The organism is Candidatus Photodesmus blepharonis (assembly GCF_000731795.2).
GTDB lineage: Bacteria > Pseudomonadota > Gammaproteobacteria > Enterobacterales > Vibrionaceae > Vibrio > Vibrio blepharonis.
In genome coordinates, this window is the sequence record NZ_JGVK01000029.1 from 1 (window position 1) to 47,873 (window position 47,873).

Here is a 47,873-nt window from a genome sequence, read left to right on the forward strand (position 1 = left end):
CGTTGGGCTATCGCCAAGCGGTAAGGCACCGGCTTTTGATGCCGGCATTCCCTGGTTCGAATCCAGGTAGCCCAGCCACAGTCTGATATCTTAATTTACTTTAAGCTCGCCAGTTAATACTAATTCATTTAGTGTTTAAAACAAGATGTTACGGATCACTTATTGTAGTAGTATCATCGCAGCGTTAGGGAGTTGTTTAGCTTGAGCAAGTATTGCTGTGCCTACCTGTTGTAAAATTTGAGATCTTGTTAATTGTGTCGTTTCTTTAGCAAAATCCGTATCTCTAATACGGCTATTTGAAGACTCAATATTTTCTTGTATACTAGCGAGGTTGTTAATACTATAATTCAATTGATTTTGCTTCACACCAAGATCCGCGCGCTGCTTATCCACATACTTAAGCGCGGCATCGATAATGCTGACCGCATTTTGTGAACCGCCGACTGAACTAATGTCAATATCTTGTACTGTACTCAAAGTACCTAATCCACCCTCTAATCCAAGTTCGTCAGCTAAATTACCAGAAATACTCAACTCACCCCTTAGATTTGACTCTGAGGCAAAAATTTGCAGTCTACCTTCTTCATCAACTGATGACTGCAGCCTATCCGATTGACCATTAATATATGTTGCTACTTCTTCAATATCATCACCCTTTTTAGCGATAATCTCAATAGTGATGACCTGTCCCGATTTTGTAGTAAATTCAAATTTAATATCTCTTCGGCTAGATGATACAACCCACTCTTTACTCTTACCTCTTTCAGCAATAAAGGACTGACCTCCCATACGAAAATCATCAGCACGGAGACTCGTTAAACCCATAATAATCGCTTCACCAGAGTTAGCACCAATTTGAAACGATGCTTCACCAAATGATCCATTTAACAATTTCTGACCACCAAACGAAGTTGTTTCTGCAACTCGATTTAACTCATCTTGCAGCGTTATAACTTCTGCGCTAAGTGCTCGACGTTCTAATACTGAATTAACACCATTAGATGATTGAAGTGCTAAATCACGCATACGTTGCAAAATATTAGTTGATTCATTCATCGCTCCTTCCGCCGTTTGAGCAATGGCAATACCGTCATTAGCATTCCGCATTGCCACGTCAAGAGCGCGTGATTGTGCTCTCAATCTATTAGAAATTTGCAATCCAACTGCATCATCTTTTGCACTGTTGATTCTGCTTCCTGACGATAAACGCTCCATAGAAGTATGCAATTCACTACTCGCCTTTGCTAAATAACGCTGAGTAACTAGTGATGCAACATTAGTATTCACTGTAATGGTCATACTTTTCTTCTTTCTCCTAGCGTATTTTAAATTCTCTTGCAAAACAGCCAACTGTTACAGTAACTCCGCAAGTATTGTAGCGACTACAATTAACGTCTAAGTTAACTATGCAAGCTAAACTCTGACTATATATAATTGAAAAGAGTTAGATCTTTTGCTTTGCTAAATGCGATTTGCGATGCCTGCAGAGCTCTCGAATTTTCACTAAACTCAATCGCTGCCTTGACATAATCAAGATCTTCAAGGTTGCTTTTCGTTTTTTCTAAAATTAATCTTAGATCTTCATGATGCTGTTCTTGTATATCAAGTGTATTAAGTCTCACACCAACATCTGTATGAGCTTGATTTAAATGAAGAAAAGCAGTATGTAATTCTCGAACAATTTGATGCAACTTTGCTGTAATATTAGAGTCTGAAATAGAACCTTGAGACAATTGAATCGCATTTTGTAAACTTTCAAAAACTGAGTAATTTTTTCTAGGTTCTAGAAGAATAGAATCTCCCTCCGTAATGCGTTTTTTAATTTGGATAGACACACTCTCATATTGAATACCTTTAGAAGGATCAAATTCATCCACTTTTACAATATTGCCATCCTTCTCTAATTGATAGCCATACTTACCTTTTGAAATCTCAATAAACGTTACTGTATAGCTAGATCGATCATTTACATCTAAATTGCTTGCGTTCTCTAACAATAACTCCGAAGAATTTTGCAATCGATACTGCGGTTCAAAATCGCCATATGGATTACGAATTTTCATAAAAAGTTTATCGCCAGGATCACTAACAGCTATCTCTAATAGATTGGAAATTTTCATCTTTTTCTGATAGCTATTACCTATATAAATCACTGTCCCATTTTGATCAGAAAAAAATGCTTGATTTTCAGATCTAGTCCCAGAGTAAACATAGTTACCTAATTCATCTTGGGTGTTAACTAAAGCAAAAAAATTTCGCGCTATTTCTTCAATTTTTCGTGATTTAGCTTTTCTATCTTCAGATGACAGTGAACCATTAATCATTTCCATCACAGTACGTTTCGCTTCATCAATGAAAGTTTCAGCACTAGATATAATAACTTCATGGTCCTGAAGACGCTTCCGTACTAAAGCAATCGCATCTATGTATTGCCTAATCTGTTCTGACTCTTGTCCAATATTTTGAATATAATTCGTAGATAACGGATCGTCACTACTCCGTATTAACTTCTTACCAGAAGCTAATTGCACTTGATTATTATGAATTTTATTTTCTTGACGACGCAAATCATTTTGAACAGATTGATAGCTGTGAAAACTAGATATTCGATTCAACATTTTTTAATTCCCTTCCCTACTATCTCAAAGCCAAAATCGCGTTGAAGGTATCATTTGCCGTCTGTAAAATTCGTGAGGATGCCATATAAGCTTGTTGGAATTTCATCATATTAGCTGCTTCTTCATCAAGATTTACCCCAGCAATTGAAGCAATACGTTCCTCTGAAACTTTCTTTTCCAAACGCGAGATATCAGCCAAACGTGAGGCTATCGATGTCTTTAAACTGATATCAGTATTAAGATCATAGTAAATATCCAGAATCGTTGATTCTTCGCTATTAAGCACTTTATCTCTCTGTAAATTCTGCATCTTAAGCAAATTTCCATTATCGCCTTCTGAAGGGACAAGATTGACCCTAAACTTGGCATTCGACAAAGCTCCGGCAGTCAATTCAAAGGTCGTACCTCGCACTGCAATAGGACTAGACGGTGGATATTTCTGTGGTTTTAATAATATTTTTCCGTTAGTGTCAGTAACTACAAATTGATTTCCCTCTTTTGATATCACAATTTCAAACTCACGTAAATCACCTACTGTCATGACTCTAAATTCAGCTTTACCTCTAGCAGTATTCAACCCTTCGTAGCTTTGCGCTGCAATTTCCATTGGATCATTCGTTGCCATTTGAATATGAGCGGCACCATGACGAGTTGGTCGAATTAATACTTTCTCTCCTATCTCTAAATTGTTATTCACTTCAATACGAATTCCATCAAAAACTAAAAAATTATCCACTAGAGGCACTGAAAATTGCTTTCCATTTGGCGATGTTACCATGTAATTGGCATCGACATATTCGATCAGATACTCCCCTTGCTTGATCTGGTTTATATCTTCAATAAAAACAGAAAAATCAGCACTTGAATTTCCAGCTTGAACTACGCGAGACTTAACTGCTAAATCTGAATTCACATCAGTAAAAATTAAACTTCCTATATTTCCGCGTAAATCTAAACCTTGCGACTGAAGTTTATTGAGTTCATAAGCAAATGACAAACTCATACGACCAATTTCATCCATAACCTGAGGGATATATTTATTACGCATATCAAGTAAAGCTCCGATCTCACCATCAATATCTTTGCTTAGAACAGCTTTCGTTCCTTCGCCTTCAAGCATACCTAAACGAAATTGATTCACATCAGGGTAACCATCGATAATTTTCAATTCGCTAACTTCCAACCCTGAAACCAACGTATTTCCATTACCAATGTGAACATTATAACCTTTATTATCTTTATATGGTGTGATAATAACTTTTATATATCTACACAAGTCAGATATAAGCTTTGCATGTTGATCCAATACATCATTATTTTGCTCAGATGTGCGCATCATTAAGCGTTTTAGATCGCGCAGTTCATAAGCAAGTTGATTAATACGTTCAACCCCAACATTGAGTTTTTTATCAATGATATCGGATTGTAATCGAATAGTTTCATATAAATTATTTAAGCTATTAGCAATCACGGCTGCTTTTTCCAATACAATCTTACGAACACCGATATCATTTGGACTATCGGCTAATGCTTTGATAGAACTGAACCATTCGTTGAAACTATCTGGAATATTTTCGGCTACGATAGAAGAAAGCATACTGAAACTTTCTTCCATATTTTGATTAAAAGCGAAATTAGTTACTGATGAATTAAATTCATTAAGAGAAAATTGATCCCATGAACGACGAATTTTTTCCACATGCACACCCATGCTATATACTTCTCCATCATGCTGACGAGGAGGATTACTTGCCTGTATAACTGACTGGCGACTATAACCTTCTGTATTAACATTAGAAATGTTGTGACCTGTAATATTGAGTTGTTTCTGAGCTGTTAGAACACTTTGTCTACCTATATCAAAAAGATCCGAGACCATATTCCCCCCAATTCGTGGTTACTTAATGTCTTTGAATTATCAGGCAATGTTTGCACCAAAATAAGTGTTTGAACAAATAAACAACTTCTATAAAACCGTTTTTGACAGCTGTTCTATATGTTCTTTAATATGCAGAACTTTATCAGCATATAGAGGATCTGTCGCGTAACCGGCTTTATGAACAGTACGAATAAAACCTTCATCATTATTGCTGTATTGTAGTGCTTTTCTATAACGAGGGTTTTGATCAAGAAAATTCACATAATCATTAAAGCTATCTCGATAAGTCCGATAAGATCGAAATACTGCTTTCTCTTTAACTGGCATACCACAATGGTACTCCAAGACTTGTTTAACCAACTTATCTCCCTGCCAAGTTTTATCTGCCTTGATATTAAATAAATTTTTACTGCTACCATTGACATTTTGAGCAATTTTCTGACCCCAACCCGTTTCTAAAGCTGCTTGAGCCAACAGCAACGATGAACTAACCCCAAGAACCTTTGCAAACTGATCAGCATACGGCTGCATTAAAGTAACAAAACCTTCTTGTGAATTAAAATATGTTGATTCAGATTTTGTTGATAAATTCAAATTTTTTTCATATACCGCTGCATCATTTTTTTTTGAGGTAAAACTTAAACTTAACTGCGCAACAATCATATCAGACAATCCAAACAAATTTGAGTTACTTAAATTGCTTGATATTTGTTCATCTAACATTTGACGATAAAATTTCTCATTGTTGTTTGCAATAAAATCAGATTCGAAAGCCAAATTTGCAGAACGCATTGAATTAAACAAAATTGAAATAAAAATGGATTCAAATTGATTCGCTACTGCGGTTAGAACCTCTTTTTCATTGCCAATAAGTTTAGCTTGCTGACGTAATCGATCTAAACTAGCAACATCGTAAATGAAGTCGACATTACTCCGATTAGTAACCATACCATTCCTTAGATAATAATTAATTTACCTTCAATTGCTCCTGCTTGTTTCAAAGCTTGCAAAATAGCCATCAAATCTGAAGGCGCTGCACCTACTTCATTTACTGTTCTCACTAGATCATCTAATGTCGAACCTGGCTCAAACTTAAACATTCTACCCTCCTTTCCATCAGTATCTAAACTATATTCTTCTATCGCTACTGTCATAGCACCGTGGGTAACAGCGGAAGGTTTGAGACGAACATGTTTACCAATTACAATGGTACCTGTACGTGAATTAATGATAATTTTTGCTGAACTATCAGCTGGATTGAACTCTAGATTTTCAATTGTTGATAGAAAAACTACTCGTTCACTAACATCTCTCGGCGCACGCACTTTTACTGTAGTTGCATCAATTGCAAATGCTATTTGAGAACCGAGAAAATCATTTACTGCATCAACCATACGCTGAGCAGTTGTGAAATCAGAGTCCAATAAATGAAACGTGATAAAGTCGCCACGACTGAATGGAGTTGGGATTTCTCTTTCAACAATAGCTCCGTTTAAAATCATACCGGCAGTTGGGTTATTTCCAATAACTTTTGAACCATCATCAGCATTTAGACTAAAATTACTGACAAGTAGATTTCCTTGAGCAACAGCATAAATTTCTCCATCTAAACCCTTAAGAAAGGTTTGCACTAAAGTGCCACCTCGAAGACTTTTTGCAGAACCAATAGACGAAACTACAACGTCGATGGATTGTCCTTGTTTAGAAAAAGCAGGCATATTAGCTGTTACAATCACAGCTGCAACATTTTTATTCTTAGGTTTAACTCCAGGGGGCAACACAATACCAAATTTCTGAAGCATAACATTGAAACTTTGATCTGTGAAAGGCGTTGATTCTCCTGTACCCACTAAGCCGGTAACCAAGCCATAACCAACTAATTGATTGCTACGAATCCCTGCTACTTCAGATACATCTTTAATTCGTGCTGCTTCTGCTCTTACAAAGACACCTAAGAGACTAACAAGCAACAGAAAAAAAAATTTCACCACTCCACCTTTAAATCCACTAAAAATAACAATATTAAAAAATTACAGAGACGCGCCAAAGAATTGTGCAAAAAATTTAGGTTTTTGTATATCTTGATTAGATCCAGTAGTAGAGTACTGAATTCGAGCGTTAAAAACTCGCTTTGAAACAACAGTATTATCAAAATCGATATCGACCGGACGAATAATACCGCTGAATCGAATATATTCATCACCCGTATTCAACGTCAACCATTTTTCACCGCGAACTACTAAATTACCGTTAGTCAATACCTCAACTACTTCAACAGTAACTGAACCGGCAATACTATTGCTCTGATTGGATTCCGCACTCCCAGAAAATTTATTATCATTGCTTAATTTATACGAAAAATTGTGATCATCAATGTCAAGTACCTTACCACCAAGCTCCAGCGGAGCCATCGATAAATCGTTATTTTTTGAAAGACCAGAATTAGCACTCTTTGCTGCTTTGGTATTTTCATGTAACTGGACAGTGATAATATCGCCAACAGCATGCGATCTTGAATTAGTATATAAACTATTGGAGTTACTTAGACTAAACAATGAGCCTGTTTCTGCTATATAGTGTTTAGGTGTATGTTTAGGATAAATAGGACTCCAAATAGGATCACCTTTCTTCACTGGTTCAGAATGAGAATGAACAGTTCTAGAACTATTATCTTCGTTTTCCTTAACAGTATCTATCGTTTTTTTATTCTGCATAGAATCTGGAACTTTAATTAACGGATCAAACGCACTACAACCTAAAAGCGGCATAAGAACCAAAATTACGGATAATAAGAACATGTGCTTATCCCACAATAATGCTATAATTGTTGATTAATGAAACCCATCATTTCGTCGACTGCAGAAATAACTTTAGAATTCATTTCATATACACGCTGAGCCTCAATCATGTTTACCAACTCTTCGGTCACATTGACGTTTGATGTTTCTAACATCGACTGACGTATGCTACCAAAACCCTCTAAGCCAGGTACACCCTCTTGAGGTACACCACTTGCCCCAGTTGGCAAATAAAGATTTTGACCAATTGGCTCTAAACCACTTGGGTTTATAAAATCTACAGTAGTAATTTGACCAACGACTTGATTCTCTTGCTGACCTCGAACACGCACTGATACTTCACCATCAGTACTGATAGTAATATTAATTGCGTTATCCGGAATTGTAATTTCCGGTTCTAAGCTGTAACCAGCACCGGAAGTCACGACTTCACCCACATCGTTCACGGTAAATTGACCATTCCGAGTATAACCTACGCTGCCATCAGGCATTAAAATTTGAAAAAAACCATCACCTTCTATCATCATATCCAAACTGTTAGTTGTGGTCTGCGTATTCCCTTGACTATGTATCTTTTGCGTCGCGACAACTTTAGAACCTGCACCAAGCATTAAACCACTAGGTAGCTCAGTATTTTGAGATGACTGACCACCAGGTTGGTTAATATTTTGATAAAACAGATCTTCAAACACAACATGGCTTTTTTTATACCCAACTGTTGACGCATTAGCCAAGTTATTAGAAATATTAGAAATATTCACTTGCTGTGCATCCAAACCACTCTTGCTGACCCATAATGCAGGGTACATAATTATCTCCTTAGATTCTCACTAATTTGTACTGCTAATTAAAGAAGCAGACGCCTTGTCCATATCTTCTATAGTACTCATCATCTTTATCTGTACTTCAAACTGTCTTTGTAAATCGATCAAGTTCGTCATTTCAGTGACAGAGTTAACATTGCTTCCTTCAACAGCACCTGTAAGTAGCCTTATATTGGTATCAGTTTCATACACCGCATCTTGCCCTTTCAGATGAAAAAGACCGTTTGAACCTTTGAATAAAGGCTGATTACTACTGGTTAATTTAATACGATTAACAATTTCGATTGCATCAGCTGGAGCACCTTGCGGAACTACAGAAACAGTTCCATCGCTACCAATCTCTACTTTACTGAGTGGGATCGGTAATGTTATAGGTGTATTAGTATCACCTAAAACTAAATGACCAAACGAATTAGTCAACAAACCATTTTTATTGATACTGAAGCTACCATTACGCGTCAGTCCTTCATTACCTGTTTGATCTAATACTGAAATCCAACCATCACCCTGAATGATCATATCTAAATCACGACCAGTGGTAATCACATTACCTTGAGAAAAATTTTGTCCTGGACGCTCTACCATACTAAATACACGACTAGGAAAACCTACACCATATACTTGCATTGATCTAGCTTGCGCTAAATCAGAACGAAAACCTGTGGTGTTAACATTTGCTAAGTTGTTAGCCCTTAGTTGTATAGCTTGCATACTTTGCTTTGCACCGCTCATCGCTAAAAATAACGCGTGATCCATAATCCATCCCAATCATTGTACTTTTAAAAACATCTCAGTAGACCGCAAAAAGAGTGCCGATAACACAATTAACGAATTTGCAGAATATTTTTTTGCAATTGATTATGAACTTCTAAGGAACGTGAATTTGCCTGAAAATTACGTTGGGCAGAAATCAGATCGACCAACTCTTGAGTCATATCTATATTTGATTGTTCCAAACTACCATTGTTAATAGTGCCAAACGCACCTTTATTAGATTCACCCCAAATCTTACTACCAGAAAATTGTGTTGAATCCCACTGAGTACCACCTCTTTTATCAAGACCTTGCTCGTTTGGAACTCGAGCCATAGCAACTCGACCTAAATTTACATTTTCACCATTGGAATAAGCGCCTAGCAGTGTACCATTTTCATCAAAATCAATTTTGGTTAAAAAACCAGTTGTTGCCCCATCTTCATAAAATTTGCTCAGTTCAAACGGTGCAGAATACTGTGTTGCCGTATTTAAACTAAATGATAACGTCTGAGTAGTATCTGCACCATTTAAATCAACTGGATTCAATCCAGAACCCAACGCTTCCGATACAACGTTCTGATTATTATTCAAACTTGAAAGTGTCCCGTCATTATTAAATCTCATCGTATGACCGACATGTCCAACTGGAGATATCGCATCACCACCTACGATATTAATCGCTTTCTCACCAGCTTGATCAGTTACTGTATAATATGTTTGCCATGTATTTGCCTGATTTTTATCTTTTAAATAGTATGTCGTTAATTTATAAGATTGACCCATAGAATCATAGATACTTGAGGATGTAGAACGGTTATAAGTGTCAGGATCGTTATAATCAAATAGAGAAGGATCTTTCATATCCCCATTTGCAGGCAAATTAACACCAACATCAATATTAGCCGTTTGTTTTGGTTTACCGAATTCTGCAGGGATAGATAATGGACTAGGTTCATAGGATAACACGTCACCAGTGTCTTTATTAACTTGATAACCGAGCACAAATTGATCATTTGCTGTTACAATATAATTATCTTTGTTAATATGAAAAGAACCGTTACGCGTTAGTTCATTTTGCTGAGGTATCAAACGGTCTTTCGCTACCACAAAAAATCCTGTACCAGATATACGCAAATCCATGGGATTATTAGTATAAATACTTGAACCTTCATGAAATTGTTGAGCAACTTTGCTCGCCTGAACACCTTGACCAGGAGTAGTTTTAGCATTAGTAAATAAGGAAGTTGAATGCACATCACCAAACTCTGCGCGAGACTCCTTAAAACCAAATGTGTTTGCATTTGCAATATTATTGCTCGTAGTGTTCAGATCCAACTGAGCCGCAGATAAACCGCTTAAAGATACATACGACATTACTATAATCTCCTAATTTAGTTATGATTTACTCACTTCCAGCACATCGGAAAGTCGAATTGGAGATTCGAAACCAGCCAAATTGAGCAATACACTGCCTTTACCGAGCAACACACTGTTAACATTTGCATACGTCAATACGTTAAATTCCTTGCTCTCTCCATTAAACAAACCTGAAGCTCTTACCCTATACTTACCTGCAGGCAACGGAGTGCCATTTTCATCTTTGCCATCCCATTCAATACGACTAGCACCCGCAGGTTTAGATCCTATTTCCAGTGTACGTACCAATTTCCCTGCTTTATCTTCAATTCGAACAAACAAGTTATCTAAAGCTTGAGGAAGCTGAACCATTGCTACCATCCCTTCACCATCTTGCTTTGTACCTACCATGCTTTCCACTAATACATTACGACCTACTAATGAAGAAGCCTGTAAGGCTTGATTAGATGTCATTGATACGTTCAATTTTTCAAATTGAGAGTTCATTCTACCAATGCCATCAACGGTTGCAAACGAGGCCATTTGCGCAATCATCTGATCATTGCTAACTGGCTTAAATGGATCTTGCTGAGCGAGTTGCTTGGTAAGCAATGAAAAGAAATCTTCCTGTTTAAGTTCCTGCTTAGTTGTTGCTTCATTAAGATTTTTCTTCTCTTGCAAACTCTTAAGTTGCTCAATGTAGGAGAAACCAATTTGACTAATGCTATCAAATTCAGCCATATGCCACCCCAAAATACTTATTTACCCATCTGCAACGTACGCAGAAGCATTTGTTTACTTGAATCTGCTACTTGCACATTTGTTTGATATGAACGAGAAGCAGAAATCATATTTGCCATTTCTTCTACCATATTGACGTTAGGTCTATAAATATAACCTTCGGAGTTTGCAAGTGGATGATTAGGGTTATACTCCACATTAAGAGGCTTATTACTCTCAACAACACCTAACACTTTAACCAGCATGCTGTGCGAATTGTGACGTGCTCGACTCAATTCAACACCAAACACAGGATGACGCGCCCTGTAAGTGTCTATAGCTGAGCTGGAAACACTATCTGCGTTCGCTAAATTGCTTGAAGTGGTATTCAAACGAATAGATTCAGCTCGCATAGCTGAAGCAACTACATCAAATACATTGAATAAACTCATCTGAACTATTCTCCTTTAATTGCCTTTAGTAAGTTTTTAAATTTACTGCCTAAAAAATCTAGCGAAGCTTGATGTCTGATTTGATTTTGCATGAACAGATTGCGTTCTAAATCCACATCTACTGTATTGCCATCACCTGTGTCAGGTTGATTAGGAATACGATAAAGGTGCTGCTCCAGTACAGTGCTTGAGGAAAAAAGATGCCGACTATCTGTCCGACTAAGACTTACATTTTTTCCAGACTCTACCATTGATAAAGCTTTTTGAAAATCCATGCCTTGTGCTTTAAATCCAGGTGTATTTGCCTGTGCGATATTATTTGAGATTAGCTCAGTATTACGTTCACGTATACCTATCGTATACTGATGAATCCCCAAAGCTTTATTGAAAGAAATAGCCACTCTCGCCTCAAAATGAAAAAACGGGTGCAGTTTTGCACTATTTTTAAAAGTATCGAAGAAAACTGCAATTATCAGACCATGTTGTTAAACAACAGTTATGATCAACTAGAAAACCATTTAAGTTTATAAATAATTCCAGGATTACAATGAATCATTTTAAAACGATCACTTAAACCAAGTAAAGATTCTGACGCTCCAAGAAAAAGATATCCACTAGAATTGAGACTACCTGCTATCTTTCTTAAATATTCAAGATTTCATGTCAATCGAAAAACAAATGAGAACATCACGACAAAACACAACATCAAATTTACCAAGTAGCTTGTAGCTTTCCACTAAATTTTGAGAACGAAAGCTAACTAAATGCTTGATATTATCTTTAACTTTCACACGATCATTACCAATATCTAAAAAATTCCGGCAACGTCCAGGGGAAAGATCGCTTCCAATCGCTGGACGATCATAAATACCCGTGCGACACAAATCTAGCATACCCTCAGAAATATCAGTTGCAGTAATCGAAACTTTTGGCAACATTCCAGGATCACATCACTGAGTTTCCACTATCGTCATCACCATAGAATATGGTTCTCTACCTAATGAACTTGCTGCAGACTAAATTTAAATTGGTTGTCTACAAGAAGCTGTTTCTGGTAATAGATTACCGGATAAAACAAATGGACAAGCATCTCTAAAGCATAGCGTTTCATTAATTGTCATGGCATCTACAGCGGTACGCAAATCATGATTCCAAGCTACTATGATATCCCGAGATAAAGAATCTGCATTAAACTTTTTTATCAAAGGATACAATCGACTTTTTAGCAAACACGCCTCCCATCCACTAAGACAATACCATACTGGGATTCCAAAAAGGCTTAAAATCATGATATTCTTGGTCACCTATTTCAACCGATCTTACAATATCTCTTTTAATCATATTATCGCAGTTTTCACTGCGTTACCAAGTTCATTGGGGTCGAACTTAGAGATGAACGAATTCGCACCAACTCTTTCTACCATTGCTTGATTAAAAACACCACTAAGTGAAGAATGAAGAATTACATACAATTTCTTTAAGTTAGGGTTTCGGCGTATTTCTGCCGTCAATGTGTAACCATCCATACTCGGCATTTCAATATCTGAAATCACTAAAGAAATTTGATCGTATATATCACCTTTAGATGCCATTTCTAAAAGTTTTTCATACGCTTCTTTGCCGTCTTTAGCCACAATAGTTTCGAAACCAATAGATACAATTGCACGTTCTACCTGTCTCCTTGCTACTGCAGAATCATCAGCGATCAAAACACGACGCACTATTGTTTTTTTAGACTCAGCTTGAGTAATTGCTTTGCCAATCAAGACATCCATTGTTTCATCACTTGGAGATATTTCAGCTAAAATTTTTTCTACGTCAAGAATTTCTATCAATTCATCATCAATATTAGTAACGGCTGTCAAATAACTTTCCTTCCCTGCACCGTCTGGTGGAGAAAGAATTGCTTCCCAATGCATGTTAATAATACGCTCAACTGAGCTAACTAAAAAAGCTTGAATACTACGGTTAAACTCAGCAATAACAACAAAACACTTATCTACATTAGTTGTTGGCTTTCCACCAATTGCTAAATTTAAGTCAACAACAGAAACAGTGTAACCACGAACATAAGCAATTCCTCTAATTAATCGATGTAAATTTGGCATTAGTGTAAGCTTAGGACACTGAAGCACTTCCTTTACTTTAAATACATTGATTCCATAACGTTGCGGACCCATGAGACGAAAAGTTAATAACTCTAATCGATTTTGACCAACAAGCTGCGTACGTTGATTCACTGAATCAAGAATACCAGTCATAAATTTATCTCCATATCAAACCCTGTTCAAAAGTGCTAACCTATTATATCTATTGTGAGAGAAGAGAAAAAGAATGATATATTCTAAATCATGTTGGCATTCCGTCACCATAATTAAGTGTAGAACTTTATATAAATATATATATCTGTATCTTAGTTTTTTGTTGCTTTTCTTAAATTTTTTTGCACATTCTGCAACGAATGAACAAATACAAGCAATTCAACAAGCTGCAGAAAACTATGTCATTAATCACATTGAAAGATCAAAAAAAGGAAAACTAGATGCTAAAGCAGCAAGTCTAGATCCTCGTATCTTCGCTACGGATTGCCCTTCTCCATTAAGTGTTTATTCTCCTCCGCTCCATACTTCATCTAATAATGTTACTGTACTTGTACAGTGTAAAGAAGATAATTGGAAAGCTTACATTCCCGTCCGTATTATATCCTATACGCCTAAAATTATAGCAACTAAACTTTTATACCGAGGACACATTATTTCTTCTAAAGATGTAAGGATAAGTATGGTAAACTTACATCGTTTTCAGCAACGAGGATTTTCCTCATTAAATATGGTAATCGGAGCAAAGATAAAAAGAAATTTGTATAAAGGAAATATTATCGAGCTAAAGGATATATGTGTTGTATGCCGTAATCAGAAAATTACAATAAAAGTTGTAAAAAAGAATATAACTATCACGGTTAATGGAATAGCTATCGCTGATGGAGTAATCGATGAGCAAGTCAAAGTAAAAAACACGAAGTCCAATCGCATCATAGAAGGGATAGTAACCGGAGTTAAAGAAGTCACTGTTCGCCTGTGAAGCTTGTTATAAAATATTTACTTTTTTCTAAAAATCTACCAGTTATAGAAATTACTAAAGTAATTTCTATAACTGTCGATAGCGATCACGTCTATCTTCATTTTTGAAAGGCACAGTATGACAGGTGTAGATAATATACGCTCGGGGCATGTTGTAGCATCTTCAACGCTTAACTCTGAAAGCAGTGTGTGTATTTCTGCGAAAAAGAATGAGCTTGCAGATACCGACAACAGTATGGTTTCTCTCAGTCAACAAAGTAAGGATATTGATGAAATAAGCAATAAAATAGCAATATTGCCCACTTTTGATACTGTTAAAGTAAAAGAAATCAAGAAAGCAATTAACAATGGTTCATACACTGTTGACTCAGAAAAACTTGCAGATAATATGATTAAATTCGAAAAAGAACTTGGTGGGTTATAAAGTAATGGAAACATTGTTTAGCTTACTCGAATTTCAACTAAAAAACGCGGATAAGCTCTCCGACCTCTTAACAAAAGAAAAGCTAGCAGTAGCATATCGTATTTCCAACGATATCGAACAACTTGCCAAAGAAAAAATCACTCTAATCAATCAACTAAAGAAAACTGACAATCGCATTGGTGCTCATCCAGATATTCTTACTCTAACAGAAGATAAGTATCTCAAGGGTATTGTTGAAAGGATACGTACAATCATTCACGACTGTAAACAAGCCAACCTCATAAATGGCGAAGCACTAAATCGTACTAAATTAAGCTTTAATAGATTAAATAGTCTGATACAACAAGAACAAAGTAACACCGGAATAACTTATAATTCAATTGGTCAAAAAAACTCACGGCCTACGCTGGGCACTAATATTAAAGCCTAAAAAAAAGTCTTATTCTCAGCGTTACTCGGCACTTTTTGAGGTGCGCGGTAGTTGCGTAGTTTACTCATTCTTCTTGTATCTAAACGGAGCTCTGTTACATAAGTATCTCCAACTTTGTAACTTCTTGCAACTTCAGCCCCTTTGACCACCCCGTCCACATTACCAGCAGTAACTTCTATTCCCAAGCTTTGATCTTCCAAAGATATACTACCACTGACTCTAACTCCATAAATTTGTTCAGCAAGCTCTCGATAAGCATCAATTTTCGATGCACGCATCGCACGTACTTGCTTCTCTGCATAATTTTTCCCATTTTGCTCACTGATATTAGCGTAACCAACAGCTACAAACCAATCATCCCGGCGTATATTAGATAATGGTTGACAACTGACCAGAGTTGATACAACAAAAAATACAATCCATTTATTCACTGCAAAACCTATTCTACCTATGGCCGTAAAATTATAGTATATGGTTGATTTATTATGGAATCTGAGCGCATCAAAATACCGTTTTGCTCGCTAATAGAATTTAGCGTATCTAGGTCTCGACCAATACGATCCGCTGGCAAAAAACCTTGCGCAGAAGCAACGACTACACGAGATTGCATCTCAATTATACGAGCGTTCACTAATACGCCTCCTTCCTGACGCATCATGGTTCCTGTTAGGATATACTGAATTTCCTGTTCTTTCTCTAGCTTTTTCCAATCTCGGCTGAAAGCAAATTCACCTTGACGAGTTACTTGGATTGAGCCTGTTGTCTTGAAATCAATTACTCTAAACCCATGTCTTTGAAATTGATAAATAAAACCTTCTGAAACTGCGTTACCGAGCCAGTTTGTCGTATCCATACTCTGTAAATCAACAAATGAAACTATTGCAATAGGTGTTTGTGAGGAGACTCGCGTATTTGACATTATCAAATCTTCAGTCATACTTTCAACGAAAAAATTTAATGTATGACGCGGACTTTTCATCAATACAAACTGAGAACCAGAATAAGGTTCTTTTCCATTATAAATTGGAGCATAAGCACAAGCAGCCAGAAATATTATCGATATCAGCAGTAACCATTTTTTCATTCTTTAATTATCTCCAGATAGCAGTAGGTACTCGAATGTTCAGTTATTCAATTTCATCACTAGATTTGGAACATTCCTTGCCTACCAACTCTATTTTTTTAAGAAAAAAGTAATCCCTAATAAATTTGTAACGCAAAAATTGCGCCCAATTGGCCAACGTATAATGAAAAAAAGTACACTACTGTTTTTAACAATATTTTACATAAAATGCTCTTACGCGATATGGTACGAGGTTACTGGGGTAGCAACCATAGTTTCTTCTGAGGAAGTAGCACGTATTCATGCCTTAGAGGATGCCTTATTTAAGGTCGTTCAATTTTCTGGAGCAGATCTAGGAAGTATCAACAGGTTAAGGCCTTATCTCAAAAGTGACCAAAAGGAGTACCAATTTACAAATCATGAAGTCCGCTACATATCAGTACAACAACAAAAAATACAGAATAACATGATATCTATTGAAGCTCAAATTGATATTTATCCCTCGGCAACATCTTGCCATGTTGATCAATATAAAAAAACTTTCTTGCTAAACAAAATTAGTTTGGCCTTTCCAGAGCAAGCAGTTATTGGGAAAATTTATAATATTGGTAACGATCTTACTCATATGCTCAACCATCAGTTAGATCAAGAATCGAAAAGTTTTTCATCTGTCGGTATAACAGACTACGAAATAAATAAAAACTATCCGGAACGATTAAAAATGATCGCTCAAGATACTGGCGCTCAATACATCATTACTGGTAAAATTGTGGATCTGACTACGACAGTTAATAAAAAATTAATCACAAATGATATAATCCAACGTCAGTTCGCTATTGAAATGGAAATCTTCAATGGAAAAAGTGGTCGCAAGATATATAACCAGAATTATCGTGAAGTTGCTACATGGCCGTTTTCTCGTATCAGTAAAATAAATACCAAAAGCGCTCACTTCTGGAACTCTCATTATGGAAAAATGTTGATGCGAGTAGTTCGCAATATAATGTTAGATCTGGAATCTCAAATATCTTGCAAAATTACTCTACCTGAAGTAGTAGCTAAGTTTAGAAGCACAGTAATAATCAATCTAGGACGCTTACATGGTGTAAAAGAGGGAGATCGAGTACAACTTTGGCATATTGGATCATTCATTGATAGAAAAGGTTTAGCCAGGAATGTAGTAAATCAAAGTAAGATCACACTTACAGTCTTTCGCGTTTATGACAATCAAGCTGAACTAAAAATTGATCAAGAAGATCTAGGAAGAAGTATACAAATTGGCGATCTGGTTCATAAACTGTCTTAGTTGATTAGAAAAAACTGATGAATCTCATTATTTTTCTCTGCTCCCATGGCACAGTCGGATAGCGCACTCCCTTCCTAAGGGATAGGTCATAGGTTCGAATCCTATTGGGAGCGCCATGTTCATTTTATTTACGCAATTTGCATACTATTTCTCTTCAATATCTAACCTAATTAAAGTACCTTCTTTTAAACATGCAGTTGCTATCAATTATGATTTTTAGTATTCCCTAACCTAATAAAAACTCAGATTATACTGCAAAATATCATTGGATATATCCATCTAATGATAACTTTGTATTACTAAACATCAGTAAGTATCAAAAATACTAATTCAGCTCCTAAAATCACCTGAAACTTATCGATATAAACACTTTTATTTGACTCAATCAGTATCTAAAATGTCAAGTCGAAGCTCATCTTAATAATACTTAGGAAAAATATGAATATACTGATGGCTTTATCCCAACTAGAAATTACTGGAGCTGAAGTTTATGCGACGACTGTTGGCGATAAGTTAATTTCTCATGGATACAATGTTTACTATGTATCTGATACATTAACTAGAACACATAGAGGAACATTTTACAAACTACATTTCAATAAACGTAGTATACTTCGTCGCTTTTGGCATGTGGGATATTTGCTCTATTTGATTAAAAAGAATAAGATTCAGTTAGTACACGCACATTCTCGCTCTTCAAGATGGAGTTGTTATTTTGCGTGCAAAATAACTGGCATTGCCATGGTGACAAGCATACATGGTCGTCAATCAGTACACACATCAAGCAAAAAAGTTCATGCAATGGGTGATAAAGTGCTTCCAGTCTGCGAAGAAGTCTACAAGCAACTCATTCATGATTTTAAAGTTCCTACTGATATTATCAGCATAAATCGCAATGGTGTTAGAACAGAAGACTTTTTTTGGCATGCTGCTCCAACTAATGATAAACCCGTTATCAGTATTATTGGAAGATTAACTGGTCCTAAAGGTGAGCTTTGCTACAAACTTCTTGATGAGTGCTTAGATTTTGATAAATACTATGTCCAAGTAATTTCAGCTTCGAAAATAGATCCTTCTTTTGACAAATTCTCATCTCAAGTAAACTTTTTTGGACACTCTCAAAATATAACTGAAATACTCACTCAATCAGATTTAGTGATCGGTGCAGGCCGAGTTGCGATGGAATCTCTTCTATGCGGAAGACCAACTTTCGCGATTGGTGAAGCTGGCGCGATCGGAATTATTAATCAAAATAATATTTCTCAAGCAATAGCTACCAATTTTGGCGATACAGGTTCAAAAGAACTTGATATTGATTTTTTGAAAATTAAATCAGAAGTAGAAAAAGGATTAAAAAATAAATATTGCTCAAAGCAAGTTACCAATATAGTTAGACAAAACTACGATCTAAACAAAATAGTTGATCAGTTAGAAAACATTTATCAGACTACCTATGTTGAAAAATTTCTTAAAAAAATACCGATTATCATGTATCATCGCTTCATTCAAAATGATAGCGAGAAAGGAGTACATGGCACATATCTTCATGTTGAAATGCTTGAAAAGCATTTCAAGTTATTGAAAAGGATGAAGTTTGAAACACTAACATTTGAAGATTTAGCGAATAAAGAAAAAATTTTTCGACTTGAACTTAAAAAACGTTACATCATAATTACAGCTGATGACGGCTACGAGGATAACTACTACTTATTATTACCGCTTCTCAAAAAATATAACTTTAAGGCTGTAGTATACGCTGTCACCAAAGAAAACTTTAATCGCTGGGATGTTGAAGTCAAAACTAATCCCGATATTCTAATACCACTAATGACACTAGAGCAGATTAAAACAATTTCAGATTCAGGTCATGTCGAAATTGGTGGTCATACTTTAACCCATCCTCGTTTAAACACTTTGACTTTTGAAGAACAAAAAATGGAAATAGAGAAGAATAAAATATATTTAGAGAAATTGCTTGGTAGGAAGCTAATCTCTTTTGCCTACCCTTATGGGGAATACAATCAAGATTCAAAAGATATAGCAAAAAAAGTTGGTTATCAGTATGCAGTTGCAACTAATGGGAAACAATTGGACACACATAGCGATCTCTATCAAATTTCTCGAATAGCCATTTTTCCAAGAACTAGTGTCTTTGGATTGTGGAGAAAAATTTTCTGTACTCGCTTTCTTAAAAAATAGGATAGTATCTAGAAGCACTTAATATCAGCTAAGCTAATTCGATTCTTTCTAGAAAGAAAAAACATAAGTGAAATTAAGTTAGCGATAACTTATAAAATTCAGCCTTACCCCCTTGAGCTGATCAGGTGTAAAATACTATGAACTCAAATTACATCAATAAAAATTTATTCACAACTGCATTATTTTTAGTACCTTTTTTTCTACTTTGGACAAAAAACTTTAGTGTAATTGTCATTGCAATACTTTCGGTATACTCCATATATTACTTAGTAAAAACTAAAATTCCACTTAAAATTAATGCATTTGATTATCTAGTAATGATGAGTCTAGGTATTTATTTGATTGTCAATATCCCAAATTTTATCATAGATACTGGCCAATTTAGGTACTTTCAAGGCGGTATCCGTTTAGCACTTTGCATACCCATATATCTATTTATCAAACATAATTTTAGTGAAAAAACCATACCAATTAAAGCTCTATCTTTAGGGGTAGTGTGGGGAGCGTTTGGTTCGTTTTTCATAGCTATTTATCAATATTTTCTACTTGGCCTAACCCGAGTTGATGGATGGTTATACAGTATTAATTTTGGCTACTTATCTTGTTCTTTGGCATTTCTATCAGTGTGTTTGAGCCCCAGTAGTCCATATAAATGGTGGCTACGGATATCTTTTGTAGCTGCTTGTATTAGCACATGTCTGACTTTTACACGGGGAGCTATCTTTGCTATTCCAATACTCATAATGTTTATCGCACTTTTAAACTGGAATTACCTATCTTTCAAAAAGGTAGTATCGGTCATTTTTACATTTTCTTTCCTTATGCTAATCAGTTGCTTTATTTCTTCCAATTTCAAAGAACGTATTAATTTTACTATCAAAGAGTTTGCGGCCATTGCCTCTGGCAATATTAACTACTCAGTATCTTCTGGGGGACGCATACAACTTTGGGAAGCAGCATCAAAAGCTTTCATACAAAGTCCACTTATCGGTTTGACATACCCAGAACGTGAAGCGTTAAATAAAAAACTTTCTGAACAAGAAGAAACCACAAGATCCAATCTTGATATTAAACGCGGACATGCACACAGCCAATATTTTGAAATGCTAGCCAGCAATGGACTTCTAGGAATAATAGGGTTAATTGGAACATTATTTTTACCATTGACTATTTTTTCTCGCAATTATTTACGAACACGAAGTATTACTGCCCTCAGTGCTGCAACTTTCGTAGCCGGATTCACCATTTATTCCCTTACAGAAGTACTGTTGCAAGCAAACCTAATCAGCGCTTTCTATGGTTTTATGCTAGCAACTTTCTTCGCTTTAATACAAATTGAAAGATAGCATTATCAGATAGATGAAAATACTTATCGTAGGACCATCATGGATCGGAGATATGGTGATGGCACAAAGTTTGTACTCGACTTTAAAGCAGCTTTATCCTAATGCTAAACTAGATGTACTCGCCCCATCTTGGAGCAGGTCCGTTTTAGAAAGAATGCCAGAAATTCATCAAATCATTAAAATGCCAATGGATCATAGTGAACTTAATATTCGCGACCGCTGGAGGCTAGGACGCCAACTTGCCCAAAATGGGTATACGCACACTTACGTACTCCCTAATTCTGCTAAATCAGCGCTTATTCCATTATTCGCTGGCATTAAGCAACGAATAGGTTGGAGAGGAGAATGGCGTTATGGTTTGTTAAACGACTTAAGAATAAATAAACATCTGTTTCAGCATATGGTCGAAAGGTATGTAACCCTAGCCTACAAACAAGATACAACTAAAAATAATATTACGCTAAAGAAATGTCCTCAACCTGCTTTAACCGTTAATAAAATTGCCCAAAAACAAGCTATGGCACGATTACATTTAAATCCATATGAAAAACCAGTTATTGGATTATGTCCTGGATCTGCGTTTGGTCCGGCAAAAAAATGGCCTAAAACTTACTATGCTGAAGTTAGCCGATATGCTATCATGAGTGGGTTTCAAATTTGGTTATTTGGTTCAAAAAAAGATAAGAATACCTGCCAACAAATTAAGCATACCCTCTCTAGAGAACAACAGAGTACATGTCGGAATCTAGCTGGAAAAACAAGTCTAACTGAAGCTATTGATTTACTTGCAGTTTGCCATACAGTCATTAGCAACGACTCTGGTCTTATGCACGTCTCTGCTGCTGTTGACTGTAACATCATAGGAATTTATGGTTCAAGCTCGCCACAATATACACCTCCTCTAACAAAAAAAATGAAAACGGTACATATTAACATTGATTGTCAACCATGTTTCAAACGTATATGTCCTTTGAACCATCTAAACTGTTTGAATAAACTTACACCGAATATTGTAATTGACGTACTTAAATCATTTATTAAATAAATGTAAGGTTCCTTTGGTCCAAATACAACGTACATTATAATTAGAAAAGTTTCTATTATGGTTCTTCTTTAACTTTGGTTAAAACTTTCAGTTATATTCATCTACCACTTTAAGTAAAGCAATCTTTGTGTTAACTTCCGCGAAGCATTCCTCATCCTAATTAAACATCTAGACGCACTCGGCCTACTACTGAGTCATCTGTTGTGTTGTAAGTTACATCTATCTTGAAAAAAAGAAAAAGTGATTCCGAAATTCTAACTATACATCTAAACTTAGGTATCTATTTCGACATACAAAAAACTTTTCCAAGTACGTAAATACTCTTATTTTATAAGGCCTTACTGTGATAAGATTAATATATAACTTCATCTTAATTCTTGTTTTTCCTATTTTTTTTACTGTTTTATATATAAAAAAAACAAAAAAATCATCAATCCGGAAACGTTGGAAAGAATATTTTGGTAATGTCCCAAGATTAAAGTATAAACAAAAACCAATATGGATACATGCCTCATCTGTCGGCGAGGTCATCACGGCTTTCCCTATCATTAAATTCCTTAAGAAAAATTATCCGAATGAGAAAATACTAATTACAACAACAACGTCTACTGGGGCCGAACAGGTTAAAAAGTTCAGCTCATCAATCGAACACCGATATATGCCTATTGATTTTGTGTTTGCTGTTGAAAATTTTCTACAAACTATTAAACCAAAAAAAATGCTAATAATGGAAACAGAACTTTGGCCGAATACGATTCGTGCTGTTAATAAAGCCGGTATTCCTATAATTATAGTAAATGCGCGCTTATCTAAACATTCAATGCAACGGTATAAGAAAGTAAATAATCTATTTCATTTTTTTGCTAAAAACATTAATCACTTTCTTTGTCAATACCAAACTGATGCAGAAAATTTTATTACGTTAGGAATCCCTCGCAATAAAATCTTTGTAACTGGATCAATAAAGTTTGATTTACATATTGACCACCATATTTTAAACAAAGGAAAACAATTACGTAGTCAACTTGGAAGTGATCGTCCTATTTGGGTTGCAGTAAGTACTCATCATGGAGAAGAACGTCAAATTCTTGTTGCTCATTATCAACTCCTATCCGATCTTCCAAATAGTTTACTCATCATCGCACCTAGACATCCAGAAAGATTCAATGCTGTAGCCAAGCTGTGTGAAGAAAAAGCATTTAAATATTCTAGACGAAGTAAAAATAAACAACCAACGAATAAAGAACATATTTATATAGCGGACACTATGGGTGAAATGCTAACCATTATAGGGGCAGCGGACATATGCTTTATGGGAGGAAGCCTGATAGAAGGCAAAATCGGTGGACACAATGTTCTAGAACCTGCAGCGCTCGCGAAGCCTATTTTAACAGGACCAAATTACTTTAATTTTTCAACGATTGTGCATAAATTACAAAAACACGGAGCTATTCAAATCATTTATAACCCAACGGAACTAGCCAACGCCTTAAAAAAACTCTTTAAATTTCCAAATAAAATCGATCGCATGGGAAATAACGCGGTAGCGGTGATGAAAATGAATCAAGGCGCTACAGGCAAGACCATAGATTTCATCCAAAATGACGTAAAATAGGAGAAGTCTTTTATTACTCTACAGTAATAAAGCACAATTAAAAACCAAGTAGTTTCCCTAAATATGTCATTATTAAGTTATGACAGACGATCTGTAGCATAACGTCTGAGATTGCAAAAATATACTTTGATTCAGAGTATACTATGCGAAGACGTACTACAGCAGAAAAACGAATATCATTACGTCTATAAAAAATGTGTACCTACTGAGTAATAGCACTCATTTTACATCCTCATCAACAGTTTCAAACTTAGTTTAAATCACGCCACTCAATGAATACTGATTGATTAAGAAGTTTCATCAAATTGAAAGTAAATCTTCCAGCAAGTTTTTGAAACGCCCATTGTCAACTAAAAACAAGACGCTCTAAGCATTTTAAAAAACCAACATATATGTGAAAATAAAGTAATCAAATCCACAAAATTACGATCTAAACTCTTTAAACATATTAATTAAACCGTTAGTAGAACTATCATGTAAACAACTCTCTGCATCTTCAAAAAGCTCTGGTAAAATACGATCTGCAATTTGCTTACCAAGCTCAACACCCCATTGATCAAAACTGAAAATATTCCAAATAACGCCCTGAACGAAAATCTTATGTTCATACATTGCAATTAAACTGCCTAGAATTCGAGGAGTAATTTGTTTAACCAAAATAGAATTTGTCGGACGATTACCTTGAAATACCTTAAAAGGAACTAATGCTTTTATTTCCTCAGTATTGGCATTTATTCCAATTTTTTCAAACTCTTCTTTCACTTCCTCTTCAGATTTGCCAAATGCTAATGCTGCAGTTTGCGCAAAAAAGTTAGACATAAGCTTTTGATGATGATCACCTAGAGGATTATGACTAATAGCAGGTGCGATAAAATCACATGGAATCAGTTTAGTGCCTTGATGAATAAGCTGGAAAAAAGCATGCTGACCATTAGTCCCTGGTTCACCCCAAATAACTGAACCGGTTTGATACGTAACAGCCTTACCGTTACGATCTATATATTTACCATTTGATTCCATATTACCTTGCTGAAAATATGCAGCAAAACGGTGCATATATTGATCGTAAGGAAGAATCGCCTCTGATTCCGCACCATGGAAGTCGCTATACCACAGTCCAATAAGAGCGAGCACAACGGGAATATTTTTTTCAAATTCTGTTGAAACAAAATGATTATCCATTTCGTGAGCACCTTCCAATAACTCAACAAAATTTTCATAACCTATAGCCAGTGCGATAGATAAACCTACCGCAGACCATAGCGAATAACGCCCTCCTACCCAATCCCAGAACTCAAACATATTATCAGTATCTATACCAAACTCAGCTACTGCTTTTTTATTTGTAGAAATAGCCACGAAATGTTTCGCAATATCTAACTTACAGGCTGATTTAAGAAACCAATCCCGAGCGCTATAAGCATTTGTCATAGTTTCTTGAGTGCTAAATGTTTTAGATACAATCAAAAATAATGTTGTTTCTACATTTAATTTTTTTAGAGTTTCTACAATACAAGTTCCATCTACATTAGAGACAAAGTGTAAGATTAAATGGTTTTTATATGGTGCCAATGCTTCGGTCACCATGCAAGGACCCAGATCGGAACCACCAATACCAATGTTTACTACATCAGTAATAGCTCTACCTGTGTAACCCTTCCACACACCGTTAATAATACAATCCGAGAAAAATTTCATTTTCTCTAACACCACATTTACAAGTTTCATAACATCCTTACCATTAACCATTATGGACTTATTACTGCGGTTACGTAGCGCTACATGCAGAACAGCGCGATCTTCAGTGTGGTTAATTATTTCACCATTAAACATCGATTCAATAGCTATCTTCAACTCAGTTTCATTAGCTAAAGCTAACAAATTTTTAATTGTATCTTCATTGACTAAATTTTTTGAGTAATCAACAAGAATATTTGAACCAAAACGGATCGATAGTTTATCAAAACGTTGAGAATCCAGGGAAAACAGGGTTTTCAGATCCATATTTTGAACTGCTTCAAAGTGTTCTTTTAAAGCTTGCCAAGCCTTTGTTTGTGTTGGATTAACATTTTTCAATATAATTCTACTCCAATCCATATTATTGAAAATTCTAGTTTACAACGCATAACGCTTCTTACAATCGTTCTAAAAAATTGTCGACTAGCGAAATTCCACGTAGAGAATAACTAACACGATACCTATACTGAACGCCTAAGACAGCTACTCATAAAAGCGAAAAGAGCTAAGACGAAAGAGCATGCAATAAATAACTGCACAGCGGTGATGAAAAAGAAGATCACGTACAAACGCTAACTTTTACAAAAAATAATGAAGCACTTTTAAGCCTATTCCTTACCAAGAAGAATATAACTCAGAATATCGCTGTTAAATCGCATTGCCCAAGAGCACTTTTTCCTAAATTTAAATACTATATCCATATCATCCCGTACTCTGTTAAGAGAATTCAACAGTAGAGTATCAATTTCATTTAAGTTCCTATATATAAACAAACCATCATCATTAGCATGTAAGTCCATTTCTCCAAATTTAGATGAAAGAACAGGTAAAGCTAAGCACCTATACTCATAATATTTAATAGGATCTATAGATTCAGTTAAACTGTTAACTTTGAATGGAATCAATCCAAGATCTGCGCTTGCTGCTAACATCACAGCTTTTTCTCTTTTCACTACACCATGAAAAATTACGTTTTTTGGCAGTTTTTTTGGAATTGTTGAATAACAGGGTCCAATGATATGAACCTTTGATAATGGATAAAGGTGGCAAATTTTTATTAAAGAATTCCAACAAAACCAGTGAGAAACCGCGCCAATATACACAAAATTAGGCTGTCTTTTTTTGTTTTCGCTAATTTGATTAGGAAGATCGTCCGATTTATAGCCATTAGGTATTTTTATACAAGAACGTACCCTAAGTTTAGCGTTCCTAAATAATGTCTCTGAACTTGCGATTACTAAATCGGCATTTCTCATTAATTCATCTAATTGGTTTTGCATGGATCTCTTGGAGATACCTGAATAGAAATTTGGGAAATTATCCATAAAATCAAAAACTAACCGTATATTAGGATATCTTTTATAAAAAAAATTAACTAATTTAGATGGTTTGCCAGCAATTATTACTTCTGGTTCAAAATTTTTAATTTTATTGATTACCGCTTTCCATAACGCAAAATTGACAAAATTGCTTATCTTGAAAGGCTCAAAGGGTATAGCTTTAGGATTAATAACTAGAACACTTTTAAACGTAGGATCTTGAAACTTAACCTCGTTTTTTCTTAAAAAAAAATCATTGAACCTAACTATTCTCGTTGGATATGGCTCTACCCACAAAACACAATGCCCCATTTTAACTAACTCTAAAACAAAAAAATGGGGCCTCTGTGTATACGAGTTAATACTAATTGGCGAAAAGTAAACAATTCTCAAATTAACTTAACCATTTCTAAAATATCTCTAGCCTTTTGATTCCAAGAGTTCTCATGAGCCAACTCTAACAAGCCAGATACATAATCATTGTTGTTACCTATTCTCGATGCGTAATCCAACTTTTTAATAAAATCACTATGATTTTCACCAATAAATACCCCTTTATACTTCATACATTCAGGCATCGCCGTCGTCACAATCGGTCTTTCCATTGCCATATACTCAAAAAGCTTAATAGGTGACGTGGATATTGTAATATCATTAATTAAAAACGGTATAATGCATATATCAAACCAAACAGCGTGATCTGGCAAAAACTGATATTCAATTGGGCCCAAATAATGAATATTTTTAAATTGATTAAATCCTGATGATGCAATCGTACCATCGTAATCTACGCCTATAAGCACTATTTCATAGTCGCCAGTTTTAGCCACTTCTGTCACTAGCTCATAATCGAACCACGATGCAAAGGCGCCAAAATATCCAACTATTTTCTTATCATTTTTTACAGCTAAACTAACAATAGATTTTAAAATATTAGGTAAAATATGCTTGTTGATATTCTTTCTAAAATGCTCAACATCCACACCATTAGTAACTAACTTATAGTTGTTCGTTCTAACTTTTTTAACATCTTCTATCAATTTATCAGCGCTAGCGATACAAATAACTCTTTCATCTTTCAAAAACATATTATGTTTATCGAATACCTTTCTTGGAATTTTTTGACCACTTATATTCTCATGTATCTCATCTATATATTCATAAACGATAGTTCTGCCGTTTTCAACAGCAGATTTACATAGCTCATAGCTAGAAGCATAAAAAAAATTGTCAGTGGAATAACAATGAAAAATACATCCATCAATACCAATTACAAGCTCGAAACAATCCGTTAAATAAAGATTATTACCCATTTTTTTAAAGCCACTCACATTATCTGAATAATTTGGTGTACAAAATATGTAAAGCACCTCATCGCTAGCAATTCTGCTGGCTATGTGATGAGGACGTTGAAATAGTTCAATTTTCCAATCTACGATAGGAAAAAAAACAAATATATATCGATATTTTTTTTCAGAAATAATTTTATCTAATATTTTTTTGTATACGATTTTATTCGAATCAGACAAAGAGCCATCGAATAATGGAGTTTTTGAGATAATTTTAAAGTAAATTTTCTTCGTTAGCCCAAGAATTCCAATTTTTCTGTAGTAGTAAACAAACTTATTTAACCGACACTTTACCATCTTTTATTTGCCAACAACAAAAACTTTGAGTTAGAATCAGAAGTCTCCAACTAATCCTTAACATGTTAATAAGGAATATAGTTGTGCTTCTTCCTTTCAAGAAAAACTAGTCCGTGAATCGGAACATTTAACACAGACTTCAGAACTTATGTTTTGTCACAATGCTCTAATGACTAAGTGCTGCTTTTGGTTCTCGTATATAAGCTCAATAGAACACGCCGCTAAGTAATCACTGTCTCTTAAAAATGTTTTTTTAATTCAAACTTGATTGTACTTTCTTTTATTGTGTTAGCTTGACTTTCGGTATAAGAACAAAAAGGAACTGTTATGTCCCACTTTATTTTTATCTTTGACGGATACCAACAGAATAAATCTTCCGTGTATCCTAACTTTTCCTAATTTAGTAACAAAGTTACGAAAAGGCCCTACCAGATTCTATGACATCTTTGCTTTATTTGCAAATAAAAAAACTCAAATTTGAAGCTAGTAGCTCTAACTCTATCCTTAATTAAGGATGGAATCACACTTCTACCTTAAATTCAGGAAGAACTAACCCATGAATGGGAATATTCGACACAGATCTGAAAACGCATGCATCGTCACGATGTTCTAGATACTTTCTTTCGCTTTCATGAATGAATTCGATAGAACATGCTACTAAATAATCACCGTCTCTTAAAATATTCTTTAATTCAAACTTGATTGTACTTTCTTTTATTGTATTAGTTTCATTCTCGCTATAAAAATTAGATAAAACTATTATGTCTACTCCATTTTTATCTTTGATTGACACCGATAGAACGAGTCCATCATACATTCTTACTTTTTCCGCATTTAATAATAAAGCTATAAAAAAAGTCTCATTGTGGTTTATGACGTCTTTACTTAAATAACAATCTTTTATTATTCCTATATCCTCACCCCAAACTCTACAGGAATTATTAGTATTACTATCATCACTGGTGTTTTCTACACTGTTATACATTTCCTCAATGTAAAGAGAAGATACATCTTTGACATCTCCATCCTTATAAACAGTTTTATCTTTTAACCATATAATTCTATCACAAATACGTCTTATTGAAAAAATGTCATGCGAAACAAAAATAATTGTTGTTCCACTCTTTTTTAAACTATCTATTTTTTGAAAACATTTGCTTTGAAAACGAATATCACCAACGGATAAAGCTTCATCGATGATTAACAAATCAGGTTCAATTATAATCGAAACAGCAAAAGCTAATCTCGCATACATCCCACTAGAATATGTTCTAACTGGTTTTAAAAAATAATTACCGAGCTCAGAAAATTCTAGAATTTCCTCTAAATAGCTATTAACGTGCCTGATCTTTATCCCTTGTAATCTAGCGCTCAATATAGCGTTCTCTTTGCCTGTAAACTCTTGGTTGAAACCAGCACCGAGCTCTAGAATAGCCCCTATTTTTTCTGGCCTTTTAATGTAACCTGCATCATGATTAGATATTCCACATATCAATTTCAATAGTGTTGATTTTCCAGCTCCATTTCTTCCTACTAAACCTACTGTTTCTCCTGATCCAATACTTAAATTAATATTTTCTAAAGCAACAATCCTATCCCTAGGTTCTACAACCCTACTCAGAAATACCCTAACAAACGTTCTCACTGGTAAATTAGATTGAGAAAAATACTTAGCTACATTACTTAGTACTACGACAGGCTCACACAACATCGATAAAACCTTTCTTCATATGTCTAAAAAAAACCACTCCTGTCAAAAAAATAGTTATACCAAATAGGTTATATACCAAGAAAGCATCAAAATCCAAACTTCTCCCATTTAATAAAACACTTCTTATCTCTAAGATTGGATAACTTATAGGGTTCAACAAAATTATATTTGATACTCTAACCGGTAGGGCGCTGCTGTCATAAAATACAGGAGATATGAAGAGCAATAGAGTGGTTAAACTAGTACATATTTGATTTGTATCTCTAATAAAAGCTCCGAAAGCTGACAGATAATAACCTACACCTAAAGTCATGATCGAAAAACTGACTAAAACCAAAATTAATGAAAAAAATTTGTAAAGAGTAACTGTTAAGTCAGATACAATCTGTATCATTACAAACCATATTAACAAACCTGTTAACAAATGAAAAAACGCCGACACAAAATACGATATAGGTATTATTTCCAAATTAAAAACAATTTTTTTAACATAATTCGTATTAGCATGAATATACGAGGGAGCTCTCGTGAAACATTCCGAAAAAAAACTAAAAATTATCATTCCAATAAAAAGATTAATAGAAAAATCATATCCGCTCAGACTACTTTCACTCCACCTAGACTTAAAAACGAATTCAAAAATGAAAGTGTAAACTACCAGCATTACCATAGGTGTTATTAAAGTCCAAAGCCAACCTAATACCGATCCCTTATAACGAGACCTAATATCTCGAAATGCTAGGCTAAAAACTAATATTGCTTTATTGTTTATCGCATTAATCATAAATTACTTTATAGTTTTTATACTAATACCTTTTTGGTCTTTATCAGAAAGAATCGGCATACACTCACCAATAGGCCACTTTATCGAAATCTCCGGATCATTCCAAAGAATCGATATCTCAACCTTAGGATTATAGTAATCCGTACATTTATACACAAATTCAGCTTCTTCGCTAGTTACGTAGAAGCCATGAGCAAATCCATCTTCTGGTATCCATATTTGACGCTTATTCTCAGAAGAAAGATACACACCTACCCATTCTCGAAATGTTGGAGAGTTCCTACGAATATCCACAACAACGTCGAAAACCTCACCGGATATAACACGTACTAACTTACCCTGAGGATTTGCTGTTTGATAATGCAAGCCGCGTAAAACACCTTGCTTAGATTTAGAGTGGTTATCTTGGACAAATATAGTTCTCCTACCTGTTACTAACTCTCCAAACTTTTTCTGATGCCACGTTTCCATAAAAAAGCCACGCTCATCTGAAAAGATAGAAGGCTCAATTATTTTAATATCTGGTATATCGCTTTGAATGATTTTCATAAAAAACTACTTATAAAAATTTTCTTCAAAGCAGTTTCCCAACTACTTGCTTTAATACCAAATATCCTATTAATTTTATTAGAGTTTAATTTTGAATTACGTGGTCTTTTCACTAACATTGGATAATTACCAGATGATATTGGGGCCAAATTAGGGTACTTTATCAGCATTCCAGATCGCTCTGCTTCAAAAAAAATTTTCTTAGCAAATCCATACCAACTTACATAAGGTAGCCCAGAAAAATGATAGATTCCCCATTCAGGATTTTTATCCAATTTCACAGCTTTTAACATTGTAATTAGAGCATCAGCAAGATCACCTGAATAAGTTGGACCACCAAACTGATCATCAACAACTGACAACACATCATCAACTCTTGCTAGCCGAAGCATAGTTTTGAGAAAATTGTTACCATGTTCACCAAACACCCAGGAAGTACGCAAAATTATGTGCTTTTTACATAAAGCAAGTACCATTTTCTCACCTGCTAATTTACTTTTTCCATAGACACTTTGAGGTCGAGCAACATCCATCTCTGTATACGCATTATTACTTAAACCATCGAACACATAATCAGTAGATATGTGAAATAAAACTGAGTCAAAAATTTGTGCTGCTTCTGCTAAATACGCTACTCCATCGCAATTCACCTTAAAAGCTAACTCTAATTCCAGGTCTGCTTTGTCTACTGCAGTATAAGCAGCAGCATTAAGAATATAGTCAGGCCTAATTTTTTTAATACACGCAAATACTGCCTGCTTATCAACGATGTTTAAATCGCTACGAGTTATAGCTAAAACATCAACTTTATTATTAAGCTTTGAAATCAGACTGCAACCTAGTTGCCCATTACTTCCAGTGATTAGTATTTTCAAATTAAGAATTCCACATTATTTGAGCAGTGACAGTAAATATTGACCGTATTCATTTTTAAGCATTGCCTTTCCTAAAGCATGCAATTGTTCATCATTTAGCCAACCATTACGCCAAGCAATCTCTTCAGGACAAGCCACTTTGAGACCTTGAATATGCTCAATTGTTTGAACAAAAGAAGCAGCTTCATGAAGACTTTCATGTGTTCCAGTATCCAACCAAGCGAAACCACGACCTAATAACTCAATGTTTAAACTTCGATCATTTAAATACATCTCATTAATTGAAGTAATTTCAAATTCTCTACGTTCTGACAATGGGACACTCTTTGCGAAACTAACCACACGATTATCGTAGAAATATAACCCTGTCACTGCATAATTTGATTTAGGTTGCAGTGGCTTTTCTTCTATGGATAGTGGTGTAATATTAGAATCAAACTCAACAACACTGAAACGTTTAGGATCTTTTACTTGATAAGCAAATATTGTTGAACCAATATCACGCTTAGCTACTTTGCGTAAAGTTTGACTAAAAAACTGACCATAGAAAATATTGTCTCCAAGCACTAAACACACATTATCGTTATCAATGAATTCTTCTCCCAAAATAAATGCTTTAGCTAAACCATCTGGATTTTTCTGTATAGCGTACGCCAAAGAAACGCCAAAATCTTGACCATCACCTAGTAATCTTTTAAAGTTATTATGATCTTCTTGCGTGGTAATAACTAAAATATCACGTATGCCCGCTAGCATAAGCGTTGAAAGCGGATAATAAATCATCGGTTTATCATATACTGGCAATAGCTGCTTAGATACACCACGAGTAATTGGATAAAGACGAGTACCAAAACCTCCAGCGAGAACAATTCCCTTCATCGCAATCTTACCTCTTTTTTCGGATGCTCTAAAACATTACGCCACCAAGTTTTATTGCATAAATACCAATTAACAGTTTTACGGATACCTGAGTCAAACGTCTCTCGAGGTTTCCAATTTAACTCTCTTTGAATTTTAGAAGAGTCAATAGCATAACGAATATCATGTCCTGGACGTTCTTTTACATAGGTAATGAGATCTTGGTATTTTTTTACACCTTTAGGTTTACTTGGAAGTAACTTTTCTAATAAAGAACAAATACTCTCTACTACTTCCATATTCGTTTTTTCATTGTTGCCACCAATGTTGTAGGTTTCACCAACCTTTCCTTCTGTTATCACCTTGTATAAAGCTCTCACATGGTCCTCAACATAAAGCCAGTCTCGAATTTGCATACCATCTCCATAGATAGTTAATGGCTTTCCTTCAAAGGCGTTTAAGATCGTAAGAGGAATTAATTTTTCTGGGAAATGATAAGGACCATAATTATTTGAACAATGAGTAACTATAGTCGGGAAACTAAAAGTACGTAACCAAGCTCGAACTAAATGATCACTAGATGCTTTCGATGCAGAATAAGGATTAGAGGGCGAATAAGGTGTATCTTCCGTAAACAAAGCGTCCGTTCGTTCCAAATTCCCATATACCTCATCAGTAGAAACATGGTGAAAACGAAAAGTAGCCTGATTCCTATCTTCTAATTTATTCCAATAAGTACGAGAAGACTCAAGCAAAGTATACGTCCCAACAATATTAGTTTCAATAAATTCTGAAGGTCGATAGATGGAACGATCTACATGACTTTCAGCAGCTAAATGCATAACAACATTTGGCCTATGTTTTAAAAAAACACGCTTTAATTCGGAAGAATCACAAATATCTACTTGTTCAAAACAATAACGCTCACTCTCCTTAATATCTGAAAGAGATTCTAAATTTCCAGAATAAGTCAACTTATCTACATTAACTACTTCATCATTCGTATTTAAAATTATATAGCGCACGACAGCAGAACCGATAAAACCTGCCCCACCAGTAACTAATATTTTCATAATAGTAGTCTCTTAAATATATCCCTCCTAGGAGCTTATTAGAGTACTCATCACTTAACAAAACTTCCTATCTTATAAACGCTCTTACGAGTATTTTATGCTACTGAACCTAATAATCTTTCAAATTAAAGTGTTTATACGTCAGAAGTGGACAGATACAAATCGTTAGTTTAAAAACAAGACATTGTGATAGAATTGCTCTTCTATTACGAACCCAGATTCAGAAAGAAACTAGACTCTAGCGTACAATTGCCAAAAAATAAGGTAAATTAAGACGAAATAGTGAACCGGAACCCACACGATACGCATGATCGCGAATCAGGGACATCTCTAAGTTGCCAGATAATTAGAATTAAGTCAAATTAATGATAGAGCATATCCTTTAGTATCTCTTTAAATTATGTGCAATTGTACTAAAGTAAGACTGATTGTTCTCTATTAAAGGAATAGGTATAATGAGAAATACAATTAAATTTAAAATTCAAATTGCTATCGCAATCATTATCGCTATTGTAAGCACTGTTCAGGCATTTATCTCAGTTAATCAATTAAAACAAGAAACGACTAGCGCAATTAATAGTGAAATAAAAAACGTCAGTGCAACAACTTCTCGTTATATAGGAAATTGGCTAGAAATTCATGGAAATATGATGCTTGCTAATGAGTTTGCCATCTTAGAATTAGATAACGCTGACAGGGAAATGCTAATCACCAAAAAAGCTGGTAACTTCTTATCCGTTTATGCAGGATTTAGTGATGGCAGCATTGCTTATGGCGATAAAACGGAAGATTGGCCAAAAGATTATGATCCTAGAAATCGCCCTTGGTATAGAGACGCAATATCTAAACAAGAGCTTATAATCACTAAACCCTACAAAGATTTCGACGGTAGTATCGTCATAAGTTTTGCTAAGGCGTTTTCAGGTAGTAAAACCGGAGTACTAGCAGCAGATTTAACAATTTCAAGCATAATTGATGAAGTATTGAATATAAAACTCGATCATGATGGTTTCGCTTTTTTAGTTGATGGTCACAATAATATTGTTGCCTACCAAAATGAAACATTAAGTCAAAAGCCGATCACGCACCTAAACTCAGCTCTTACTATTCAAAGAATGAACGAGCTATCTAATTCATCTCATATATCGACGCTCCCTTGGCCAAATAAGAGAGATAAACTGCTTTTAGTTTCGAGCATCCCTAATACCGATTGGTTGCTTGGTATCGGTATTGATAAAAATATGGCATTTAAATCAGTATCTAAGCAAATTACTTTTACTACCATTGCTCCCATCATTCTTTACATTTTTATTGCAGCAATTAGCACTTGGATCATCACTCATCTTCTTCAACCACTAAAAATACTATCTAAAGCTCTACAAGAACTTTCTGAAGGTGAAGGCGATTTAACTCAAAGAGTTGACATTAAGCGTATGGATGAAATTGGTGAACTAGCCAAATATGTCAATCATTTTTTAAATCAATTACAAAATATGTTTCGTGGAATTGTTGACCATACTCAAAAACTTTCAATACAAGCAAATCAAGCAAGCCAAATTTCTGAAGAAGCTGCAAATCAAATTGAAAATCAACAAAACGATATTAACCAAATAGCTACGGCGATACATGAAATGTCTAGTACATCAGCTGAAGTAGCAAGGCACGCCGCCTTGACGGCAAACGCTTCTCAAGCATCGGCTGATGCTTGTAGTGATGGTCAGCATGTTATTCAGCAAAATCAAGAAGCTATATTGAGTCTAGCTAATCAAGTCTCAGGAGCGGCAAATATCATAGGCGAATTAGAGAGCAATACTCAGAGTATCAATCAAATTCTATCAACTATTCAAGATATTGCCGAACAAACTAACTTGCTAGCACTTAATGCTGCTATTGAAGCTGCCCGTGCTGGCGAACAAGGAAGAGGCTTTGCTGTAGTAGCTGATGAGGTACGTGTACTAAGTCAACGTACTCACGGTTCAACAGAAGAAATTAGAACTATGATAGAAACGTTACAGCAAAATACTCGTCAGGCTGTTAATAGTATGGAAACCAGCACGAAACTAGCTGATACCAGCGTAAATTATGCTGAAAAAGCCCAAAACAGCTTAAGCAAAATCACGTCAGCGATTACTGAAATAAACGATATGGCGCTTCAAATTTCTAATGCTGCTGAAGAACAACGCACTGTAAGCGAAGATATAAGCCGCAATACTCAAGGTGTGAAAGATGCTTCAGATACCTTGGCTACCCAAGCTGTTCGGAGTAGTGAAAGTGCTATCAACATGAATGAGGCAACTAAATCCATGCGTCAGCAAATTCAACGTTTCAAAGTGTAATGTTCTTATAATTAATGAACAACTAAAGATTTTAAGAATTTCATAGCAATCTTCTATAACTGCTGTTTTTTAGAGTCATCATTCTAAAAAAACTTGAACTTAACGGAGGTCTAATTATGTCGGCTAAGAAATTAATAACGCTAGTCATTCTTGATGGTTGGGGACATAGTGAGGATAATGCAAAAAATGCAATTAATAATGCAAAAACACCAGTAATGAATGAATTAATTAAAAATAATCCTAATACTCTTATCTCTGCTTCCGGTAAAAGCGTAGGTCTACCTGATGGTCAAATGGGTAATTCTGAAGTGGGTCACGCCAATATTGGTGCTGGTCGCATCGTATATCAAGATTTAACTCGTATTAATAAATCAATTTCTGAAGGCGAATTCGTAAAAATTAAAGCTATGTCTCAAACGATGGATAAAGCAATTGCTTTTGGTAGATCGATCCATTTAATAGGTCTTTTATCAACTGGTGGTGTCCACTCTCACGAAGATCATATTTATGCAGCGATAGAAATGGCTGCAGATCGTGGCGCAAAAAAAATTTACTTACATTGCTTTCTAGATGGTCGCGACACACCTCCTCGAAGTGCTGAAAGTTCTTTAAAGCGTTTTGATAGACTATTTAAAAAACTTGGCAAAGGTCGGATCGCGTCCCTAATAGGTCGATACTATGCAATGGATCGTGATAACAACTGGGATCGCATTCAAATTGCATACGATCTTCTAACCTTAGACAAAGCTGAGTTTACATACAGAACTGCAGTAGAAGCTCTAAATGCAGCATACGCTCGTAACGAAAATGATGAGTTCGTTAAAGGAACAAAAATCAAAAAAGAAGGCCAAAAAGCAGCAAATATTGAAAATGGCGATGCAGTTATATTTATGAACTACCGTGCAGACCGCGCACATCAAATCACTCGTTCTTTTTTGCCCGAATTCAATAATTTTAAGCGTACTGTATATCCATCTACTGATTTCCTCACGTTGACTCAGTATGCTACTGATATACCTCTTTCTGTTGTCTTTCCGCCAGCATCATTTAAAAACACATATGGTGAATGGTTATCTAAGCAAGGTTGCACTCAATTACGTATTTCTGAAACTGAAAAATACGCACATGTAACCTTCTTCTTTAATTGCGGCACTGAGAAAAAATTTACAGGAGAAGAACATCGGTTGATTCCTTCTCCAAAAGTTGCAACTTATGACCTACAACCAGAAATGAATTCAAAAGAACTAACGAACGAACTTATCGACGCAATTAAATCTAATAAATACGATGCAATTATTTGTAACTACCCTAATCCAGATATGGTTGCACACACCGGTGTATATGAAGCTACAAAAAAAGCCATCGAAGCAGTTGATACATGTATCGGAAAAATAGTTAAAGCCATCAAGGATGTCGATGGGCAACTTCTTATTACTGCTGATCATGGCAATGCCGAAATGATGGTTAATCCAAAAACAGGGGAAATTCATACAGCACATACTAATCTCCCAGTACCACTAATTTACATAGGTAAACAAAGGTTCAAATTTAGATCAAATGGTAAGTTATCTGATCTAGCTCCAACTATGTTAAATTTAGCTAATCTTCCTATTCCAGAAGAAATGAGTGGAGAAGTACTCATACAGAAATAATCAGTTTATTTGTAATTCTATTCCCTCATTACGGAATAACATTAATATTGTAAGCTAAAGGCAGCAACCTTTAGTTTTGTATGTTAAAGACTTAACAGTCACTTCTCATGGATTTTTCGTGATTTAGTAGACATTATTTCATAAATCTAAAATTCATGCTCGTACAAATTTTATTGAAGAGGAGTCAGATTGACCCTATAGTGTACACCTAACTGACACAATATTTGTATACACTCAGTACCTAATTATTTTACAGACATTTTTCTAAATGTAATGAAAACTACAAAACAATTTGATGAAATCTTATTTCAAGAAAGCGTAAAAAAACATTTGTTGACATCTACAACAAAATTAGAAAATGCAGATAACAAGGAATTATACCTCTCAATCGTCCGTACGCTAGCAGAAATTACAACTTTAAATCTTCTTGAAACTGAGCAAGATAAAACGATTAAAAGCGCAAAAAGTCTTAACTACTTTTCGATTGAATTCCTTATCGGTCGTTTAACTGGTAACAATCTCATTAACTTAGGCCTATATGAAAAAGTCGCTCAAGTAGTAGAAAAATTAGGGAAAAATTTAGCAGATTTATTAGAAGAAGAACGAGACCCTTCACTAGGTAACGGTGGACTAGGCCGCCTTTCAGCATGTTTCATGGACTCCTGCGCTACTCAAGAATACCCAACAATAGGCTATGGACTACACTATGAATATGGTTTATTTAAACAAATTTTTAGAGAAGGTCAACAACAAGAAATACCAGATATATGGCGTGATCTCGAAGGATATCCATGGGAAGTGATTCGACCAAAACTAGCAAGAAAAATTGGTTTCTATGGCCATGTCGAAATATACAAAAAAAATGGAAAAAAAAAGCGTCGCTGGATACCGAGCATGCAAGTCAATGCAATCCCTTGGGATCTACCGATTGTTGGCTATGAAAATAATACCGTCTATCCATTACGGTTGTGGGAATGTCAAGCAATTTCCCCTTTTTCTCTAGATAGCTTTAACAATGGTGACTACTTTGAAGCACAGCGCTCCTTAATAGATGCAGGTAACATCACTAAAGTGCTATATCCAAATGATAATCACGAAAAAGGTAAAACTCTACGCTTAATGCAGCAATACTTCCATAGTGCAGCATCTATCAATGACATTTTACATCGTCATGAAAAATTAGGATATACATTATCTTCCCTTCCTGAATATGAAGTTATTCAATTAAACGATACCCATCTGAGTATCGCTATTCCTGAACTAATACGTGTACTTATTGATGAAAAAGACCTTACTTGGGATGAAGCGTGGAATATCACTTCCAAAACCTTCGCTTATACCAATCATACATTATTACCAGAAGGATTAGAAGTATGGAACGAATCTTTAATTCAACGTTTGTTACCTCGACATATGGAAATTATTCGTTTTATCAACGAGTTATTAATGAAAGAAGTACACAAAAAATGGCCGAATAATATAGAAAAACAACGAAAGCTTTCTATTCTTAAAGAAGGTTCTGATCGTACAGTTCACATGGCTAATCTTTGTATTTTTGGATCTTACGCAGTTAATGGAGTAGCAGTGTTACACTCTAAATTGCTGAAAGAACGTTTATTCCCCGACTTTGACGAACTATATCCAACACGTCTAAAAAACGTAACTAATGGCATCACACCTCGTCGTTGGTTAAAATTCTGTAATCCAGGGTTATCTTCGTTAATCTCTAAGAAAATTGGTACAAAATGGCCAGCTAAATTAGATCAGTTAGAAGCAATTGCTCAGTATGCAGACGACGCAAAATTTCAACAGGAGTTTATGGCTGTAAAAAAACAAAATAAACAACGTTTAACTGAGTGGATTTTCATGAATATGGGAATAAAATTAAACGTTGATGCTATCTTTGATGTACAAATCAAACGTCTTCATGAATATAAACGTCAACAATTAAACATGCTGCACATACTGTCATTGTACTATCGCTTACTCAATAATCCAAATTTTGATATGGTGCCGCGCGTTGTATTTTTCTCAGCGAAAGCAGCGCCAGGCTATCGCGTGGCAAAGGAAATCATTTATGCAATCAATAAGATTGCTGATAAAATCAATAACGATCCACTGGTTAATAATAAACTGAAAGTGGTATTTATTCCTGACTATCGTGTGAGTATAGCTGAAATTGTCATTCCAGCAGTTGATATATCTGAACAAATTTCTACGGCCGGTAAGGAAGCATCAGGCACTAGTAATATGAAAATGGCATTAAACGGTGCACTAACTATAGGGACGATGGATGGCGCAAATATTGAAATTCGTGATCAAGTCGGCAAGGAAAATATTTATATCTTTGGGCTAGAAGCTAATGAAGTGGAGAGGATCAAGGCTAGTGGCTATAACCCGTTCAATTACTATAATTGTAATCCATTGCTCAAATCTTCACTAAATTTGCTATTAGACGGATTTACACGGGAAAAAGATAGAACATTATGCTCAATATTCAATAATTTACTACAGGGGGGAGATCCATACTTATGCCTTGCAGATTTCTCCTCATACGTTAAAGCACATGAAGAGGTTGAAAAACAATATCACGATCAAGTAGGTTGGGCAAAAAAAGCAATTCTCAATACAGCATTAGTAAGCAAGTTTAGTTCCGATCGAAGCATAAGAGATTATGTTAATAACATATGGAAACTAACATCCGTGAAACGGTAGTAAAAAATCAATTCTTACAAGGTGATTTTAAAAATCTCTTCTTAAAAGTAACAAGGAATAAGTTAACAGCAGAACTATTTTTTGAAAATAGCGCTAAAAGATATAAGACACACTAATACATGATTGGGGTATTAAGGCAATAGTTCTGATTTAAAACGATATGACTGGATATTGATTTTAAATCAGTCCAAAAATCATAAGGAAAGGAAAAGAAATATTGGCACTCAATAGACTCAGAAGAATAATACACTCATATAACCAACTCTCTCGCGCATCATTCTCTGATCCATTTTCATTTATTGGACCTTTTATTCCGTTAGAGGAAGGTGCGCTCCGCGTATGGATGCCAGGCGCTGACAAGGTCGAATTAGCAATCGATAATGAAGAACGTATCAAATTAAAACATGAACAAATTTCAGGATTTATATTTAAGGATAAACGAGATCTACGCTTTACTCATTACCAATTAGCAGTCAATCTATCAGGAAAAGAATATCTTATTGATGATCCCTATCAATATCACTCCATTTATGAAAAATACGATGCTTTGCACACTCCTAAAAAGATGTACCATCATATGGGATCTCAATTTATTACTTTAAAGCGCGGTGGAAAAAAAATTTCTGGTATACGATTTCTTATCTATGCACCACATGCTTTATCCTGTAATTTGATTGGAAGTTTCAATTTTTGGAATAGCTTCAGTCACCCAATGCAACGCCTCGATTACGGAATTTGGGGATTGTTTATTCCAAATCTTGCTGAAGGAACTCAATATAAGATTAAAATTACGGGCCCAAATGGTGAACCTCTTCCATATAAGGCTGATCCATGGGGATTTCACAGTGAACAGTATCCATCATTCTCATCAATAACTTATAACCATAACCGTTATCAATGGAAAGATGAAAAATGGCAAAATCGTCCAATTACAGAAAAACATAAAGAAGCTTTATTATTTTATGAATTGCATGCTGGATCATGGAAACGTAATTCTAAAGGAGAATTCCTGAGCTATCGTAACTTAGCAGATCAATTAGTTCCTTACTTAGTCGATTTAGGTTATACTCATGTTGAGTTGATGCCTATATCTGAGCATCCATTTTACGGTTCTTGGGGATACCAACCTATCGGTTTATTCTCACCAACCAGTAGATTTGGCAATCCAGACGATTTCAAATATTTTGTTGAGCAATTCCATTTAGCAGGATTAGGCGTAGTGCTTGATTGGGTGCCAGCACACTTTCCATCAGATGATCACGGCTTAGTTGACTTTGACGGTACACCACTGTTCCACGATCCCGATCCACGTCGAGGTTGGCATCAAGATTGGAATTCTTATATTTATGATCTAAGTCAAGAGCATGTTCGCCGGTTTCTAGTTTCAAACTCACTTTATTGGTTCGAGCAATTCCATATTGATGGAATGCGAGTTGATGCAGTAGCATCAATGTTATACTTAGATTATTCACGTAACTGCGATCAATGGATTCCAAATATTGATGGTGGTAATGAAAATTACGATGCCATCAAAATGTTAAAATGGATGAACGAGGAAGTATACAAACATTTTCCAAATGCAATGACTATTGCAGAAGAATCAACTACATTTCCCGGTGTATCTACACCTACCTACTTAGGTGGTTTAGGATTCGGTTTTAAGTGGAATATGGGTTGGATACAAGATAGCTTAGCTTACATAAAACAAGCTCCTCTTTACCGAAAAAATTACCATGGTACCATAACCTTCCCTCTCGTGTATGCTCATACAGAAAATTATGTACTGCCTTTATCACATGATGAAGTAGTATATGGAAAAGGTTCAATTCACGATAAAATGCCAGGAGATAAACACCAAAAAACAGCTAATATAAGAACTTACATAGGCCATATGTATGGATTACCAGGAAAAAAACTAAATTTTATGGGCATAGAAATTGGTCAAATATCTGAATGGAATCACGATGAGCAATTACAATGGTTTTTATTAAAGCATCAGAGTCACAAAGGGATACAAGCACTTATTCGAGATTTAAATCACTTATATAGAAATGAAAGAGCATTACATGAGTTAGATACCGAACCACGTGGGTTTGAGTGGAGATTACACGATGCCGCTGAAACTAGTATTCTATCTCATGAACGCATCAGCAGCAGTGGCGAAAGAATACTAGTAATCACCAATTTCACTCTAATTGCGTATGAAAAATTTCGGATAGGTGTACCATTTAAAGGAGAATATCAACTATTACTCAATACTGACGATAGCAAATACAATGGAAGTGATTACTATGTTTATACACGAACCAGGACACAATCCGTAATAAGTCAAGGATTAGAACAGTCACTGATGTTACGGATAGCTCCACTAACAACCATGTTTTACAAATACGTTTAAAGTGTCTTTCTATCTTTTGCCTAAATGAGTCTCAAAGATTGACTAATTTTCTAAAAAATTACTTGAAATATTCCATGCTTACTCGAGAAGTAAGCTTACTGACTAACTCATAAGCTGTAGTTCCAATATACCTAGCTATCTTTTCTACCGGGAGTTGTTGCCCCCACAAAATTACTTCATCTCCTACCTTATCTGTAGCACTAAAGCCTAAATCAATAGTAAGCATATCCATGGACACACGACCAACAATAGGTACCTCTCGACCATTAAGCAAAACAGGAGTCCCAGCTGGTGTCATACGAGGATAGCCATCACCATAACCGATAGCGACAACTCCTATTTTCGTATAACATTCACTACTCCACACTTCGCCATAACCAACATTATCACCAGTTTTAATATCACGAATAGAAATAAGAAGCGATTTCAATGTCATGACAGGACGATAACCTAAATCTACTCCTGTGCTATTAGCAAATGGAGATAATCCATACATAATTAAACCTGGTCTTACCCAATCAAGATAACTCTCCTTCCAAGCTAGCAAACCAGCTGAAGCAGCTATAGAAAGTTCTCCATCGCAATCATGAGTTAATGATAAAAATAATTTCAGTTGATTCTGAGTAACAGATCGATCTAACTCGTCAGCACAGCTAAAATGACTCATGTAATACAAAGGTTGAGCAATGTTACTACAAGCTTTTAACCGGGTTATAAAATCACCATATTGGTTAGGATGAATTCCCAAGCGATGCATACCACTATCTATTTTTAACCAAACAACTATTGGCATATTAAGTTTAGCTTGCTCTAATGCTAATAATTGCTCTTCACAATGTACAACTATCTGAATATTCTGAGTTACTAAAACTTGCAGATCACTGGGAGAATTAAAACCTTCTAACAAGAGAATAGGCTTGAGTACATTAGACGCTCTTAATTTTAAAGCTTCTTCAATACGAGCAACAGCAAACGCATCTGCAAATTCGGAATGTTTAGCAACATGACATATTCCATGACCATAAGCATTTGCCTTAATAACAGCCATAATTTTGCTGTTCTTCACCTGAGATCTAATTGATGTTAGATTATATCTGAGAGCTTGCATATCAATACACGCAGTAACAGATTTTGTATAACCTGCACTATAACTCATCGTCAAATTCCAATCCAGAATAGCTATCAAAACGAGAATATTGACCTTGAAAGGTCAATTTCACCGAACCAATAGGGCCATTTCGCTGTTTTCCAATAATGATCTCAGCAATACCTTTCAACGAACTTTCAGGATTATAAATTTCATCACGATATATAAACATGATTAAATCAGCATCCTGTTCGATTGCTCCTGATTCACGCAAATCTGAGTTAATGGGACGTTTGTCAGCACGTTGTTCCAAAGAACGATTTAATTGAGATAATGCAACTACAGGTACATTTAATTCCTTTGCCAAAGATTTTAAAGAACGGGATATCTCTGAAATTTCTAATGTACGATTATCTTGTAAACTTGGAACTCGCATTAACTGTAAGTAGTCGACCATAATCATACCCAATCCACCTGAATCTCTAGCAACGCGACGAGCCCTAGAACGTAATTCTGTCGGAGTTAAAGCGGAGCTATCATCAATATAAATGTTTTTCTTTTGCATAAGAATACCTATAGTTGATGATATACGTGCCCAATCCTCATCATCGAGTTGACCAGTACGAATTTTCGTTTGAGCAACACGAGATAAAGATGCAAGCATACGCATCATTAACTGTTCGGCTGGCATCTCCAAAGAAAAAATAAGCACAGGTTTCTCTTGAACCATTGCCACGTTTTCGCATAAATTCATTGCAAAAGTGGTCTTGCCCATTGACGGACGCGCCGCAACAATGATAAGATCGGAATTTTGCAATCCAGCTGTTTTTTTATTAAGATCGTTAAAACCTGTACTAATTCCAGTTACACCATTCTGGGGAGCTTTATATAAAATTTCGATTTTTTCAAGTGTTTTCTCCAAAACATCTTCAACGTTTTCTGGACCTTCACTTGCGGCAATGCGCTCTTCAGCAATAGCGAAAACCTTGCTTTCAGCAAAATCTAACAAATCTTCTGAAGTGCGCCCTTGAGGATCATAACCTGCGTTAGCGATTTCATGAGCCACAGAAATTAAATTTCTTACAAGTGCTCTTTCAGCAACAATATTTGCGTAGGCGTTTATATTAGCTGCGCTCGGAGTATTTTTAGCCAAGTCAACTAAATAAGCGAAACCACCAACATCTTCTAGCTGTTCTCGCAATTCTAAAAACTCAGATAAAGTAATAAGATCAAGCGGTTTATTATCTTCCAGAATTAATTTCACAGCTTCAAAAATTAGACGATGTGGACGACCGTAAAAATCCTTTACTACTACCTTTTCTGAAACTGCGTCCCAACGCTCATTATCCAGGAGTAAACCACCAATAACAGATTGCTCTGCTTCTAATGAATGTGGAAGAACTTTAATTCCATCAACTGCTATATCCGATTTTTTTTGCTTTCTAGAATAAACCATAACTATAACTACATCCAATCTCTAGTACGATACTGCATTATAATGAGAGTTTTGAATTTGTAATTAAGCGCATAAACCGATTTTGTAATCAATAACAGCATCTTCACTTAATGCTATTGGAGTATTTAATCCACTACCAAATCTTTCATTTTTCACTTTATAAAAATGCTAAGGAGCGTGTAAGATATATAACTATATTTTTTAAAAAAAATGGACGCCACTTTGATAAAGGAAATACAAGACAAGAATCAGAACATCCTTGTTAAAGGATCAATCATTCATATATTCTGTGATAATTACTCAGCAACAATCTTCAAATTAATAGAAGCGAATATTCCTGAATAAAGCTGTATATCAACTTTAAATTCACCAGTATTACGCAGAACACCTTTAGGAAGACAAACCTCATTTTTAGTGACGTCAACTCCTGCGGCTGTAATAGCATTAGCTATGTCACGAGTACCAATCGAACCAAATAACTTTCCTTCAGTACCAGCTTTTGAAGTAATAACAATGCCTTCAATAGAATTAATTTTTTGAGCACGAACTTCAGCATTAAATAACTGATTGGCAGCTCTAGCCTTTATTTCAGCAGAACGCGCCTCAAATTTTTCAACATTAGTTTGGGTGGCCATGACTGCTTTACCTTTAGGGATAAGAAAATTACGAGCATAGCCCGACTTAACATTTACTACATCACCCAAACCACCTAGGCTATTAACTTTATCAAGTAAAATAACGCGCATCGTTGTTTAATCCTTTTTAAAATAAATGAAACATCATTGATGCTTATCAGTGTAAGGTAGTAGGGCTAGATAGCGCGAGCGCTTAATAGCACGTGCCAACTGACGTTGATACTTGGCACTTGTACCAGTAATACGACTTGGAACAATCTTACCAGCTTCAGTGATATAATTTTTAAGAGTTACTACATCTTTATAGTCAATATTTTGTATACCTTCTGCAGTAAAACGGCAAAACTTACGACGACGAAAAAAACGAGCCACGGACTACTACCTCCTTAATCTCAACTTTGAGTAAAGTTAAACAACATAACCGCACGATCTACATTAGCAGAAACAAAACCACCAAGCATCTCTATCATACAAGATAAAAACAACACCATTTAAACGAAAATACGGTATTAAACAAAATTGCTCAACCACTTACCTAATTTCTGTGCGCTCTTCACGACGAGAAAAACGCTCTTCTTTTTGTTTCAACATAACAGATTGTTCAGTAACAGCAGATTTAATACACAGAATCATATTACGTAACACTGCACTATTAAAACGGAAAGCAGTTTCTAATTCATCAATAACTTTTTGATTAACCTCAATATTCATAAGAACGTAATGAGCCTTATGAAATTTGTTGATTGGATAAGCCATTTGACGACGACCCCAATCTTCTAAACGATGAACAGTGCCTCCTGATCGAGCAATCAAGTCAGTATAACGTTCAATCATACCCTCAACTTGCTCGCTTTGATCTGGATTAACCATGAATACAATCTCATAATGACGCATATTTGCTCCTTACGGGTTATTTAGCTTCCAAAACTAAATCGGCCATTTTAAAAAGGAAGCAAGGAACTAAATGAAGAATGACCGAAAATCAAGGGTGATAGATGATACAGAAAGATAAAAAATTAATCAAGAAAAAGCTCATCTTTAAAAAATATCACAAGTTGACTGGCAATAAACCAAAGCACATATGTTCAAAGAGTCATATTTAAGAAGGGGCATCAAATAGTGCCCTTTCAAC

Annotated in this window: 41 protein-coding genes, 2 tRNA genes and 1 pseudogene; 14 read left to right on the plus strand and 30 right to left on the minus strand. The window is 35.3% G+C overall.

The window, feature by feature from the left end; translation table 11 throughout:
* The first annotated feature begins 3 nt into the window (after nucleotides 1-3).
* Nucleotides 4-78, plus strand: a tRNA-Gln gene (locus CF67_RS04230).
* An 81-nt stretch (nucleotides 79-159) separates the two neighbouring features.
* Here the strand turns inward: CF67_RS04230 and CF67_RS04235 are convergent.
* From CF67_RS04235 to CF67_RS04300, 14 genes and pseudogenes are all read right to left on the minus strand, one after another.
* Nucleotides 160-1,299, minus strand: a complete 1,140-nt coding sequence (locus tag CF67_RS04235; RefSeq protein ID WP_034414863.1) for a flagellin — start codon at nucleotides 1,297-1,299, stop codon at nucleotides 160-162.
* A gap of 125 nt (nucleotides 1,300-1,424) precedes the next feature.
* Nucleotides 1,425-2,618 (minus strand): flagellar hook-associated protein FlgL, encoded by a 1,194-nt coding sequence (gene flgL, locus CF67_RS04240; protein ID WP_034414866.1) that lies wholly within the window; start codon nucleotides 2,616-2,618, stop codon nucleotides 1,425-1,427.
* A 19-nt stretch (nucleotides 2,619-2,637) separates the two neighbouring features.
* Nucleotides 2,638-4,497: a flagellar hook-associated protein FlgK gene (gene flgK / locus CF67_RS04245; RefSeq protein WP_034414868.1), complete on the minus strand. Its 1,860-nt coding sequence runs from the start codon at nucleotides 4,495-4,497 to the stop codon at nucleotides 2,638-2,640.
* A gap of 87 nt (nucleotides 4,498-4,584) precedes the next feature.
* Nucleotides 4,585-5,445, minus strand: a complete 861-nt coding sequence (gene flgJ / locus CF67_RS04250; RefSeq protein ID WP_034414870.1) for a flagellar assembly peptidoglycan hydrolase FlgJ — start codon at nucleotides 5,443-5,445, stop codon at nucleotides 4,585-4,587.
* 8 nt (nucleotides 5,446-5,453) lie between these two features.
* Entirely contained in the window at nucleotides 5,454-6,485 is a 1,032-nt protein-coding gene (locus tag CF67_RS04255) for a flagellar basal body P-ring protein FlgI (RefSeq protein ID WP_034414871.1), read from the minus strand.
* A 42-nt stretch (nucleotides 6,486-6,527) separates the two neighbouring features.
* Entirely contained in the window at nucleotides 6,528-7,295 is a 768-nt protein-coding gene (locus CF67_RS04260) for a flagellar basal body L-ring protein FlgH (protein WP_034414873.1), read from the minus strand.
* Nucleotides 7,296-7,315: 20 nt separating this feature from the next.
* A complete protein-coding gene (gene flgG / locus CF67_RS04265) occupies nucleotides 7,316-8,104 on the minus strand; it encodes a flagellar basal-body rod protein FlgG (protein WP_034414875.1) in 789 nt (262 codons plus the stop codon).
* A gap of 21 nt (nucleotides 8,105-8,125) precedes the next feature.
* Complete coding sequence (locus tag CF67_RS04270; protein WP_034414878.1) at nucleotides 8,126-8,875, minus strand: flagellar basal body rod protein FlgF; 750 nt, start codon at nucleotides 8,873-8,875, stop codon at nucleotides 8,126-8,128.
* Between the two features lie 68 nt (nucleotides 8,876-8,943).
* Nucleotides 8,944-10,248 carry a flagellar hook protein FlgE gene (flgE, locus tag CF67_RS04275; protein ID WP_034414880.1) on the minus strand — a complete coding sequence of 435 codons (1,305 nt, stop codon included), beginning with the start codon at nucleotides 10,246-10,248 and terminating at the stop codon, nucleotides 8,944-8,946.
* A 21-nt stretch (nucleotides 10,249-10,269) separates the two neighbouring features.
* Nucleotides 10,270-10,971 (minus strand): flagellar hook assembly protein FlgD, encoded by a 702-nt coding sequence (locus CF67_RS04280; RefSeq protein ID WP_034414883.1) that lies wholly within the window; start codon nucleotides 10,969-10,971, stop codon nucleotides 10,270-10,272.
* 17 nt (nucleotides 10,972-10,988) lie between these two features.
* Nucleotides 10,989-11,402: a flagellar basal body rod protein FlgC gene (flgC, locus tag CF67_RS04285; RefSeq protein ID WP_034414885.1), complete on the minus strand. Its 414-nt coding sequence runs from the start codon at nucleotides 11,400-11,402 to the stop codon at nucleotides 10,989-10,991.
* A gap of 5 nt (nucleotides 11,403-11,407) precedes the next feature.
* Nucleotides 11,408-11,803, minus strand: coding sequence for a flagellar basal body rod protein FlgB (gene flgB / locus CF67_RS04290; RefSeq protein ID WP_034414888.1), 396 nt, complete (start codon nucleotides 11,801-11,803; stop codon nucleotides 11,408-11,410).
* A gap of 101 nt (nucleotides 11,804-11,904) precedes the next feature.
* A pseudogene (locus tag CF67_RS04295) lies at nucleotides 11,905-12,743 on the minus strand (CheR family methyltransferase).
* A complete protein-coding gene (locus CF67_RS04300) occupies nucleotides 12,740-13,663 on the minus strand; it encodes a chemotaxis protein CheV (RefSeq protein ID WP_034414890.1) in 924 nt (307 codons plus the stop codon). The pseudogene CF67_RS04295 and the gene CF67_RS04300 overlap by 4 nt, the downstream one beginning before the upstream one ends.
* Before the next feature lie 160 nt (nucleotides 13,664-13,823).
* Here CF67_RS04300 and flgA point away from each other — a divergent pair, with 160 nt between their 5' ends.
* From flgA to CF67_RS04315, 3 genes are all read left to right on the plus strand, one after another.
* Nucleotides 13,824-14,483: a flagellar basal body P-ring formation chaperone FlgA gene (gene flgA, locus CF67_RS04305; RefSeq protein WP_320412133.1), complete on the plus strand. Its 660-nt coding sequence runs from the start codon at nucleotides 13,824-13,826 to the stop codon at nucleotides 14,481-14,483.
* Between the two features lie 117 nt (nucleotides 14,484-14,600).
* On the plus strand, nucleotides 14,601-14,906 hold the full coding sequence (gene flgM, locus CF67_RS04310; protein WP_034414894.1) for a flagellar biosynthesis anti-sigma factor FlgM: 306 nt from the start codon (nucleotides 14,601-14,603) through the stop codon (nucleotides 14,904-14,906).
* Between the two features lie 4 nt (nucleotides 14,907-14,910).
* Nucleotides 14,911-15,336 carry a flagella synthesis protein FlgN gene (locus CF67_RS04315; protein ID WP_034414945.1) on the plus strand — a complete coding sequence of 142 codons (426 nt, stop codon included), beginning with the start codon at nucleotides 14,911-14,913 and terminating at the stop codon, nucleotides 15,334-15,336.
* Here the strand turns inward: CF67_RS04315 and CF67_RS04320 are convergent.
* Together CF67_RS04320 and CF67_RS04325 are read right to left on the minus strand one after the other, a co-directional pair.
* Nucleotides 15,333-15,767, minus strand: coding sequence for an LPP20 family lipoprotein (locus CF67_RS04320; protein ID WP_034414896.1), 435 nt, complete (start codon nucleotides 15,765-15,767; stop codon nucleotides 15,333-15,335). The two genes, CF67_RS04315 and CF67_RS04320, sit on opposite strands and share 4 nt — an antisense overlap.
* 17 nt (nucleotides 15,768-15,784) lie before the next feature.
* A complete protein-coding gene (locus CF67_RS04325) occupies nucleotides 15,785-16,420 on the minus strand; it encodes a FlgO family outer membrane protein (RefSeq protein ID WP_034414899.1) in 636 nt (211 codons plus the stop codon).
* A gap of 163 nt (nucleotides 16,421-16,583) precedes the next feature.
* On the opposite strand from CF67_RS04325, the gene CF67_RS04330 reads away from it, so the two are divergent.
* The 6 genes from CF67_RS04330 (at nucleotide 16,584) to waaA (ending at nucleotide 23,910) form a co-directional block, all read left to right on the plus strand.
* The gene (locus CF67_RS04330; RefSeq protein ID WP_034414948.1) at nucleotides 16,584-17,705 is read left to right on the plus strand and encodes a flagella assembly protein FlgT; all 1,122 of its coding nucleotides are present in this window, start codon (nucleotides 16,584-16,586) and stop codon (nucleotides 17,703-17,705) included.
* Nucleotides 17,706-17,744: 39 nt separating this feature from the next.
* A tRNA-Arg gene (locus tag CF67_RS04335) sits at nucleotides 17,745-17,821 on the plus strand.
* A gap of 322 nt (nucleotides 17,822-18,143) precedes the next feature.
* Nucleotides 18,144-19,904, plus strand: a complete 1,761-nt coding sequence (locus tag CF67_RS04340) for a bifunctional glycosyltransferase family 4 protein/polysaccharide deacetylase (RefSeq protein WP_034414901.1) — start codon at nucleotides 18,144-18,146, stop codon at nucleotides 19,902-19,904.
* Nucleotides 19,905-20,041: 137 nt separating this feature from the next.
* Nucleotides 20,042-21,250: an O-antigen ligase family protein gene (locus tag CF67_RS04345; protein ID WP_034414903.1), complete on the plus strand. Its 1,209-nt coding sequence runs from the start codon at nucleotides 20,042-20,044 to the stop codon at nucleotides 21,248-21,250.
* A 13-nt stretch (nucleotides 21,251-21,263) separates the two neighbouring features.
* A complete protein-coding gene (gene waaF, locus CF67_RS04350; protein ID WP_034414906.1) occupies nucleotides 21,264-22,295 on the plus strand; it encodes a lipopolysaccharide heptosyltransferase II in 1,032 nt (343 codons plus the stop codon).
* Nucleotides 22,296-22,638: 343 nt separating this feature from the next.
* Complete coding sequence (waaA, locus tag CF67_RS04355; protein WP_034414909.1) at nucleotides 22,639-23,910, plus strand: lipid IV(A) 3-deoxy-D-manno-octulosonic acid transferase; 1,272 nt, start codon at nucleotides 22,639-22,641, stop codon at nucleotides 23,908-23,910.
* A 423-nt stretch (nucleotides 23,911-24,333) separates the two neighbouring features.
* Here the strand turns inward: waaA and pgi are convergent, their stop codons facing one another.
* From pgi to rfbB, 9 genes are all read right to left on the minus strand, one after another.
* Nucleotides 24,334-25,989, minus strand: coding sequence for a glucose-6-phosphate isomerase (gene pgi, locus CF67_RS04360; protein ID WP_034414950.1), 1,656 nt, complete (start codon nucleotides 25,987-25,989; stop codon nucleotides 24,334-24,336).
* A 266-nt stretch (nucleotides 25,990-26,255) separates the two neighbouring features.
* Nucleotides 26,256-27,278 (minus strand): glycosyltransferase family protein, encoded by a 1,023-nt coding sequence (locus CF67_RS04365; protein ID WP_034414911.1) that lies wholly within the window; start codon nucleotides 27,276-27,278, stop codon nucleotides 26,256-26,258.
* Between the two features lie 77 nt (nucleotides 27,279-27,355).
* The gene (locus tag CF67_RS04370) at nucleotides 27,356-28,612 is read right to left on the minus strand and encodes a glycosyltransferase (protein WP_052538128.1); all 1,257 of its coding nucleotides are present in this window, start codon (nucleotides 28,610-28,612) and stop codon (nucleotides 27,356-27,358) included.
* A 520-nt stretch (nucleotides 28,613-29,132) separates the two neighbouring features.
* A complete protein-coding gene (locus CF67_RS04375) occupies nucleotides 29,133-30,323 on the minus strand; it encodes an ABC transporter ATP-binding protein (RefSeq protein ID WP_052538130.1) in 1,191 nt (396 codons plus the stop codon).
* On the minus strand, nucleotides 30,313-31,107 hold the full coding sequence (locus tag CF67_RS05205) for an ABC transporter permease (protein ID WP_034414913.1): 795 nt from the start codon (nucleotides 31,105-31,107) through the stop codon (nucleotides 30,313-30,315). Before CF67_RS05205 ends, CF67_RS04375 begins: the two co-directional genes overlap by 11 nt.
* Before the next feature lie 3 nt (nucleotides 31,108-31,110).
* Nucleotides 31,111-31,656, minus strand: a complete 546-nt coding sequence (rfbC, locus tag CF67_RS04385) for a dTDP-4-dehydrorhamnose 3,5-epimerase (RefSeq protein ID WP_034414915.1) — start codon at nucleotides 31,654-31,656, stop codon at nucleotides 31,111-31,113.
* Nucleotides 31,653-32,531 (minus strand): dTDP-4-dehydrorhamnose reductase, encoded by an 879-nt coding sequence (gene rfbD, locus CF67_RS04390; protein WP_034414917.1) that lies wholly within the window; start codon nucleotides 32,529-32,531, stop codon nucleotides 31,653-31,655. Before rfbD ends, rfbC begins: the two co-directional genes overlap by 4 nt.
* A gap of 15 nt (nucleotides 32,532-32,546) precedes the next feature.
* Nucleotides 32,547-33,410 (minus strand): glucose-1-phosphate thymidylyltransferase RfbA, encoded by an 864-nt coding sequence (gene rfbA, locus CF67_RS04395; protein WP_034414920.1) that lies wholly within the window; start codon nucleotides 33,408-33,410, stop codon nucleotides 32,547-32,549.
* Nucleotides 33,407-34,462, minus strand: coding sequence for a dTDP-glucose 4,6-dehydratase (gene rfbB, locus CF67_RS04400; RefSeq protein ID WP_034414923.1), 1,056 nt, complete (start codon nucleotides 34,460-34,462; stop codon nucleotides 33,407-33,409). The genes rfbA and rfbB overlap by 4 nt, the downstream gene beginning before the upstream one ends.
* Nucleotides 34,463-34,917: 455 nt before the next feature.
* Here rfbB and CF67_RS04405 point away from each other — a divergent pair, with 455 nt between their 5' ends.
* The 4 genes from CF67_RS04405 to glgB all read left to right on the plus strand — a co-directional run bounded on the left by CF67_RS04405 (nucleotide 34,918) and on the right by glgB (nucleotide 43,563).
* Entirely contained in the window at nucleotides 34,918-36,798 is a 1,881-nt protein-coding gene (locus CF67_RS04405; RefSeq protein WP_034414925.1) for a methyl-accepting chemotaxis protein, read from the plus strand.
* Nucleotides 36,799-36,914: 116 nt separating this feature from the next.
* The gene (gene gpmM, locus CF67_RS04420; protein ID WP_034414927.1) at nucleotides 36,915-38,450 is read left to right on the plus strand and encodes a 2,3-bisphosphoglycerate-independent phosphoglycerate mutase; all 1,536 of its coding nucleotides are present in this window, start codon (nucleotides 36,915-36,917) and stop codon (nucleotides 38,448-38,450) included.
* Nucleotides 38,451-38,723: 273 nt separating this feature from the next.
* Nucleotides 38,724-41,165 (plus strand): glycogen/starch/alpha-glucan phosphorylase, encoded by a 2,442-nt coding sequence (locus tag CF67_RS04435; RefSeq protein ID WP_034414932.1) that lies wholly within the window; start codon nucleotides 38,724-38,726, stop codon nucleotides 41,163-41,165.
* Between the two features lie 217 nt (nucleotides 41,166-41,382).
* Nucleotides 41,383-43,563 (plus strand): 1,4-alpha-glucan branching protein GlgB, encoded by a 2,181-nt coding sequence (glgB, locus tag CF67_RS04440; RefSeq protein WP_052538132.1) that lies wholly within the window; start codon nucleotides 41,383-41,385, stop codon nucleotides 43,561-43,563.
* A gap of 58 nt (nucleotides 43,564-43,621) precedes the next feature.
* Here glgB and alr read toward each other — a convergent pair whose 3' ends face one another.
* The 5 genes from alr to rpsF all read right to left on the minus strand — a co-directional run bounded on the left by alr (nucleotide 43,622) and on the right by rpsF (nucleotide 47,635).
* Nucleotides 43,622-44,719, minus strand: a complete 1,098-nt coding sequence (gene alr, locus CF67_RS04450) for an alanine racemase (protein WP_034414934.1) — start codon at nucleotides 44,717-44,719, stop codon at nucleotides 43,622-43,624.
* The gene (locus tag CF67_RS04455; protein ID WP_034414937.1) at nucleotides 44,709-46,106 is read right to left on the minus strand and encodes a replicative DNA helicase; all 1,398 of its coding nucleotides are present in this window, start codon (nucleotides 46,104-46,106) and stop codon (nucleotides 44,709-44,711) included. Before CF67_RS04455 ends, alr begins: the two co-directional genes overlap by 11 nt.
* Before the next feature lie 296 nt (nucleotides 46,107-46,402).
* Nucleotides 46,403-46,852 (minus strand): 50S ribosomal protein L9, encoded by a 450-nt coding sequence (gene rplI / locus CF67_RS04460; protein WP_034414939.1) that lies wholly within the window; start codon nucleotides 46,850-46,852, stop codon nucleotides 46,403-46,405.
* Nucleotides 46,853-46,885: 33 nt separating this feature from the next.
* Nucleotides 46,886-47,113 carry a 30S ribosomal protein S18 gene (rpsR, locus tag CF67_RS04465; protein WP_034414941.1) on the minus strand — a complete coding sequence of 76 codons (228 nt, stop codon included), beginning with the start codon at nucleotides 47,111-47,113 and terminating at the stop codon, nucleotides 46,886-46,888.
* Between the two features lie 159 nt (nucleotides 47,114-47,272).
* The gene (rpsF, locus tag CF67_RS04470; RefSeq protein WP_034414943.1) at nucleotides 47,273-47,635 is read right to left on the minus strand and encodes a 30S ribosomal protein S6; all 363 of its coding nucleotides are present in this window, start codon (nucleotides 47,633-47,635) and stop codon (nucleotides 47,273-47,275) included.
* Between the last annotated feature and the right edge of the window lie 238 nt (nucleotides 47,636-47,873).

Excerpts from the sequence above, each read along its gene's own strand:
- rpsF (WP_034414943.1), bottom strand. The coding sequence starts at position 47,635 with ATGCGTCATTATGAGATTGTATTCATGGTTAATCCAGATCAAAGCGAG.
- flgE (WP_034414880.1), bottom strand. The coding sequence starts at position 10,248 with ATGTCGTATGTATCTTTAAGCGGTTTATCTGCGGCTCAGTTGGATCTG.
- CF67_RS04280 (WP_034414883.1), bottom strand. The coding sequence starts at position 10,971 with ATGGCTGAATTTGATAGCATTAGTCAAATTGGTTTCTCCTACATTGAG.
- CF67_RS04235 (WP_034414863.1), bottom strand. The coding sequence starts at position 1,299 with ATGACCATTACAGTGAATACTAATGTTGCATCACTAGTTACTCAGCGT.
- rplI (WP_034414939.1), bottom strand. The coding sequence starts at position 46,852 with ATGCGCGTTATTTTACTTGATAAAGTTAATAGCCTAGGTGGTTTGGGT.
- CF67_RS04370 (WP_052538128.1), bottom strand. The coding sequence starts at position 28,612 with ATGGTAAAGTGTCGGTTAAATAAGTTTGTTTACTACTACAGAAAAATT.
- flgG (WP_034414875.1), bottom strand. The coding sequence starts at position 8,104 with ATGTACCCTGCATTATGGGTCAGCAAGAGTGGTTTGGATGCACAGCAA.
- CF67_RS04405 (WP_034414925.1), top strand. The coding sequence starts at position 34,918 with ATGAGAAATACAATTAAATTTAAAATTCAAATTGCTATCGCAATCATT.
- CF67_RS04435 (WP_034414932.1), top strand. The coding sequence starts at position 38,724 with ATGAAAACTACAAAACAATTTGATGAAATCTTATTTCAAGAAAGCGTA.
- waaF (WP_034414906.1), top strand. The coding sequence starts at position 21,264 with ATGAAAATACTTATCGTAGGACCATCATGGATCGGAGATATGGTGATG.
- flgK (WP_034414868.1), bottom strand. The coding sequence starts at position 4,497 with ATGGTCTCGGATCTTTTTGATATAGGTAGACAAAGTGTTCTAACAGCT.
- CF67_RS04325 (WP_034414899.1), bottom strand. The coding sequence starts at position 16,420 with ATGAAAAAATGGTTACTGCTGATATCGATAATATTTCTGGCTGCTTGT.
- rfbA (WP_034414920.1), bottom strand. The coding sequence starts at position 33,410 with ATGAAGGGAATTGTTCTCGCTGGAGGTTTTGGTACTCGTCTTTATCCA.
- CF67_RS04365 (WP_034414911.1), bottom strand. The coding sequence starts at position 27,278 with ATGGGGCATTGTGTTTTGTGGGTAGAGCCATATCCAACGAGAATAGTT.
- rfbB (WP_034414923.1), bottom strand. The coding sequence starts at position 34,462 with ATGAAAATATTAGTTACTGGTGGGGCAGGTTTTATCGGTTCTGCTGTC.
- CF67_RS05205 (WP_034414913.1), bottom strand. The coding sequence starts at position 31,107 with ATGATTAATGCGATAAACAATAAAGCAATATTAGTTTTTAGCCTAGCA.
- flgM (WP_034414894.1), top strand. The coding sequence starts at position 14,601 with ATGACAGGTGTAGATAATATACGCTCGGGGCATGTTGTAGCATCTTCA.
- flgC (WP_034414885.1), bottom strand. The coding sequence starts at position 11,402 with ATGAGTTTATTCAATGTATTTGATGTAGTTGCTTCAGCTATGCGAGCT.
- CF67_RS04455 (WP_034414937.1), bottom strand. The coding sequence starts at position 46,106 with ATGGTTTATTCTAGAAAGCAAAAAAAATCGGATATAGCAGTTGATGGA.
- CF67_RS04330 (WP_034414948.1), top strand. The coding sequence starts at position 16,584 with ATGAAAAAAAGTACACTACTGTTTTTAACAATATTTTACATAAAATGC.
- gpmM (WP_034414927.1), top strand. The coding sequence starts at position 36,915 with ATGTCGGCTAAGAAATTAATAACGCTAGTCATTCTTGATGGTTGGGGA.
- CF67_RS04345 (WP_034414903.1), top strand. The coding sequence starts at position 20,042 with ATGAACTCAAATTACATCAATAAAAATTTATTCACAACTGCATTATTT.
- rfbC (WP_034414915.1), bottom strand. The coding sequence starts at position 31,656 with ATGAAAATCATTCAAAGCGATATACCAGATATTAAAATAATTGAGCCT.
- CF67_RS04340 (WP_034414901.1), top strand. The coding sequence starts at position 18,144 with ATGAATATACTGATGGCTTTATCCCAACTAGAAATTACTGGAGCTGAA.
- CF67_RS04315 (WP_034414945.1), top strand. The coding sequence starts at position 14,911 with ATGGAAACATTGTTTAGCTTACTCGAATTTCAACTAAAAAACGCGGAT.
- CF67_RS04375 (WP_052538130.1), bottom strand. The coding sequence starts at position 30,323 with ATGTTGTGTGAGCCTGTCGTAGTACTAAGTAATGTAGCTAAGTATTTT.
- CF67_RS04300 (WP_034414890.1), bottom strand. The coding sequence starts at position 13,663 with ATGACTGGTATTCTTGATTCAGTGAATCAACGTACGCAGCTTGTTGGT.
- CF67_RS04260 (WP_034414873.1), bottom strand. The coding sequence starts at position 7,295 with ATGTTCTTATTATCCGTAATTTTGGTTCTTATGCCGCTTTTAGGTTGT.
- CF67_RS04270 (WP_034414878.1), bottom strand. The coding sequence starts at position 8,875 with ATGGATCACGCGTTATTTTTAGCGATGAGCGGTGCAAAGCAAAGTATG.
- alr (WP_034414934.1), bottom strand. The coding sequence starts at position 44,719 with ATGAGTTATAGTGCAGGTTATACAAAATCTGTTACTGCGTGTATTGAT.
- flgL (WP_034414866.1), bottom strand. The coding sequence starts at position 2,618 with ATGTTGAATCGAATATCTAGTTTTCACAGCTATCAATCTGTTCAAAAT.
- flgJ (WP_034414870.1), bottom strand. The coding sequence starts at position 5,445 with ATGGTTACTAATCGGAGTAATGTCGACTTCATTTACGATGTTGCTAGT.